The following is a 57,671-nucleotide window of genomic DNA, read 5'->3' on the forward strand; positions in this document are numbered from 1 at the left end:
GTTTTGAAGGAATATATTAGAAATCAAGAAAAGCCGTCCTAGAAGGACGGGGCTTGAATCCCGTTTTTTTGGTCACTGCCACCTGGCTCACAAGAAAGCGGGTTTATCCTACTTCCCCTTGGGCATGGTCTAACAATTTTCATTAATTCAGGGGGTAAGCCGTGCATCTCACTAGAGAAAATTGCCTCAATTATTCCTCTCTCAGTACGAAAACGCTCTGTATCTGATGGAATTTGAATATTCTTTGCATCATCTAGATGTACTTCCACTGGATCTTTAGACGATGGAGTTTGATTGTTACTCCGCATCGCCTGTTCACGTCGAAGTTGTCTCTGTATTTTTTCTTGCTCTTTTACTTCATTTCGCTTACGGATTTGTTCATCATAAAGTTGCTTCAACTCATCTTTGCGAACTTGTCCAACCACAGTAATTGTGAGCGAATCTAGCCATTCAGGAAGGGCATTAATAGGATTGCACCATATTTGTTCAATATGATAAAATAAACTATCTCGTTGCTGCTGAGGAATATCTTTTGGGTCTAGCCAGACTTTACCGACCTTTTCGCGATCGCTATTATCAACTTCGTACCAAAAGTTAATATTGGCGAAGGAGCCAGCGTCTAATTCATTTGCCAAATTTGGGTAATCACACTTGATTTTTTTGATGTGAAACCAAACATTTTTTTTATGTCGTTGATTAGCATTCCTAAATGTGCGGCTTACAAAGCCGAAACCTCTTTCTGTATTGTATTCCTGAACCTGACCAAATTCGACTTCCATTATTACAACTCCCAGTTAAATAGGGATTCCCATGATGATATAATATGTCAATCCCACAAAAAAATCAAGCCAAATACGTGCGATCGCCCGCAAATATTTTGAGACATTCAATAATGTAAATGTCAGATTAGATATAGGTGGGTGATGGGTTTCCTCGACTACAACAGCGCAACTACAAACTTATTAACACAGGACTCATAAATATGATTTTAGGTTTCGATCCAGGTAAAGACAAGTGCGGCATCGCTGTAATGGGTATAGATAAGAACGTCTGCTACCATCAAGTTGTGCTGTCGGAAGCAGCGATATCTACTATTCAATCTCTGTGCGAACAGTTTTCTATTGAGTTATTGGTGATGGGAGATCAAACAACTTCTAAGAGTTGGAAACACAAACTGACGCAAAGTTTGTCGCCTGCGCTCAAAATTGTTCAGGTTGATGAGAGATACAGCAGTTTAGAAGCGAGGGAACGCTACTGGCAAATGTACCCTCCGACAGGAGTTCAGCGCTTAATTCCGAAGGGGATGCGAACGCCACCGAGACCAGTGGACGATATTGTGGCGATCGTCCTAATTCAGAGGTATTTAAACAAAAGTTAGTCAATTTTATAAGCGTTACCACTGATGAGCTTTGATAATTAAGGAATCAATATGTTTGGGCTGCTCTTGAATTTTTAACTTAAATAAAATACACCCTGAATTTAGTGAATTTATCATTAAATAACAGTTAGTGTTACTTGATGACAGCTTCCGTCAAAATTACCTTACCATTCTGGCGGACTTGTAGGCGTTCCGGGTTAATCGAATAGATAATATTGCCGTTAGTCGCTTCATAAGTTCCGTCGTCACCTGTCGTTACTTGCATGACATTGATTTGGGTGCCATTTATTTTGCTGAGGCCGCGGTAAAAAATATCGCCTTCCTGGGTTTTGCAAATGTATATAGAAAAGTTGGGCGTTGCGAAAAATTGCACCATTTCGGCCCTCGGACATCCCTCAACTTGAGCAATTTGCAGCGGTTGATTATTGCCCAAAGTGTTGGGTGCGATCGCCGGGACTTTGGCAATCGGTTGATTTAGTGCTGTTGCTTTTGCTGAGGCTGTCAAAAAGCCGTGAAGCGAAGCTATCCCGAAGGGAATCGCACTAATCCCCACCATAACTAGAACTATTCCTTTAATGCCCTTAACTCTATCTTTATAAAACATCTTGTCACTCCTGGTTTTAACTATATAATTACATCTTAAGCGATCTTTGCTGGATATTAATAATATTTAATATCAGAGGTGAGGTGGGTGCACCAACAACCTAAACCCTCGGTTTAAGTAAGGTGCGAACTGCGCGCCCTACACCAGTGAAAATACATAAGTATGTCAATGCGCTCGAAGGAAAGCAATCTCTTGCATTGATGACAATTGTACGATCGTATGACTTGTGCAGGCTGATCTAAGAAACCCTGTTCCTTCAGGCATTTCTCATTACTCAAGCTGTTATTTTCGTAGAAACCGGCTTTCTAGCCCCCCATCTCGAACTGACTCAGTTACACGGTAATGTTTATTTGCGCTTACCCATTTATTAAATAATAAAAAGGGAAAGAAAAGATACATTTTCCTTCCCATTCCCCCTTTTTTAAGGCACAATTCCTGACTGCGAACCTTGTAATTAATTAACTGCTGCCAATTGTTTGCCTTTGATTTCCACAGGCGCCGTTAATGCCTCTTCCAAATCCGCACAGCCGAGTTTTTCCTCCAAAATAGCCATCACTTCGCGGCCGAAATCATTGGAATTCCGCTGCCAAGCTTCTAAACAAATTTGTCCGAAAAACGAACCCAAAGGTTCGGGATTCCACAGCAATTTGCGCGCTGTCCAAGGCATCAAACTCATCGGATCGTAACCCGGTTGCAGAATCTCCTGTTTAAAGGCGTATTCTTCCAAAATTGTGTGCGGCTGCAACCCGATAAAGAAAATCGCGGGTTCCACTTTATCGGCTCCGAAAATTCGCTCTAATTCTCGGTGATAAGCAATAGTTTGCCGGATGGTTTCAAAGGTTTCGTCAATGACGTTAAACGAGTAATTAACGGAAACCAGATCATTGTAACCTGCTGCTTTTAAATCGCGACAATTTTCCAAAACTACTCGCAAGTTGTAGCCCATCCGCATTTTCCTAACCAGTTCCTGGGAACCGCTGGTGATGCCGATCTCAAAGTAATTCATCCCCGTTTTTACCATCAAATCACACAACTCTGGTGTGAGATTATCCGCACGGATGTAAGCAGCCCAGTGGATGTCAGTCATGCCGGCGGCGATGATTTTTTGCAATAATTCAACTGCATCGTCGATGAATTTGCGTGCGGGGATAAATTGAGCGTCGGTAAACCAGAAATTGCGGATACCTCGATCGTACAATTGCCGAATCTCCGCTACCACCTCATCCGCTGGATTGATCCGCACTTGTTTCCCTTCAATCACCGTATAAATGCAGTAACAGCAATTATGAGGACAGCCGCGCTTGGTTTGGACTCCGACGTAGAAGTCCATATCCTGTAGATAATAGGAAAATTCCGGCCAAATGGTTTCGATGTAGTTATAATCGCAAGCAGTTTTCTCGATGTTGGCTGGCTTTTCGTGAATTAGCCTCGCGCGCGGCACGGTTTCTCCCACCACATAACACCTTTCCTCGGCCACATCTTCGCCCTTAATCAACTTCTCCAGCAAAGCTTCGCCTTCCCCCACCGAAACCACAGTTCCCGCCGGCAAACTGCGTCCCAACTGCTCGTAAAACACGCTCACAGCACCGCCACCGACCACTGCACGAGCTTCGGGGCGGTATTTCCGGGCCCGCTTCAATCCGCGCTTAATCAGTCCCAAATTGCGCCAGAGTTCGGTGTAGTAAGACGTGGCTAAACGCAGTCCTCCGAGTGCTCCCCGGAACTTGATTAGCAGGTTTTTGGCGTAGTAAAACTCGAAGGCATTTTGCAGCGGATTGCCGCCTCTACCGCCCACGGGCGCGTAAATTTGAATGTCCCGCCAAGAGAAAACCAGCAGAGTCGGCTTAAACTCGTCTATGCTGGCATCCAAAGCTTTAGCGAAATCCAGGGGTGGCACCGCACCTAAATCGAAAATGCGCTGTTCGACATCGGGAAACAGCTTGTGTACGTGATCCGAAAGATAGACAACTCCGATCGGGAAAATCGGATTGCAAGGGAGGCGAACGTACAGGACTCGGTTTTCTCGGTTTTCCATGATTGCCATATCCTAAAGTGGAACTTTTTCAGCTATGTTAATATTCTTTTAATATAACTTTACAATCTGTCTAATTTTCGCAATTTGACATTAAATATTCTTAAATTTTTCTATTTGGCTCAAGGCCGAGCTTGTTGGTGTCGATCGGCGAGAGCAGCAGAAAAAAGCTAATTTTTAAGTAAATACAGCGTATTTTGACAGAAAATCCCAGCGGGGAGTTAAAAACCAGATATTTATCCGGTTAAATTTAAATTTAGGTACGATCGGTCTCTCATGTATTGGGGAGTTGGTAGTCGGCTTTACAGTAGCCGGGATCGCCTAGTGTTAGCCTGAGAAGATAACTAAAACTTTTAGGCAAGGCTCCCTCAGCAGTTATGGCTCAAATTCTTGACCCCGTACCCTCAGACATTGACAGCAAGATTCTGTGCTGCTACGTCAACGCCACCAGTCAAATTCAGATTGCTCGCATCGCCAACATTCCTAACTGGTACTTTGAACGAGTAGTGTTTCCCGGACAGCGCTTAGTGTTTGAAGCAATACGGGCCGCAGCATTGGAAATTCACACCGGGATGATGGCTAGTGCAATTTTGTCGGATAAAATTCCTTGCGATCGCTTGCAGATTAACGAAGGCCCCTATTCAAACGTCAATCCTAGCAGATCCCCAGAGGCAGTTCAGAGCGATCGAGCAGTAATGGCCGGCCGCCCCAAATCCCGAGAACTCTCAGAACCTTTGACTGTACCGGCACTAACCGCCGTCGATTAATCGAAGTTGTGAGTTTTGAGTTATACATTGTCAGTTAATTGATAACTCTGCGCTCAAAATTCCAACTTCTGCAAAGTGGTAAAAACTCAGCACTTAAGAATCAAAGTTTCTGAAATGAATTTTATATCAAAACTCACAACTGCAAATATTGTCCGGTTTTTCGTATTTCCCTGAGTTTTGTTGGCGGGATCGACAACTGTGCAAAAATATCCTTAAACAGCTTGTCGAATTTCAGCCATGTCAGCACAACCGATCGCATTTCCCCCATCTTCGGCCCCAGTATTTAAGCCGGCGGTATTCCGGCTTTCTCCCCTGATTAGAATCACGCTGTTGAGCTTGTACACAGCCCTGACAATTCCATTGCCGTTTTTGTCGGAAGTAACGAAAGCACCGGTACCCCCGGCCGCACTCTGGGCGGCAATAGTTGTCGGGGCTGTGGGCCTGTACGGCGTGCTCAGTGAAAGGGTAATTTTGAGCGAGGAAGGGATTGAAGTCACATATCCCAACTGGTTTCCGCGTTTTTTTCGCAAGGGTTGGTCGCTACCTTGGAGTGAGGTGAAAGCTCTCAAACCTCGATCGACAGGTCAAGGAGGTTTAGTTTACTATTTTTTGAGTCATTCGGGTGAAGGTTATTTGCTGCCAATGCGAGTGGCTGGGTTTGGTAAATTAGTCGGTTTGGTGGAAGCAAAAACAGGTATTGATACTAGAGATGTCCGCCCTTTGTCGCAGCCTTGGATGTATCTTATTTTGCTCTTCTGTACGCTGCTGCTGCTGTTGGTGGATGCGTGGACGATGGTCACGGCGATCGGGCTTAAAGGTAATCTGTAATATTATGTCCGGTACAATAACTGTTATAAAGTTGGTACTGAGGAATTTAGTCCTCATAAAACTTGCTCGGACTGAAGTCCTGAATAAGCGGTACTGCATTTAGTTTTTATATTTGGGGCGGGCTAAGCTGTCGCGCATTTAAATTGCACGTTAGAGGCGGGCGGGACGCCCAACCCCTACTCCCCACAAAAGTTTGATTGTTTTTTGACGTACAATTTAAAGGCAGAACAGCTTAGAAGCAACTGCCCACAAGATTGTCCATCAAAATAAGTATATAGATTAAACGCGCGATTACTTACAAACCTCTTTGATTGTGATAGTTTATGTGGCTAAGATTAGCTAAAAAACATTGAGCTAGTTTGCATTTTTAAAACTCTTAAAATTTTTGTGGGGAGTAGGGGTTGGGCATCTTGCCCGCCCCAAATATGCAGGTTAAATGTGGAACATCTTATTATCCAACACGCGCAAAAAAGAAAAACCCGGTTTCTTTAAGAAGCCGGGTTTTTGCGTATTCTATTGTTTATTTAAGCTACTTAACTCCAGCCGATCGCCGACTGTTAGGTGATTCGTAGTAAACTCCAGAACCTGTATCCGAAACAAAATGACAATCCCAGTAAGAGCGAATAAAGCTCTTCCAAATTGGCTCGGTTGACTTGCGATAATAATCGCCCAAGACTGGTTTAATTGCTTCTGTTGCTTCCTTCAAGTGATAGTGTGGCATTGTCGAGAAAATGTGGTGGGCTACGTGGGTGCCGATATCGTGATGGATGGAATTGATGATTCCGTAGTCGCGATCGATCGTAGACAATGCACCTTTCAAGAAAGACCAATCTTTACCGCGATACCAAGGAATATCAGCTTCTGTGTGGTGCAGGAATGTGACCAAATCCAGCCACATCACGAACACTACATAGGGAACCAAGTAGAACTTGAGTAAAAACAGCCAACCAAACTGATAGGTTAGGGCGCCTAAAAAGCCTACCATCAGTACCAAGGATGCGGAACTCGTCAACACATCCCATTTTTCGGACGGACGGAAAATCGGGCTACCGGGCATGAAGTGAGAACCTGCCCGATCGGGCGATCGCCGAAATAGATAAATTGGGTAGGCAAATAACATCAAATAAAAGCGTCCCAGCTTTTCGTACCAAGGCATTTGATTGTATTTGCTCTCCGATACCGGATACCAGCTTTCATCGTTATCTAAGCTGCCTGTATTTGCGTGGTGGGTTCTGTGACTAATCCGCCAACCGTGGAAGGGCACGAGAATTGGAGCGTGGGAGAGGTGTCCGATAAGGTTGTTGAGCCATTTGCTCTTAGAAAATGAACCGTGTCCGCAGTCGTGGCCCACTACAAACAATGCCCAAAACATGGTTCCCTGCATCAACCAAAAGATTGGATAAAACAGCCAGGAATCGACGGTGTAGGCGATCGCATACAAACCTGCGATGATGCCAATATCTAAAAAGAAATAAGCCAGAGATTTCCATGCCGAGGGCTCAAAACAGTGGGCTGGAATGGCTGCCTTGATATCTTGAAGAGTAAAAGGTAACTCTGTTGTACGAGAGGACGAGTCTTGATTGCTCGGGGGATTGAGAACAGTATTTGATTGCACGAAGTTTCCGATTTAAGCTGACTTGAGAAACCGCATTCCGCCTTGTAACAGTCAATCGATTTTAGATTTTAGATTTTAGATTTTAGATTCACTCCACAGATGAATCTGGGGGCTTAAACTAAGATCTAAATTCTTTGGCTCTCCCGGACAGGAGTCGGGGGGCTGTATCCCTATGCAGGTGAGGTAACATTCAACCTGCAAGGAGCCATATTTTTACTCTGCAAGGGTTTCTAAAGTTCTTTAGTTCGCAGGATTAGCCCGTCCGCGATTCTCAAGCAAGTTGGCTTGTGGAATACTTGTGTGGGAAAAATTAGTGCGATCGACCCTGTTATCTGAAAAAATCTCATGTGCCCGTTGTTGGTGCGAAATGCGACTTCAATCTGAGAGTGGACATCTGGAGGAACTACCTCCAGTCTGCAGGTAGCATACAGCGTTTCGAGCAGGAATTGTGAACGAGAGTGTAGGGAAAAACCATCGATTTTAGATTGGCGATTTTAGATTCAAGCACAAATCTCCAATCTCCAATCTCCAATCTCCAATCTCCAATCCGAGTGTTGGGTTTCACACAAGTTCTACCCAAGCGACTGTTCACTACAGTTCACCAATTCTGCAAGAATTGCTAAAGCTAAGTTAATGTAACATTTCTACACACATTCTGACAATGACTTACCAGAAAAACTTGAAAATCCCTAAATTGCGGAAAGTGGCGGGCGATCGCTTTCTCGCTTTTTGATTTTTTAGGTTCCAGCTTTTTCTAATATGAGCTTAGACCGTTTTACCATTTCTGGAACGTCGATCGGATAATCGCCAGTGAAACACGCCGAACAAAAACTCATCGGGTCTTCGTTAGTCGCCTTCAGCATTCCATCCCAACTCAAGAAAGCCAAAGAATCAACCCCAATTTGGGCGCCTATTTCTGCGACTGACTTAGTAGCCGCAATCAACTGATCTTGATTGTCGGTGTCGATCCCGTAGAAACACGGATGAGTCACCGGCGGCGAGGAAATTCTCATGTGAACTGCGGTTGCACCCGCATCCCGCAAGGCTTTGACGATTTTGCGGCTGGTAGTACCGCGCACGATCGAATCATCGATAATAATTACTCGCTTCCCTTCCAAGACATCTTTGAGAGGGTTGAGTTTCATGCGGATTCCTGACTCCCGCATTGTCTGAGTCGGTTGAATAAAAGTGCGCCCCACGTAGCGGTTTTTAATCAATCCTTCGGCGTAAGGAATGCCGGAAGCTTGAGAAAAGCCGATCGCCGCCGGGATTCCAGAATCGGGAACGCCGATGACTATATCAGCATCAGCGGGAGATTCTGCTGCCAACAAACGCCCGATCCGCAGGCGGTAGCTGTACAAACTTTCACCTTCCATTTGGCTATCGGGGCGAGCAAAATAGATCATTTCAAAGATGCAAAGTTTGCGTTTCTGCTGCTGGCTCCAGTGGAAGGAAGCCATACCTTCCTCTGTAATCCAAACTAATTCCCCGGGTTCTACGTCGCGCAAAAATTCAGCACCGATAATATCCAAGCCACAAGTTTCCGATGCTAAAACGTATCGTACCGGAGTTGTGGGCAGGATGCCAATTACCAGCGGGCGGACGCCGTGCGGGTCCCGGACTCCCATCACGCCTTTGGGGGTGGCGATCGTCAAACTAAAGGCTCCTTGGCACATAGCAAAGGCACTGATCGCTGCTTCCAGCCAGTCTTTGCCCTTGTCTACCTCGGAGCCGATCGCCACTGCGATCGCCTCTGAATCCGTCGTACTGACAAATTCGCACTTCCGAGACAGCAATTCTTCCCGCAATTCTTTGGTATTGACAAGATTTCCGTTATGTGCTAAGGCGAGACTTCCCAAACGGGTTTGGACGACAACAGGTTGAGCGTTGACAACCCGCGACGAGCCGGTAGTAGAGTAGCGAGTGTGGCCTACGGCTAAGTTACCGGGCAAGTGACCTAAACTCGATTCGTTAAAGACTTGGGAAACCAGTCCCATATCTTTGTGCAGGTGGACTTTTTCACCTTCAAAAGTGGCAATTCCTGCTGATTCCTGACCGCGGTGCTGCAAAGCATACAAACCGAAGTAGGTCAACTTGGCGACATCTTCACCCGGTGCGTAGATACCGAAAACGCCACAAGCTTCCTCGGGCTTGTCGGGTTTGCTAGAATGCTCGTCAGCCGCGAAGGAATGGTTGGGAATCATAGATGGATGGGTTCCTAATGGGGAAGGTGGGTTAGGGGGACAATTTCAGCGGGAAATCTGGTTTGCGAAAGCGTCGCATAACTTAACATTCCCTTAATCTTGCCACGGATCTGTCATTATTTCCAAGTCGTGTAGCATTTCAGACAGAAGCGATGCGGCGTTTAATGGCATTGTAGTATCGATCGCCCCCCAATCCTATACTAACCTTGATTAAGGGCGGGCGAGGGATTTGTCGAGGGATTCGGCGATTGTCAAACGAAGTCGGCGCAACGCGAGACTGAAGAGATCGGCTATCGTGCAATGGAAAACAAATTAGAAACTTGCTTGAGGGGCTTTTTCAAATATTAGGATTTAAGGGCGATCGCTCTTGACTTTTTCAGGGAATTGACCTAGTATATCATCATGGGAATCTGTGCGGCCACATAAAGTCATTTTGGGCGCGATCGAGTATTAAGTAATGTCCACAGGAGTGAACCGTGGGATGGAGATTTCGCAGCCTGAAAAATTTTCCTACTCTACAAAGTCAATCAGCTTCATCTCCTGACCAAACTTCCTCTAAATCTCTCGCTGCGTGCAGAATTCTCACTACCTCCATATAGTTATCAAAAGACAGATAGAAAATCAGATAATTCTCAAAACCCCTAACTGACAATCTTCGCAAACCCTCCAACCGTGGATTTTGAACCGGATACAGGCGACCCATTCCCGACATTTGAGCCAATTTCGCAAATGTCTGACGTGCTGCATCAAAAAAACGCAATGCAGCATCAAGATTATTTTGAGCAATATAAGCAAAATTTTCGTCTAAATCTTGACTTGCTCTTGGTGTAATGACAATCCGTTTAGTCATTGCTGCTGTCGGTCAAGTTCCTGTACCAAATGAGCGCGTTTTTGCTCCCACCAATCCTCGGTAATCTCTATAGAATTGCCACTATCCAAACCAGCCAACAATAACGACTCAACCCGCGCGGCTCTTGCTTGTTCTTGGCGAATTAGGTGCAAGATGTATTCCGCTGCATTACTGTAGCCTCCGATTGCCACTTGTTCGTTAATAAAATTTTGAATTGAATCGGGAAGAGGAAGATTGAGGGCCATATTTTTTATCCTTCCTGATGTGTGACCTTGGATATTTAAATTATTATAAATCAGGTTCGATCAATTTCCGTTTTTGTAGGGTGCGTCGCTGTGAGATTTTTGATGAAATTTGCAGATTTGAGATGGCGACGCACCTGACTGACTCTCGCGGTGCGTCGCTGCGAGATTGTCGATTTGATTTGTAGATTGTTCAAGGCGACGCACCGTACCACTACTACGCGGAAACTAGGACGAGGAAGAAACCGAAGCTACCGCAACGCGAAAACCGAGGTGCCTGCTGCGATGGACCGCCCAATTCCTGCCACGATAGGCACTACGGCAATAGACCGTATTGCAGTTCCAGGCACCAGCACGCAGCACTCGGTTATTATCTGTTCCAGTTTCCCAAGAACTTCCATCAGTCGGTGCGCCGTTATAATTACCATGCCATTTATCGCTGCACCATTCCCAAACATTCCCGTGCATATCATACAAACCAAACGGATTCGGCGGAAAACTCCCCACATCCGTTGTTTGTTTGCGGTAAAATCCCTTCGGCGCAGCACCGTAGGGATAATTGCCATCATAATTAACTAAATCCGGGGTAATCGTGTCACCAAAATAGAAAGGCGTTGTAGTTCCGGCGCGAGAAGCATATTCCCATTCGGCTTCCGAAGGTAAGCGATAAATCTTGCCGGTTTTTTGAGAAATTTTCTGGCAGAATTCCAGAGCATTATTCCAGCTTACTTGTTCTACAGGACGTTTCAAACCTTTGATATCAGAAGGGTTATTCCCCATCACTACTTCCCACTGTTCTTGAGTAATGGGATATTTACCCATAAAAAAAGGAGAGATATTAACAGTACGCTGCGGCCCTTCATTGTTACTTCGCCCTGCTTCTGTACTGGGGGAACCCATCACGAAACGGCCGCCAGGAATTGCTACCATGTCTAAGATTGCACCGCTACCTAAATTTTCACTAATAAATTGTGCTTGACGGCGTTGACGGCTAGTTATATTACCCCGCACATCAACTGTCACCACTTCAAAGTCAAACCTTTGTAAAGTCGGCGCCGGAGTTGGTGTCGGTGCGGGAGTTTGTCTTGACTGACGTTGAAAATCTCTTAAAACTTCCTCGGCTGATTGATAGCGCTGCTGAATATCTTTTGCCAACAACTTAGATAAAATCACTTCCAATCCCTTTTCTATGGGGCTTTTCAAATGTTGCTGCCAATTGGCTGTCCAACTATAACCTTGATCCACCCACAAATCAAAAGGATATAGCCCTGTCAGTAGATGAAAAGCAGTCGCCCCCAAGCTAAACAAATCGCTGGCTGGATAAGCTTCACCCCCTTTCATTTGTTCAATGGGTACATAACCATCCGAACCAATTCGCGTTCCCAGTCTCGACATCACTGTTCCCGACAACTGTTTGGAAACTCCGAAATCAATCAACATTAACAAACCGTCGCAGCGACGGCGCATAATATTCTCAGGCTTGATATCTCGGTGAATAATTTTTTGTTCGTGAATAAACTTGAGAACAGGTAGAAGTTCGAGTAATAGTTGCTTAACTTGGCTTTCTTGCCAAATTCCCTGCTTTTGCAAAAGGTTTAACAAATTATCACCATCGACAAACTGCTGTACGAGATACAAATATTTGTTGTCTTCAAAGTAGGCATCAAGGGAGGGAATTTGGGGATGTTGTCCTAGCTGTTGCAGTTGTCTGGCTTCTTGCTGAAATAATTCTCCCGCTTTGCTAATCGCCCAAGTCCCCTGGACATTTGGTGCTAATTGTTTAACGACACAGCGTTGATTTAGTTTATCAATATCTTCTGCTAAATAAGTTCTGCCGAAGCCACCTTTACCGAGGAATTTGATCATGCGGAAACGATTTCGCAGGATAAGTACGAGTTTAACGCCACAACTGATGCAATATGTTTGTCCGTCGGGGTTGTCAGGCTTTTCGCAGTTGGGATTGATACAGCAAATCATTTATTTTAGGAATGATACTGTTTATATTGTATAGATTGACTGGGCGATTGACTCGACGATTAATTGGGCGTTTGAAATCGCTTCTGCACAAACAAACTCCGCCTGCGCGGACTGAAAATTTTAAACCCGCGTCGGCGGGTTTCGTCTGTGTAGAGGCGGTTTCAACCGCCCTTTGTAGGGAATGCGATTAGACAGATGCAATCCGACGCTCGATCGCATTATAGAATCGATCGCCCATATCACCCATCGCAACCTCAATTAAAACTTGATTGTCAGCACTCACAACCCGCAAAGGTGATTCAGCACAGCAAACTAAACCAATCTTATGCCACATTTTGGTCAAATGTTCTTGCAGGTAAGACTCCCAAATCTCTTGATTTTTCGGTGCGACTGAAACTACAATGCAGTTGCCCATTTCACCAAACAAAATTTCATCCCAGCGGCTGACATTTGCCGAGTTGAAACTGAGATGAATTTCCGCACCCATTTTAGCAGAGATACAAGATTCCGCGAGGGCGATCGCAATTCCACCTTCCGCACAATCATGGGCAGAACCTACCCAACCTTGCCGAATTCCATCGCGACAAACCGATTGCACTTTTCTTTCTAACTCAAAATCTATCCTTGGCGGTTTCCCAGCGACAATCCCGTGAATTGCTGCTAAATATTCCGAACCTCCGAGAGTTGGAGAAGTTTCGATTTTTGAGCTTTCAGATGAAAGTTCTGAGTTTTGGGATGATTCCCCCATTCCCAGCACATAAATTAAATCACCTTTCTTTAGCCAAGCTTGGCCGCAAATCTTCTTCAAATCGGGAATTAACCCCACCATTCCGATTACCGGAGTCGGATAAATTGGTTGAGGGTTTCCCTCAGCATCAACCGTTTCATTGTAAAGAGAAACATTCCCCCCAGTCACAGGCGTTCCCAACTCCCGACAAGCATCAGCAATTCCGCGACAAGCTGACGCTAACTGCCAATATCCGATCGGCTTTTCGGGACTGCCAAAATTCAAATTATCAGTAACTGCGAGAGGTTCAGCACCCACACAGCTTAAGTTTCTCGCTGCTTCCGCTACGACTGCTTTTGCACCTTCATAAGGATCGAGATAAACATAACGAGAATTGCAATCAACCGTTGCAGCAACTCCAGGAATCATCCCCAGGGGCGCTTCCTTCTTGCTAAGGGGGGGAGAAAGTTTGGGAGTTTCCCTACCTTGTGCCTTTGTAAATAGAGGAATTACTTCTTCTTCCTGTTTGCTTTCGGAAGCTAGAGAAACAGCATTTTCTCTCAGTAGATCCCCCTTAGCAAGGGGGTGTACTTCTAACCCGTTAGCAAGGGAAGAGTGGCAAGGTTCTAGGGGACGCAATCTGACAACCGCAGCATCAGCACCTCCCGGCAAAACAACAGTATTGTTTTGCACTTGATGGTCGTATTGGCGATAAACCCAGCGTTTAGAAGCGATGGTGGGAGTATCTAAAAGCGTCAGCAAAATCTGAGTCCAAGTTTGGAAATTGCCGTTAATTTCGATACCTTTAACTGTGGATTGGGGCAGCGAATCCGCCGTCCATTCCCATGCTTTTTTAGCATATTCGGGCGGCTCTGTCAACAGTTCTCTGTGATAAATTGGCGTGTTATCTGCCAAAGCAGTTGCGGTAATTTCGGCAGCGATTTCGCCTTTAAATAGAATTCGGACGATCGGCTCTTCAATCACTGTACCCGCTACTACGGCGTGCAATCCCCAGCGGTGGAAAATATCGATTAATTCTTGTTCGCGTCCTTTTTGGGCAACAAACAACATCCGTTCTTGGGATTCGGAAAGCAAGTATTCGTAGGGAATCATGCCGCTTTCTCGAACGGGAACTTTGTCTAAATCGAATTCAATGCCGACCCCGCCTTTGGCGGCCATTTCTGATGTGGAACAGGTGATTCCGGCCGCACCCATGTCTTGGGCGGCGACGACTGCACCGGTTTTGAATGCTTCTAAACAAGCTTCAATTAAGGATTTTTCTAAAAATGGATCTCCTACTTGGACTGCGGGGCGATCGTCCATTGATTTGTCGGTCAATTCTGCACTGGCAAAACTTGCTCCTCCCATGCCATCTCTGCCAGTAGTTGAACCGACGTAAAGCACGGGATTTCCGATGCCGGATGCCCCTGATTTGACGATTTCTTGAGTTTCCATTAAACCCAAGGCCATGACGTTAACTAGCGGGTTGCCAGAATAAGCAGGATCGAAGTAAACTTCGCCGCCAACAGTGGGTACTCCGATGCAATTTCCATAATGGGAAATTCCCGATACTACGCCTTTGAACAATCTTTGAGTTTTAGCATCGTCTAAGTTGCCAAAACGCAAGGAATTTAAAAGTGCGATCGGGCGTGCACCCATTGTGAAGATATCGCGGAGAATCCCGCCGACACCGGTTGCTGCACCTTGGAAAGGTTCGACTGCTGACGGGTGGTTGTGGGATTCAATTTTGAAGGCGAGTTGCAAGCCTTCTCCCAAGTCTACGACGCCGGCATTTTCTCCGGGCCCGACGAGAATTCGATCGCCCTCTGTGGGAAACTGTTTTAATAGTGGCCGCGAATTTTTGTAACAGCAGTGTTCGCTCCACATGACGCCGAACATTCCCAATTCAGCTTTATTGGGATGGCGACCTAGACGCTGAACAATTTCTTCATATTCTTCTGGTTTGAGTCTTTCAGCGGCAATTTGTTCGGGGGAAAATGGGGATTCGGAGATGGGAGACATGGAAACTCGTTATAAACCACAGGCTTCATTCTAAATGCCCTGTGGTTGGTTAATCTAAAATCTAAAATCTAAAATCTAAAATCCCAAGCTTTTGGTTTGCTAATCTAAAATCTAAAATCTAAAATCGAATGACTCAACCTCAAAATCTCAATTTTGCTAACCAAAACTTGCGGAACCGTTCTTTTAAAGGGCTTGACTTGTCAGGGGCGAATTTCAGCGGTTGCGACATTCGAGGCTGCAATTTCACCGGGGCGATTTTGAGGGGGGCAAATTTTCAGGGTGTCAGAACCGGACAAAGCCGCAGGCGGGTGAGAAATTTGATTGCTAGGGCTGGCGTAACGGCGGTGACAGTGACGACGGCTGGGGCTTTGACTGGACTGATAGCCGGGGCGGATGCGGGGGCTGTGGCGGTGGCCGGAACGGCTGCTACGGCGATTGCTGCGACTCGGTGCGAGGCTGGAATTGTGGCGGGGGCTGTGGCTGGGGCTGCTGCTGCGATCGGCGCTAGCGGTATTGTGACATTTTTGGGCGGAGATACTATCAGGGGAATTGTCTTATTTTTGGTTTCTGGGGTAATTCTTGGGTTAACTGCGATCGGCTTTTTTATCGCTGTTGAACAAATAGAAAAATTGTCGATAACGTCGTTTAGAAAGGCTGATTTAACTGATGCTGTATTCGATCCGGGGGCGGTTCTAGATGCCGATTTTTCCGATGCGCGAGGAGTGCCGTGGTAGACAACCTGCTTCTAAATCTAAAATATAAAATATACCATCTAAAATCGGATGACTAAGTTTCCCCACGATCAGTTTGCAAAAGAATACCTCCAAGAGTTATTGTCGCCTCTTGGAGAAGTAGAAACGAGCAAAAATGTCACTGCTGAAGTTAGAGAAATTGATGTTTGGTTTCAACCAACTTCTTTTGAGGGCGAATATGTCCAAAGTTTGGGTTTGTTAGTTGACACTCCCCTGCCTGAAGGCGAGGGGATTCTTGGTTCTGCGACCTACCTTAAAACTATCTATCCTTGCGGCAGTGTTTAAACCAGGTATCCGTTCAAAAGAACCAAATATCGAGCTTAATTTAGATAGCCTCAGAGGGTTTATCTCCCCAAGCTTTCGAGAATTGCTTCTCTTGTTTCTGTGTGCCCCACAGTACATTTTAAAAATAAAAAGTTTAGTCTCTGATTTTGGCTTACATTAGTTAGCCCAGCTATGTTTTTCGTGGTTTTCGCTACCCACTAACCATTATTGTTTTCCGACCAGTCGTTTGAGCGTGGTGTCTCTCATGTATCGGCGGTTATTCTACCTGTAGTATAGTTATTGTACTCTACAATGAACACAATGCAAGAAAGTTCAAGAAAACACTTAACAAAAGTTGATAATTAATTAAAGCCGTCAAGCGAAGGCGATGCACTGAGCCTTGCACTGAGCGTAGCCGAAGGGTAGCCGAAGTGACGGGGCTTTAGACCAATTTCTTGGTAAAATGGCTGCCACGGCGGCGATAATTGAACCGTTTCGCAATCCTGTGACTGCTGAGGGAATTTTTAGCTGTGTTGTTAAGTTATTAAATAGTAGGGCAGAACTTGGGCGGCGGTCTAATCGAGAAAATCAACGTTTCGAGGAAAGATAATTGCCGATGTTGATGTTGTGGATTCTCACTCCTACTGCTTCGGAAGCTTTATTAAGCAGTTTTGGTTTTCGGACTCCTGAAGAGTCGGAGGGCTGGGGGAAAGGAGTTTATTTTTTATCGGAGGTTTGGAGAGTTGGCTTAATCGCCATTCACCAACTACCTCCAGAAACGATGTGGTTGCGGATGCTGGGTAGAGGTCGAGTGCAGCAAGGGGCGATCGCGGAATTAACTGCATTTCCCATTGATGCTTCAATTCGAGCTAATGCGCTACAATTACTTTACATCTTGCAGGAAAATTTGCAAGCGAATACACCAACTAATCCCGCAGGGGATGATGAAGATCAGGAGTTAGTTATGGCGATCGTACCCCTTTTTCAACAAAAGTTACAAGAAGCACGAGAACAAGGTCTTGTACAAGGTATTGTACAAGGTCTTGAGCAAGGAAGAGAACAAGGAATTGAACAAGGAATTGAGCAAGGAAGAGAACAAGGAAGAGAACAAGGAAGAGAACAAGGAATTGAACAAGGAAGAGAACAAGGACAGCGGTTGATTTTAGAGAGTTTCTTGCAGGTCAGATTTGGGGAGTTAGACCCCCTAACTCTCACTTTTGTGCGCCCGGTATCGGCTCTACCTACTGCCGAGTTTACGATGTTGTTGGTGCAATTGTCTATGCTGCCGATCGCACAAATCGATCGCCAACCAGTCCAAAATTTGCTAGCGGAAAGTGTTTTGAACAACCGCTTCAGCGAATCAGGACAAGAAGAACGCCCCGTTAATCTCATCCCCAATTTGCTCGGCTTATCCCCAGAAAATTTATCATTACTGCTGTCAGAATTGCCTCAATTATCGCTGGAAAATCTGATAGCTAGATTACCCGATACACTTGAAAACTAACAATGTGGCGAGAACCCCGACTTCTTAAACAAGTCCGGGTTCTGGGTGTATAATCAGAGACTGTGGTAATTTGTCATTTGCCGATGAAATTGCGATCGTTCTTTTCTTTCCTCATTGCTGGCGTGTTGGCACTCTTAGGCTTGAGTGCCGGTGGTTTTTACTGGCTGACAACTCAAACTCCCCTGAATTTGCTCGCTGGCGGGCCGACAACTACTCCGGCTGCGGCTGTGTTTGTCTCGAAACAAGCACCTTTGTTAGCTTCAATGCTGGTAAATCCCGATCGCCTCGAAGCATTGCGACAAGTTTTTGCCACTCCCGAAGAAAGAAGTCGATCGCACGCCGAATTTGAGCAAATCAAAAAAAGTTTCCTCGGCAATACAGGCCTCGATTACAGTCGAGATATCCAACCTTGGATAGGTGACGAAATTACCCTCGCAGTCACAACGCCTGATTTCGATGGCGACAGCAGCAACGGCCAACAAACCGGGTTTTTGCTGGCCGTTTCCTCCCAAAAGGTCGATCGCAGCCAACAATTTCTCGACTCCTACTGGCGAAAACAATCTCGTTCCGATAAAACAGTTCATTCGGAACTATATAAAGGCGTAAAAATTAATTATAAACAAGCACCCACCGCCCAGAAAAAATCTGCTTCGCTTTCGCCTTTTAACCAGTTTTTTCTGCCGAATTCAAAGTTGCCATCCAGTTTCGCAACAGCAGCCATCGGCGATAATCTAAATTCTGGGAATAACCCAAATTTTGTTTTATTTGCCAACAGTCCGAATGTGATTCGAGAGGCAATTAATAACGTTGAATCAGCCAACTTAAATCTCAACAATACCCCCGAATATCAAAAAGCTTTGCAGCAGCTAACTCAAGGCAGAATCGCTTTAGCATTTGTCAATCTGCCACAGTCACAAACCGAGCAAAATCCCCAAGTTTCTCTTAATTCTCTCGCAGTTGCTGTCGGAGTCAACCGACGAGGATTGCTGGCTCAAACTGCTTTAGTGACATCGCGAGAAAACACAGCTTCTCCAACACTCTCCGAACCAGTGCAAGCCTTGCAGTACATTCCCTCAGCGAGTCCTTTCGCGGTCGCCAGCAGCGATTTAAGGAATTTTTGGGCTGATTTGTCATCGGCGGTGTCCACTAATGCAGAAGTCTCAAAATTAGTCGATCGCACCTTCGGAGATATTCAGCAAGTTTGGGGAGTCAACCTGCCGCAGGATATATTTAACTGGGTACAAGGAGAATACGCTTTAGCAGTGCTTCCGAATTCGTCAAATAGTGCTGACTGGATTTTTGCCGCCGAAAACTCTGCTGATTCCCAAAAGGCGATCGACAAACTCGATGAAATTGCCCGCAGCAAAGAATACAGCATCGGCAGCTTCAGTCTCAGAAACCAGAAAATTACCGCTTGGACGCAGTTGACAACGAGTCCAAATTATGGTAAAGAAAATAATAGAAAAAGTGCGATCGAAACCGAGGCAAAAGGAGTCCGAGCCACCGTCGGCAAATACGAAATTTTCACCACCTCAGTAGAAGCAATGGACGCAGCACTAGAAGCAGCCTCAACAGGTTCTTTAGTTGCCAATCAAGATTTTCAAACCAGCATTGAACCGCTACCGCCATCTAACGACGGCTATTTTTATTTAGACTGGCCCTCCAGCAGGGCAATTTGGGAAAAACAAATCCCGCTGTTGAGGTTAATTGAACTTTCGGCAAGACCATTGTTCGACCACTTGCGATCGCTCACCGTCACCAGTACGGGAGAAATAACAGGAATTCGCAAAGCTACTATATTTATGCGGCTGAATTAGTTAGTAGTCATTAGTCAGTAGTCATTAGTCATCAGGAAGAAGGAAGAAGAAAAACAAGACACTATGCCCAATTCCCCATTCCCAATAACTCAGGACTAAGGACTAAGGACTACTGACTACTGACTAATGACTAAGGACTAATAACTACTGGCTGCTTCACGTTTTTAGGTTGCCCAAAATAAGCTTGAAACACATCTTTGGCAATCGGGGCCGCGGCAACAGAACCATAACCGCCATTTTCCACAACCACGGCGATCGCAATTTCCGGCTTTTCAGCGGGCCCGAACGCCACATACAAAGAGTGATCCTCCTCTCCGATAACCTCCGAAGTCCCTGTTTTGCCCGCCGTCATCGGAATCGTACCGTCATTCATCCCCTGTCCCGTACCCTGGGCAACTACCGCGATCAGTCCTTCCTTAACCACCTGAATTGTTGAAGGTTTCATCCCCGTATGTACCCGTTGAGTCTCCGCTGTGCCGGTCATAGAAGTCAAAAGATGAGGCTTCACGCGATAGCCCCCATTAGCGATCGAACCCACCATCACCGCCCCCTCCAAAGGGGTCATCAACACCAACCCCTGCCCGATCGACATCGTTACCGTATCACCCGCATACCAAGGTTCTTTATATATTTTCTCCTTCTCGGCCGGCGTCGGGGCTTGACCGTGATTGCCGCCGCCTAGCCCCAAAAGATTCAAATCCGTCTCCTTGCCAATTCCCAGGCGGTGTCCCCACTTAGAAATTTGCTCCGGCCCGGTACTAATCCCCACTTGATAAAAAAACGTATTGCTGCTGAAAGCCAAAGCATCCCGAAAGCCGATGTCGCCGAAACCGCCCCTGTGTTCGTTAAAATCAATTCCCCCCACAGTAATGTAAGACGAAGTACCGAGAATTGAGTCCGGCGAAAATTTGCCCGACTCCAGACCCGCGACGGAAGTCACAATTTTAAACGTGCTGCCGGGGGGATAGCCTTGCATAGCACGATTTAAAAATGAATTTTCCGGGTCTTGAAGAGTTGCCCAGTCATCCTTAGTCATTTTTCGCGTAAACAGATTGGGGTCAAAAGTTGGGTAGCTTGCCATAACTAATACCGCGCCAGTTTTGACATCTAGGGCCACTACTGCTCCCCGGCGGTTCCCCAGGGCTTTTTCGGCTGCTTTTTGCATTTCCAAGTCTATGGTTAGCTGCACCGCCTCGCCCGGTTTGGGCGGTGTCTCTCCCACCAGCCGCAATTCTTGATTGTTGGCATTTATCTCGATCAGCCGATCGCCCCAAACTCCGGCAATCTTCTGGTTAGAGCTCGCTTCTATGCCCATTTGACCGACAATCATCCCCATCGGATATTCGGGATGAGCTTCCAAGTCTGCTGTGGTAGCCTCGCCAATATATCCGATAACGTGAGCCGCCAAACTCGCTTCGGGATAGTAGCGGTTCGCTTCTGGCCTCACTTCCACTCCCCGCAGTTGTCCCACCTGTTCTGCTAGCGGCACAAACACCTCTGGCGGCATTGCTTGCTTGAGCCGCACCGGTCTGTAGGATAGAGGATCGACCTCTTTTATTTTTTTTAAAATTTCTTCGACCGGGATTTTAACCAGCGGACTCAATTTTTCTGCTGTCGCTTTCCACTGTTCCGGCGTTTGTTCTTTCGGCCACAAATATACCGATCGAGCTAAATTGTTTGCCGCTAGCAACTTGCCTTTGCGATCGATAATGTGTCCGCGATTCGCCGCCATTGGCACTAGGCGAACGCGATTGTTTTCCGCTCGTTCCCGGTTTTGCTTCCCTTGTACCAGTTGTAATTCCACCAGCCGACTAGCGTGCAGGCCCAGCAAACCGGTTGCCACCAGCATTAACACGATCGCCCGGTGTATCGGACGATCCTGTTTTTTAGGAGTTTCCCCCAGGCTTTTGTCAGAAGAGTGAAATCCTGATATCGAATAAACTTGTCGTTGCATCATTCTATAGGTAGATGTCAAATCCTAGATTTTAGATTCTTGAATTGTCCCTTGTGAAGTATACATCATCAAACCGGGGCCAATCGGGCCTTGACCCTTGGGGGAAGCGGAATGATCGATCGTTAACTTTTGACTAATCATTAATAACTCATCACTCATGACTGCTGACTGGTGACTGCTGACTGTTGACTGCTGACTGTTGACTAATCCCCCAAGCACCAAGAAATAGCCAGAAAAATCAAGGTCAGGCTCAGCCAATTAGGGAGGTGGAGCCAGCCAGATAGACCTATAGGTAACAATACCAAGGCCTGTGTCAATAGGGAACCGATCGCCAACAGCAAGGCTAGGAGTATCAAATTTATCATCTTAACACCGTACAATTTCGGATATTAGTCGATCGCCTGTGGCAGAAATCCGAGTGGCACAAGCGAGCGCGATCGTACAGGGATTGTCCTGATAGACATAAGGAAGAGAAGCCACGAGGTTTTGAACGAATTTAAAAAAAATTATTCTTCCTCCCGAGTTGGGATTCTAGGGGCTGCGATGGGTAAATTCTGAATTGTGATGTTAAGTTGTGACCGAGGAGTATTGCCATGTTGTTTAATCAGGGAGCCAATTTCAAAAACGGTGCGCTCTTGGGTGCGATCGCGGCGATCGCAGCCCTACCAGTTTTAGCAGAAACAGCCAATTTCGGCACTTTAACTTTATCGCGAGGTTTTGCAGCCCCAACAGCAGTTTTGAGAGGTTCCACAGGCGGATCGTACTCTCTATCTGCCATAGCCAACGCCGATCGCCACAAAAACAAATGTTTGGGTTTTGCCACCCCAACTCCCGACCACATCATAGTCTTGCAGCAAAAATTTTCAAAACTCACACTCCAAATCAACAGCGGAGGCAAGGACACAACCTTACTCGTACAAGGCCCCGGTAATGCGGTGCGCTGCGGAGACGATATAGGTCAGAATAAAGATGCTGCCATACTTGATTCTGACTGGCAAGCAGGCTCTTACAGGATTTGGGTAGGTACTCTCGAACCCGGAGTCAAGTCTAACTATACAATCTCAGTACAGGAATAGAACGCAGCGGCGCTGTTGGATGGTGACAATAAAATATCATCAAATTCTCCCCCCATCTCGCACTCTCTCACGGTTCCACTCCGTAATATCCCCCAATCTCCCGATCGACCGCTCACTTCCGCCATCAAGTAAAATGTAAAATCGAAAGTGGCGTGTTTAACCAAAATAGGTAACTCCGAAAGTGCTAAAGACTCTTAGAGCTGACTTCAGTATAATTTTCGATCGCGACCCTGCCGCTCGCAACTGGCTGGAAGTTTTGTTTTGCTACCCCGGTCTTCAGGCCCTAGTGCTGCACCGCCTCGCACACTGGCTTTATGTGTTGGGGCTTCCCTTCATCCCCCGCTTGATTTCCCACATTGCTCGCTTTTTGACCGGAATTGAAATCCACCCAGGGGCAACCATCGGCAAAAGCGTATTCATCGACCACGGTATGGGGGTTGTGATCGGCGAAACAGCGATTATCGGCGATTTTGCCCTAATTTACCAAGGTGTCACCCTTGGCGGAACTGGCAAACAAAGCGGCAAGCGTCACCCTACCGTCGGCGAAAATGTAGTTGTAGGTGCCGGCGCCAAGGTACTCGGCAATCTGCAAATTGGCAACAACGTTCGTATCGGCGCAGGTTCGGTCGTGCTCCGGGACGTACCATCTGACTGTACAGTGGTAGGGATTCCCGGCCGCATCGTCTATCGATCGGGAGTGCGCGTCAATCCCCTAGAACACGGCAGTTTGCCGGATTCGGAAGCGGTGGTAATTCGCTCTTTGCTCGATCGTATCGAATCCCTCGAACAGCAAGTAAAAAGTTTGCTTCCTCAACAATCTGTCTCCTTAAATTCTGTTCCAAATTCCCACAATTTCCACTCAGTATCAGAAGCTTTAAACCAAGCCAGCAATGTAGCCGTAGCCGAAAAAACACAGCTAGTTACAACCCCTAGCTGCAAGTTAAAAGATAAAGCCATTCAAGAATTTTTCGACGGCACCGGCATCTAAAAATAGTTTTGAGTGTTGAGTTTGTCATTGGGAATTTTTCAACTTAAAACTTTCCTACTGACAACAGTCAACAGTCAACAGTTAACAGTCAACTGACTTCAAGGATTAACCGATCGCACAGACCAATTTCCCTCCCCGTCGCGCCGATAAAGCGATCGATTTTGCGGTTCCCCCCGCAACTCCAACAAATCCACCGTTTCCGGTTCCAACAACAGCAAGCAAAAATTAGGCAGCGGCTCGATCGCATCTGGGGAAGCAGAATCAAAAGCACTAGCCTCGGCTTTTTCATCCCCCGGATGAGGCCAAGCAAACTGTGATCTAGCCGCCTCAGAAAGCTCCTGCCAAGTTGTGCACCGCGATGAGCACAACTGGGCATCTGGATAATCTGCCCCTACCAAAACTAGCTTTCCAGCAATCCGAAATTGTTCGCGAGTTTTCGGGAAATACCAGCAAATTTCCCCCCAAGGATAGAGGTTAATTTCCTCGGCCTTTGGGCTGCGAATATCTGTAATAAATTTCAACTGATTAGTATCTGCTAAAAAGCCTCGAAACACCACAGTGCGGTTTGCCGGACGCCCGGTGGGGCGAACAGTTGCTAGTTGCAAGTAACGGGCAAAAGCCAGACTGCGGTTGCGGTGGAGCGCGTGAGCTAAGGGCGATCGCCAAAGTGCTAAAGACATAATTAATAACCTATCATATTAGTCATTAGTCATTAGTCATTAGGCATTAGGCATTGGGCATTGGCCAAACAGGGCATTGTTAACCGTTGACTGTTGACTGTTGACTGTTAACCGTTAACTAATGACTAATGACTACTGACTAATGACTACTGACTCTTCTTTCTGCTATTGGTAATTTTATGTCAAATTCACTCTCAAAACTCAAAACTATTGAAACTCCCCACAGCGGCTACCACTGGGACGGCAGTTCCCGGCGCTTTTTTGAAGGCTGGTACTACCGAATAACATTACCGATTCACGGACAATCCTTTGCATTCATGTATTCCATCGAAGATCCCAGAGGCGGTCAACCTTACAGTGGCGGTGCGGCTCAGATTCTAGGCCCGAAAGATAGCTATTTGTGTCGCACCTTTCCAGATGTAAATAAGTTTTGGGCGCACCGAGAAAGCTTGGGTTTGGGACATTGGGGCAGAACAGATTTACAAATTAAACCCCAATATTTAGAGCCGCAAGTATTCGACAGCCGCGTCGAAGAAGGCTATCAAGCTACTGCTACTTTGAATCAAGGTTATTTGCACGATCCAGGAAGCGGCAGCCACTGTTTTTGGCAGTACGAAATTAAACCTATTTATGGCTGGGGAAACTCTGAGGAAATCCAGAAATCTACGGCGGGAATGGTATCTTTTCTACCCATATTTGAACCGGGATGGCAAATTTTAATGGCTCACGGTTTAGCCACGGGCTGGATCGATTGGAATGACGAACGCTACGAATTTAAAGATGCTCCCGCTTACAGCGAAAAAAACTGGGGCGGTGCTTTTCCGCAAAAGTGGTTTTGGGTTAATTGCAATTGTTTTCAAGGCGAAAAGGATTTAGCTTTAACTGCTGGCGGCGGCAAGCGGGGCGTGCTGTGGTGGATGGAATCGGTAGCAATGATTTGTCTGCATTACCGAGGCAAATTTTACGAATTTGTGCCTTGGAATTCGCAAGTTAGTTGGACTATTGAACCTTGGGGAAGCTGGAAAATGCAGGCTAGAAACAGCCAATTTGAAATTGAGTTGATTGGCACTACAAACAGTCCTGGTACTTATGTGCGAACTCCTACAGAAAAAGGCATGGCTTTTTGCTGCCGGGATACGACGCACGGCGAATTGCGCTTGCAACTGCGAGAGTTGTTGGGGGGAAATGTTGAAAAAAATGGCAAGCAGCGTTCTAGAATTATCTTAGAGGCTCAAAGTTCTTTATCGGGTTTAGAAGTTGGGGGCGGGCCTTGGGATGAAGTTTGGCGATCGAATTAAGTCATTAGTCATTAGTCAGTTAACAGTTAACAGTTAACTGTTAAGTTGAGTCAGAACACTTGGAGATTAAGTACGAACAAACAATGGAACTTTCGGGCCTTCTACACACTTTTCAAGTAGACTCTAGCGGAGCCATTGTCAGTCCCGCACGGCTCAATTGCATATGATAAAGTTCTGCTTGCTCTTGCGGGCCAACCCAGACGGTGGCCTGGCCTTCGTGGTGGATTTGGTTGGCGAGTTTCCAAGCTCGATCGCTCGTCATCCCTGGAATGTATTTGGTCAAACATTCCACAACGTGCTGAAATGTGTTGAAATCGTCGTTGAGGACTATTACCCGATAGTTGGGATAAGGTTTGCGGGTAACTTGACTCGATCGAACGGGTGCTATGGTTGGTGAAGAGGTCATCGCGCGAACAGCCACTGAAACTACAAAATTCGTAAAAGAGTTACCGATTACAGTATAACCCAATTTATGAAATTTTTAACCGCTATTTGGCAGTTCGAGCGGCTTCGAGGTTTATTTTCACCGCTGCACCCTGGGTTGCACCCCGCCCGTCAAACTCAAGTTAATTAATACTCATCTCAACAAAGACTAAAGTCCTCACTACCAACCTATCAAGTTGTGTAGTAAGGACTTTAGTCCTCAAACTCAGATGCTACTAAGCCGCAGCCAAATTTGCTGCTGCGAAATCCCAGTTAGCCAAATTATCCAAGAAATTAGTAATGTAGTCGGGACGGCGGTTTTGGAAATCCAAATAATAAGCGTGTTCCCACACATCCAAAGTCAGCAACGGAGTTTGCCCGTGTGCTACCGGGGTGTCAGCGTTAGCAGTTTTGGTAACTTTCAAAGTACCGTTGTCCACAACCAGCCAAGCCCAGCCGCTACCGAACTGAGTTGTCGCAGCAGTCTTGAATTCTTCTTTGAATTTGTCGAAGCTGCCGAAGTCGGCGTTGATTTTGTCAGCTAAAGCTCCTGTGGGAGTACCGCCGCCGCCCGGTTTGAGCGAATTCCAGAAAAAATTGTGGTTCCAAACTTGACCTGCATTGTTGAAAATGCCTGCTTTGGATGGGTCTTTAGCAGATTCCTTGACAATTTCTTCAAGGGATTTGCTCGCCATTTCAGTCCCTTCAATCAGTTTATTCAGATTGGTGACGTAAGCAGCGTGGTGCTTGTCGTGGTGGAACGAAAACGTGTTGGCCGACATATGAGCTGGTTCTAGCGCGTCAGCGGCGAAAGGTAATGGTGCGAGTTCAAATGCCATTGTGTTCAATCCTCTCTGGATTACTTTTGGTTTTTCGGTTGACTTGGTGGCTTTTGTATGATTAAAGCCGAGAGTCACTAGCTTGAGTTTATCAAGCTGTGGTAAATAATTCTTTACAATTTTCCTATTTTATAGCAGTTGCAGCATTTTAGGATTTTGACCTTCATCAGCCAGGGTACAAGCCCCCGGATTCATCCGTGCAGAAATAAAAAATATAGTATCCGATAACTAGCCCCCGGATTCATCCGTGAGGTCGCTTTTTTCAAAAATCCCATTCTTCAATCTAAAATCTAAAATCTAAAATCGATTGGCTTCTGCTTTCCACCAGTCAAATCTACTAATAGCAGGTCGTGAATAGCACAAAATTTTGCAAAATGTCAACCCGCCTGCGCGGTAAATAAAAGTTTGTGGGAAATTGTCAACAGAGGGAATTTTTATAATGGTTATAAATAAATTAAAAGGATTTTTTGTCAAAGATAAGCTCACTTTAACTTAAGCTGTAAACAAGTCAAACAGATTGGAGGAGCCGTCTATGCAAAACCGTTCAAATAACCAGATTAATCACCCCCCGCAATGGTTGAATCTAAAATTAATAGTCAGCGCTCTCGAAACAGTTCAAGATTTAATTGTAATTTCTTTGTGTATTGGTTTGTTCTGTTTCATGGTAATCGAACTGCGAGAAATGTTTTTCTCGCTGCTGCCTCCTTTGAATTTTCAGCAAGTGACGGCAGACATTCTATTTTTATTAGTTTTGGTGGAATTATTTCGGCTGCTAATTATTTACTTGCAAGAGAAGCGCGTTTCGATAGGGGTGGCTGTGGAAGTTTGTATAGTATCTGTTTTACGAGAAGTTATCGTGCGGGGAGTGCTGGAAACTCCCTGGGGTTAAATATTATCAACAGGCGCTTTTTTGCTAGTTTTGGGAGTGTTGTTGGTAGTCCGAGTTTGGTTGCCACCAACCTTCGAGGGAATTGACCCGGAACGCCGCCTTGCTAACAGAAATAGAAAAATTTCCGAGCCGGAATCTTCTTCCGATTCTGTTGCCATCAATCGCCAGTTTAATTCTCATTGAGTAGGGCGGCACAGGCGATTTTAGATTTTAGATTTACTCTGATATTGCTTGTCACGTTACCAGCCATCATTTCCCGTAAAATCAACCTGATAACGTTTTTACTTAAGACTAAAATCCTCTGAAAATACAGAGGACGTTAGTCCTCACTACAAATACAAGCTTCATCGGCCATTCCTAATTATTAAAATCTAAAATCTAAAATCTAAAATGGTATTACCCGTTTGCCTGTAATTCCCCCAAACGAGCCAAGACTTCTTTAGAATGAATCGCCGGATTAATCTTCACAAAAGTTTCCCGCAAAATGCCTTCAGGGTCAATAATAAAACTGTGTCGCGCGGAGATAAAACTCATCCAAGAACCGTAAGCTTTACTCACTTTACCGTCGGTATCCGCTAACAGCGGAAATTTCAAACCTTCGGAATCGCAAAATTCCGCGTGAGAGTTGACATCATCAGCGCTAATGCCGATAATTTGAGTATTCTTTGCCAAGTATTTCGGCAAGTCTTCCTGAAATCTCCGTGCTTCGATCGTACAACCCGAAGTAAAGTCTTTCGGATAGAAATAGACTACCAGCCACTTACCGCGATAATCGGAGAGGGAGACTTGTCCGTCGCCACTGTTGGTTGGCAAAGAAAACTCCGGCGCTGGTTGATTTACCGGAGGAAGCTTGCCGCCGAGGGCAAATGCAGGTGTGGCAAAATTGAAACTTAGAAAAACTAGACAAATTGCCAATAAAGTGCTAAAAAAGTTGCGGCGAGACATCATAAATTTAGAAGTAGAACTGTACTTAACACAAGTTTACAGTTTTCTGATTAAATGGGTAGGGGCAATTCGCGGATTGCTTCTAAAACCCCAATATCACTCACTCAAATAGCAATTTACCCATGAGCGCTGCACTCCCGTTAACAGGCAAAGTTATAGTAGTCCAGGTAATTAACGGTCAACCCGTTACGATCGAAGTAGACGGCACTAATGCCCCGATTACTGGGGGGAATTTTGTTGACTTAGTTGAACGCGACATTTACGACGGGGTGATGTTTCACCGCGTTGTGCGCCAGCCAGATCCTTTTGTGGTGCAAGGAGGCGATCCGCGCAGCAAAGATCCTACAATTCCAGCCAGTCAATTGGGAACGGGTAGTTTTATTGACCCGGATACCAATCAGGCGCGTTTTATTCCTTTGGAAATTAAGCCGCAAGGGGCCGCGCAACCTGTTTACAACCAAGTTGTAACCCAGACGCCGCAGTTGCAGCACACTCGCGGGGCCGTGGCAATGGCTCGTTCTAATGCTTTGGATTCGGCTTCTTCGCAGTTTTATTTTGCTTTGGATGATTTGCCATTTTTGGATGGTAATTATGCTGTTTTTGGCAACGTTATTCAAGGTTTTGAAACGGTGAATGCGGTGCAGCAGGGCGATCGCATTTCAACTGCAAAAGTCGTTCAAGGAATCGTTCCCAGTCGGGTTTCTAGCATAATTAGCGATGTTAATGTGCTCAACGATTTAATTAATAGTACCAATTTCGTAAATCTATCTTTGGGAGCGCTCAGACTGCCAAATACCCCCAACAACTATCAAGTCACTTCCCAAGACTCTCAGCAAAATCCCAGCGGTGTACTGGGAGGTAGCGCAAACGATCGCATCCTCGGTTCACCCACTGATGATGCAATTAATGGCAGCCAAGGCAACGATACCCTCACGGGCGAAGCGGGTGACGACTTTTTGCGAGGTGGCAAAGGCAACGACTCGATTAGCGGCGGTGTTGGCAACGATATTCTGATTGGCAATTTCGCTGACGATACTCTCAATGGTGATGCTGGTAACGACTTTTTGCGAGGCGGTCAAGGGAATGATATCTTAATTGGTGGTGATGGCAATGATATTTTGATTGGAGATACCGGCAACAATACTCTCACAGGAGGTAGTGGTGCAGATACTTTTGTTTTGCTCGGAGTAGATCCTGCTTCTCTTCCTTTTATTACCCTACCCCCGACAAGTCATACAATAGTTGATTTTAGACCACAGGAAGGCGATCGTATTGCTTTGACAGGAAAATTATCCGATACTACATTCACTCAATCTGGAAGCAATACTGTCATTAACTTGGCAGGGGCTTCTACGGTGGTACAAAATTCTACTGTCGCCTCTGTTCAAAATGCAGCCTTTGCAATTCCTTTATCTACGATTGCTCGTCCTAACGATCTACCAACTGGCGATGCAGCCTTGAGAATTGGCTAACTTTAACTATAGGTGTAGGGTGCTTATGCGGCACCTTACAAAGTCCCCAATTCTCCATTCCCAATTCCCCAATTCCCCAATTCCCCCGTCCCAATTCTCCATTCCCAATTCCCCAATTCCCTATTCCCTATTCCCAATTGCCAAATTCAACTAACACCATAGCTTTGTAATTTGAGAAACTGCCTCTTGATAATAATCCATTCTCCCCTGCAGCTTAAAAAGCCCTGCTGCTTTCTGGAAATCCTCAAATGCTCCCTGAACCTCTCTCAATTTATATCTAGTCACTCCTCGGTTGAAGTAAGCTTTAGCAAAATCGCGATCAAGGTGAATTGCTGACTCAAAATCAGCTAGTGCTGCCAGGGAATTCTCCATTTGCAGGCGGATTGCACCTCGGTTAAAGTAAGCTTGGGTGAAATTGGGGTTGAGCAGCAGTGCCGAGTTGTAATCTGCGATCGCAGCAGTATAATCTTTTAAACGAGTCAGAATAAACCCCCGATTGCTGTAATACTTAGCTCGGTAAGGATTGAGTTCGATGGCTGTAGTTAAATCTTCGATCGCCGATTGCTTGTAGCCTAATTTGTAGCGGGCCACACCGCGATCGTTGTAAGCTGACGCGAATTGCGGATTAATGTTAATTGTGGCAGTAAAATTTTTAATCGCACCGTGAAAGTCTTGTTTTTTGAGATTTTTTAAACCCTGAGTGTAAAACTTTTTGGTACTAACTTTTATATTGGCCTCTTGTCGGGATTCAGCTTGCTCCCCCGAAAATACGCCTGCAATATTAGTAAATCCCAAAGATTCGATCGAATTGACAATAGTTGTAACAACTAATTGGGTTGGGAGAAGGGGAATAGTAGGCATGGGAGAAGTGTTTTTCAACTGTATGCTCTTATTTTCCTCCATACTTGAGCTATTGGCAGTGATATCCATACTCTCATGAACGTGATAAGTTTGATGCGATTGGGTGATACTGGGGCTTGAGTTGTGTGATGAAAGTTGGGCTTAGTTAGTGATGCCGATCGCAATTAACAAAAATTGCGTCTAGAACCCTTTAAATATAAGGCTTGTAGGCTAGAGAAGCGGTTTCTTGATTCCCATATTGAGCAGTTTATACCAGGATTGTTTGCAGGTATGCCCCTGGGGAAGCGATCGCAACTGCCTGCTGCAAGTATTACTTTGTAGCGATATTGCACTGGCAAATCTTGATCGAACTTGCGGTTATCTTATACCAGGTTTTTAGGAAAAATATTAGTTTGGCAGCGAGGCATCTGTGAAGCAACCGGGTTTCTAGCTCAAAGCGCGTCTAAGACTGGCTGAGTTAAGTTTGTGCCTGCGCCAACCCTGATTAACCTTTCATTACACTAATATTTTTGAGTAATCTTGCTGAGGAAAGTTGCAGATTATTTGCTATGCTTTGATTAGACATCAATAATTTATGACCCAAATTAGTGTCAATGAAAAGAGTTATGAGGTTGAAAACTTTCTTCGCTGCGGTGTTGGCGATTGTCCTGTTCACTCTCTACTTAACTCCTCCTGTGATGGCCGCGAATTCGGAGGATTTGAGTCAGCTATTAAAAGATAATTGGTGCGTCAGCTTTCTGTGGAAACAGTGCGATTTGAGCGCTGTCGATTTGCGGGGAGCTAATCTCCAAGAAGCTAATTTGTCCGGGGCTAATTTGTCCGGTGCTAATTTGTCCGGTGCTAACTTAAAAAATGCGGATCTTTCTGACGCAGACCTCAGCAGCGCTAATTTAGCAAATGCTGATATTTTAGGCACGGACCTCAGTCGAGCCAATTTAACCGAAGCTAATTTCAACTGCACGAAGTTGTGGGATGCGAATCTGACTTTGGCAAATCTGAGCCACGCCAATTTACAGGATGCTAATGTCTTAGATTCTCGACTTTGGGGAAGCAATCTTACCCAAGCTAATTTAACGGATGCGACGCTGCACGGTGCTGACTTGCAATATGCTAATTTGGCAGACACTAATTTAACAGGTGCTGACTTGCACAGCTTCTTTTTCCGAGGTTCCAAACAAGTCACAAATTTGAGCAATGCTAATTTAGAAGGCGCTATTTTAACGGGAGCAAATCTCAGAGGTGCGGTGCTGGCAGGGGCAATAATGCCAGACGGCTCTATTAATGAAGAAAGTGGCTTTAATTTAAAGTAGAGTTAAATTAAAGTCTGCTTGGAGAATTTCAACAACAGGCTTTCGGGCCGATTTCGCAGTCAATGAATTATCTGCTGTACCTGCGCCCGTTGCCAACAGCTTGTTGAGGATGCTGTCACGATATCAATTTAAACCAGGGTGCGATCGACCTTTTAACTCCCAAGCTGCGCCCGTTGCCAACAGCTTGTTGAGGATGCTGTCAAGATATTAATTTAAACCAGGGTGCGATCGACCTTTTAACTCCCAACCAGTAAATATCGCTAAAATCTTAAATCTCAAACCGAACCAGCGCGCATCTGTTACAATTTTCAACAAAGCCAGAACAGCCCCGAACCGGAAGTCACCTGCCTAGGGATACAAGCCCCCGACAGGAGTCGTGAAGAGCAAAAATATTAGATATTTAGTTTAAACTCCCAGATTCATCTGTAGAGCATCTCTAAAATCTAAAATCGATCGGCTGTGGAGTCAATCTAATATCTAAAATCTAAAATCGATCGGCTGTGGAGTCAATCTAATATCTAAAATCTAAAATCTAAAATCGACTGATGGAAACCCTGCAAACTCAACTTTACGAACTCGCACAATTTGCTAATAATTTAGTAAATACTCAACTGACAAACCTCAGTTTAGTCAGCATCGGAGTCATCTTTCTGGCAGGGTTGCTAACGAGCTTAACGCCCTGTATGCTTTCTATGTTGCCAATCACGATCGGCTACATCGGCGGATACGAAGCAAAAAGTCGCCTGCAAGCTGCAGCCCAGTCTGCATGGTTTTCCCTGGGATTGGCCACCACCCTTGCGGGTTTAGGTATTGTAGCATCACTCGCGGGACAAGTTTACGGCAAAATTGGCCTGGGTTTGCCGATTCTTGTCAGCATTATTGCTATTCTAATGGGGCTGAATTTACTCGAAGCTTTACCCTTACAAATGCCGTCTTTCGACGCTGTGGGGTGGGTTCCAAAAGATTTGCCGGCGGGGGTGCGATCGTACTTATTGGGCTTAACTTTTGGTTTAGTAGCGTCTCCCTGCAGCACGCCGGTTTTAGCTACACTCTTAGCTTGGGTTTCCAAAACGGGAGATACAGTTTTAGGTGGTGTGTTGCTGCTGTTTTACGCTGCTGGCTACGTCGCTCCGCTGATTATAGCAGGTACTTTCACGGCCAGCATTAAAAAGTTGTTAGAATTACGTCGGTGGTCGAGTTGGATTACGCCTGTTAGTGGCGTTTTGCTAGTAGGATTTGGCGTTTTCTCTCTGCTTTCCCGCATCCTTCCCGCTTAAGTTTAGTAGTAAGGACTTCAGTCCTTATTTAAAGATATAGCAGTCACTACGGAATGCGTGAATTAAGTTTTTTTAACGAACCGCGAAGACGCGAAGAACACGAAGGAAGAAAGAAAGAAAAGAGAAAGAATTCAAAATTGATTGAGACTTCCTCGATAAAAATAATAATATTTTATTCATTTTTTGTTTTTAGCTCCTTTTTCTTCCTTCTCCCTTCTTCCATCCGTTACATCCGTTACATCCGTTACAAAATCCGTTGCCGAACTTCCTGACATCCGTTACATCCGTTACAAAATCCGTTGCCGAACTTCCTTCATAATTACCAATGACATCAAAAGAAGTATTTCTCTCTAAACTATCAAACTGGGCGACTGCCCCTCAAAGGTTTTTCAAGCGAGAAATCTTGCCGGTGCTAGCAGATTTGCGGCTGGCAATTATCTTACTGCTGGCGATCGCATTTTTCAGCATTTCCGGCACTGTCATCGAACAAGGTCAATCAGTACCGTTTTACCAATCTAACTATCCAGAACACCCGGCTTTGTTCGGCTTCCTAACTTGGAAAGTTGTGCTAATTGCAGGACTAGACCACGTATACCGCACTTGGTGGTTTTTGTCCATCCTAATTTTGTTCGGCAGCAGCTTAACAGCTTGTACATTTACCCGACAATTTCCCGCATTAAAAGCCGCGCGCCGCTGGAAATTTTATGAAGAACCAAAGCAGTTTGAAAAATTAGCTCTCAGTGCGGAATTAGAAACAGTTGCTTTAACTTCGCTAGAATACCTTTTGCAGCAAAAAAACTACCGCATCTTTCGAGAAGGCGAAAAAGTTTATGCTCGCAAGGGAATAATTGGTAAAATCGGCCCGATTATTGTTCACGCCAGTATGCTAATTATTTTAGCTGGGTCGATGTGGGGCGCGATGACGGGATTTCTCGGTCAAGAAATGGTTCCCAGCGGCGAAACATTTCAGGTGAAGAATATCCTGGATGCGGGGCCTTGGGCGGGGCCGCAAATACCGAAGGATTGGTCGATGCGAGTTAATCGGTTCTGGATCGATTATAGTCCGAGCGGTGCGATCGACCAATTTTACTCTGACTTGTCAGTTTTGGACAAAACAGGCCAAGAAGTCGATCGCAAAACCATTCACGTTAACGAGCCCCTCAGATACCGGGGAGTCACATTTTATCAAGCAGATTGGGCAATAGCCGCCGTGCGAGTTCGCCTCAACAAAAGCCCGGTTTTACAATTGCCAATGGCTCAGCTAGACACCCAAGGTAAAGGTCGAATTTGGGGTGCTTGGATTCCCACAAAACCCGATTTGAGTGCGGGAGTTTCTCTGCTAGCAAAAGACTTGCAAGGAACGATGTTAGTGTACGGTACGGATGGCAAATTGTTAACTACAGTTCGCGCCGGCACAGCGGTGGAAGTTAACGGAGTGATGCTGGCAATTGACGAAGTTGTAGGCAGTACGGGATTGCAAATTAAAGCTGATCCGGGCATTCCGATCGTTTATACTGGCTTCGGGTTGCTAATGCTCAGCGTGCTGATGAGCTATCTGTCTCACTCGCAGATTTGGGCTTTGGAAAAGGACGGCAAACTATACGTCGGCGGGCGCACAAATCGCGCTCAGGTGACTTTTGAAAGAGAAGTTGTGGAGATTTTGGACAAGTTGGCCGAATCGAAAACAGCCGAGGAAAAAAGTGCGATCGCCGAGACTTCTCTAGCCAGTCAAAATTAATTGTAGGGTGGGCATTGCCCCACCTTACACCGATGGATAAAAAGGATAATTAAAGAGGAAATAAATGTGACAAAAAGGATTGAATTCAGTCAACACGCATTACTAAAAATAGAGGTTTTAGAAAGTCGCGGGCTTACAATATCAACAGATTTGATTTGTGAAACTATTAGAAGCCCTACTAAGTTAGAAGCAAGTGGTGAATGAAAGTTTATTTGTCAACAGAGATTGAATGGGCTTGTCCTAAGAGTAGTTTACCAAGAATATCATGAGAAAATTTTAGTAATTACTGCTTATCCTGGTAAGAGGTCAAGATATGAAAAAGATTAGATATAGCCCTGATGTAGATGCGATGCTGATCGAAATTTCCGTAGCTTGCGGGGCGGAACGCCATCGCCCGATCGCCTATGCCGAAGATGAAGGAAACATGATTCTGCACTATTCTAGCAGCGGATAACTGGTGTTGATTGAAATATTAGATGTCAAACAATTTATGTCATTGGAATCTCTCTCCGATGAGATACCTGCCCGCTAAAACACTTGAAGCGGGCGGACAACTCACAGGGACTTCACCTACTTCTCGTGCCGCACCTCAATCACGGTGTGGACGTTCCCGCGCGGCGAAAAATCGCCCTTAATCGTCGCTTCCAGCGGCGCGCAAGCCGCCACAAAATCGTCTAAAATTTGATTGATCGATTCTTCGTGAGAAATGTAGCGATCGCGATAACTGTTAACGTAGAGTTTCAGCGCCTTTAACTCTACCACCCGCTCGTCTGGCACGTAAGTAACGTGAATTGTCGCAAAATCGGGATAGCCAGAAAATGGGCACTTGCAAGTAAACTCCGGCAACGTAATGTTAATTGAGTAGCGCCGCCCGACTCGCGGATTGGGGAAAGTAATTAACTCCCCTTCCAAAATCTGGCGTTCGCCGTATTTCATTTCCTCGGTGCTTGACTTTTGCGACATACTTTGTTCGGCTGCGTAGTTGTTCATAGCGATTGACTAATAACTTGTAACATTAAATTTAATTTACGTTCAATATCTGTAACAAATATCTTGACGAATTGTGTTGCGATCGATCTAATTGCAAATACTCTCAGGCTAAACTAAAACAAGTTCACCCTCGCCATCTACAATTATGCAAAATACTACCTTATCTGACAATACTTCCCCTGAAAACTCCAATAGTTACTCTCCATCGGTACCGATTTCCCTCTATCGAGAAGTCACGGCAGAGCTGCAAGCAGCCCAAGCGATGCTCGATTCCCTCAAAACCCACAATCAGCAATTAGTCCAACAAAATCAACAACTGCGGCGAGAAGTAGAAACAGTAGTTCAAGTATCCCAACAGTTACAGCAAGTAGTCAACTCGGCTCAGAGTGTCACCCAGACAGGGATGCCTCAAATGCCGTCAGTCAAATTTAATTTCAGCGTTCAACCTCCGCCCCCACCACCTGTAACCTCCCAGACTAACTCTGCCATACCTCAACCACCTCAGACAGTGGCTTTCCCCTTCCCACTACCGGAAACGCAGCCAACAGCCACCTCAATGCCGCAGCCACTTCCCGAAAAATTATTTACAGAGGTGCCGGAAACTCCTTACCGTGTGCGATCTCAACTCAAAAAAACCTCAGACTTAAGCGGATTGTGGTTGGCGATCGCAATTTTTCTGATTGTGATTGCAGCTTTCGGTGCAGGTTATTTAGTTGTCCGCCCTTTATTAATGAAAAAGTAAATTCCAACAAGAATCCCACGGTTCGATCCGTGGGATTTTAAACAAAACCTAGCATAAATTGTTCAAAGTTACGCTAATTGGCCATCATCCTCTGGCGGCACTCGTTTCTACTGAACGAGGGGCATACTGCTCTTCACAAGCAGAGCCTACAATTCCCACCCCTGGCTCGAAACCGCGCGTGAACTCAGTGAGTTTTACCTGTTTAGCTTCCAAAGCTGTCTGTAGCACCTTCATGGCTCGGTGAGGGTCGCCGGCTCCGCAGAAAAATAAGTCTGCAGCAAAATAACCGTGTTCAGGCCAAGTATGGATTGCTATATGAGACTCTGCCAAAGTAGCAGTAGCTGTCACTCCGTGAGGACTAAACTGGTGTACGCACAAATCGATGAGAGTAGCTCCTCCGGCTTCGATCGCATCGAGAATAGCGCGGCGGATACGTTCAGGATCGTTGAGCAGGTCTCCAGGAGACTGCCAAGCATCAGCGACCAGATGGGTTCCCAATTGTTTCATTCTGCGGGGTTTTACCTCTATTGATTTCTAAGTCTCAAACCTTTTAACCATAGCACGGTGTCAAAAATTTTGCAAGTATCTTTCACAAAGAAAGATGAAGATTAGGAGGATGGAGCCCTAAGTCGTAGATTTGGGAGTTTGGGATTGGGGCTGGCGCGCGCGCGTCAACTTGTGGAACTGCACGGCGACAGAATTGCGGTTGAGAGTAGGGTTGATACCGCGAATCCGGTTGAAGAAGTTGCCGATGGGGCTGAAGCTCGAAAAGTTTTGAGTTTTAAGTTAAATAATCTTTAACTTAAAACTCAAAACTATTTTCCCTTAATCAACTGATCAATGGGAGCATCTCACTTTTGCATTTACAGTGCGAGCGTCCCCGCTCGCGTATTGTACAATACGCGAGCGGGGACGCTCGCACTACAATAAAAAAAATGCTTTTTACAAAACTGAGATGCTCCCTTGATCAATCCCGGCTGTGAGTAGCTCCATTCGGCAAAATCGCCCCGCCCAAAGCTGCTTCATTCAAATTATCAACATTCAAGCTTGCCCCAATCAAATTAGCCTCGGACAAATTAGTTCCTGTCAAATTCGCCCCTGTCAGAGAACTTAGGAGCAAACCCGCTCCCGACAAATTGGCGTGACTCAAATTCGCCCCCCGCAAATCCGCTTCCAGCAAGCTAGCACCTGCCAAATTCGCACCGCTCAAGTTAGCTCCCCGCAAAGAAGCTTTGTTCAAATTCGCAGCCCTCAAATCCGCATTGTGCAGAATCAAACCATTTAAATTAGCTTTACTCAAATTAGCTCCCTGCAAGTCGGCACCGCTCAAATTAGAGCCATTTAGATTGGCCGATTGCAAGTCAGCACCGCTCAAGTCAGCACCGCTTAAATTAGCAGCGCTAATAGAAGCTTCCCGCAGACTTGCTTCGCTCAAACAAGCCCCAACTAAATTGACGCCGCTGAGATTTCCGCGATTGAGATAAGCCCGAGTTAAAGTTGCTCCGCTCAGGTTCGCCCCGGTCAAATCTACCTCGCTGAGAATCGCTCTCGTCAGATTTGCTCTACTTAAGTCAACCCCGCTCATAATTGCTCGGCTCAGCGTCGCCCCGCTCAAATTAGCCTCCGTTAGTTTTGAGCCGCTTAGCAAACAAGCTCCTACTAAACTCGCTCCCGTCATCACAGCTTTGCTCAAGTCAGCCTGAGACAATATTGCTCCGCTGAGATTTGCCCCGCTAAAATCTGCGGAGATCGCCACAGTTCCAGTTAAACTAGAACTTCCGAGGTTAGCTTCAATTAATTTCGCCTTAGACAAATTAGCCCCGCTCAAGTCGGCGGCGTTTAAATTAGCTCCAATCAGTTTGCTTCTAATTAAGTTGGCACCTTTCAAATTAGCGTTGCTCAAATTTGTTCGACTGAGATTAGCTTCACTCAAATGAGCTGCAATGAGGTTAGCCCCTCGAAAATCTCGTTCCCCGTTTCTATGTCTAGTTAAAAGTTCATCGGCACTTAAAAGCTCAGTGAAATTCATAAAAAAATTGAGTGAGTTTCCTTAATTTCTCGATGTTCTATGTTGTCTGAAAATTTGTACTATCGTGTTTGGCAGTAAGTTGTTTCAACCTATACTGCCACATTAACAATTGTCAAAACTGGTTGATTCCTAGCATCACCCTGCTCACCTAGTTATAACTCACGAAAAACCCGGTTTCTCGTAAAGAATCTGGGTGTTTTCAGCGCGGCATTCATGAAGAAACCGAGTTTCTCGCCACGTGTAAGCCCTGTAACTATTATTTGGCTAGTAATTAGTTGGCGGTTGATGTTAGTTGTTAATTGTTAGTTGTATTTATACTAACTGCTAATCACTAACTATTAACTGCTAACCAGTTACCAAAATACCGAGAAGTTGTCGATCGCTACGAGTCAACGTCGATCGAATATTTGGGGTATTGCTGGCGGCATCCGCGCCGCATTCTGACCCGAAAATTTGCCAGTACAGGCGATCGAATTTATTAGTGCAATCAAGAAACAACATATCGGAGCTTCAACCCCAAATGCCTTCTACATAAGTGCCTTCTATCTTCGAGCGCCCATGAAAGCAGAGCTCGGTCAGCTCAGCTAGTTTCACCTCCCCCCACTGTGCTGCGCGCCAGTGAAAACCAACAGGAAGGCTGTTTCCCTCTGAATTCTAAGCGGCTCACGGGCGCAGGAAGCAACACACTATCCCTTGCCTGAGATTTCGCCAAAAAATGCGTCGCGAGCCATTGTGCTCCCGCGCTGCTGTGCTTGCTGTTAATGTTTACTCGATCCATGAGCGCTTGCGGTTCTAATTAACAGACCACCCTACACCAGACGCGCTCCCGAACATAAAAGCTGTTCCTGGGCTTCTCAAATGTTTCGCTGAGGCATTCCCAGAAAAACTGTATTCCTATAGCAGGTTTTGCCAAAGGCAAGTCTGCTGCTACAGCCAACTAATGACCAGCCTAAGTCTTGCCCGAAGGATCTGACAATATTATTCTTCTAATATTTACCGACCACGGCAGGCATTTCTGGGCGCGCGGGGCTGGCTACTTCACCTGTATAAGTTGGTGAAATTAGACACCCCATAATTAAAGATAGTCGCTCTTTGACTAACTGGGCAATATTTGCTGTAATTTATGTCATCTAATTTCATAATACAGCAGGGTTTGCAATCGAGCTGTAGTGAGTGTTACAGACTAAAAAATCGGTGCAGATTTCGGCTGAAAAAATTCAGGGAACCGATCGATCCTCCGGCACAAAGCCCAGCTCACGGACTGGGCCCCCAATCAACATTAAACTTTTGAGAGGTGGCTTTTTTAAGTTTCCAGAACAAAACAAAAGCCGGCTTTCAGAAAAAAAGCCGACTTTTGAGATCATTTTACCGACGAAGTGTAAAACTCCTAGCTCGCCGGTGTTGGTTGGATCACTTTCCCCAATCCGATCGCGCGAGTGGGACTACTCTGCAGGAAGTAGAAACAATACCCAAACAAACTCTGAACTATTAAATCAGAGGGCGGCCGGTAGCGCCACGAGTGGGATCGTAAATACCAGCGGTAGTATCAACCCCAGGAGTGCCGTAATCAGTGCGAGCGCTATCGCCGCTGGGATGATAGTCGTAGGTGTTCCAATGCTGAATACCTCCGCGGCTCAGAATGGTTTCAGCTTTAGCGACTTCTGCTTCGCTGCCGTCAACGAGTACCAAGTAATCTCCTCTTGCCACGCGATCGCTGTATGCTTTAGCTTCCTCTTCGGGAATTCCCATACCGACTAAAGCTCCGATCAAGCTGCCCGCAGCCGCACCCAACGCCGTACCGGCGAGTGTAGTGGCGATCGCCGTAGCTGAGGCTCCTGCCAGCATAATCGGCCCGATGCCCGGAATTGCGACTAGACCCAGACCTACCAACAAGCCTGTCAAACCGCCCAAAGTGCCACCTGTGAGGGCGCCCTTTGTGGCCCCTTCATCGGCCTTGTTGTCCGTGCTGTCGTGCACGTCAATGCCTGCGATGTCTCCTTTAGAGTCAGCATCCTTAGCGATGACCGACACCCGATTCATGTCGAAACCGGCAGTTCTCAGTTCTCCCAGTGCGTGTTCCGTCTCGCGGCGGGTTGAAAATACTCCCACGGCGCGCTTCTGGCGACTCGAAGCTCTGCGGCCGGTGTCTGCCGGCACATCGTAAATGCCCCAATCCTGAATGCCCCGGACGCTCATAATTCCTTCGGCGGTGGCAAGTTCGGCATCGGTTCCTTCTACGAATACCAAATATTCACCGCGCGAGACGCGATCGCTATAAACTTTAGCTTTATCTTCGGGAACTCCCAAACCGACCAAACCGCCTACCAAACCGCCGGCTGCCGCCCCAATCGCGCCTCCAATCACAGTATCTGCTAGCAGAGTGGCGATCGCGCCCCCCGCCATCACCGGGCCCACTCCCGGAATCGCTAGTGCCCCAATACTTCCGAGCAACCCAATCAAACCGCCCGTCACGACTCCCGCTGTCGCGCCTGCTTTTGCGCCACCGCCCACTTGGTCGTCGGTACTCTTACCAGCGCTAGCGCCCGCAATTTCGGTGTGATCGAGCTTTTCCCCAACTACCGAAACTTTATTCATCGGAAACCCGGTACTTTGCAGCTCCATCAGGGCTAGTTCCGTATCTCGGTAATTAGAAAATGCTCCTACAGCTCGCTTATGTTGACCTACAGCCATTTTTTTTCTCCTGACAAATATACTACTTTTACACAACCACAGAATTTATGCTCTGCCATCAATCACATTTAGTCATTTTTTCCCAACAATTTTCATCGGTCGGCGGGAATAACTTCCACCTCTATCTTCAGGTTGGTTTCCCACTAATTATCCGGGCTGAAAAATCGAAAATTGGGAAGGGGAAGTTGCAGGTATTGCGCGAGTTTTGAGTGCGTGAATTTTATATTCAATTTACACTCTATTAACTTAAAACCCCGCTCTCCCTAGAGAGTCACCTAAGCGTTGCGATCCGCTCCCAAAGCAATCTTACCATGCCGCACTTTCCCTCTTCCCTCAGACTTCTCTCCTAGATCACTACATCCTTCTTCCTTCTTTTCCTCGGATTTCTTGCTTCTAATTTATTGATTGCTGCTAGGCGATGCGGGTGCAGCGGGGGCGACAACAGCGGTAACATTCACCTGTTTGACACCCTTAATCTCTTTAGCTAGTGGCTCAATTTTAGCTAAATCAGTTTGATTGGGAACTGTGCCACCTACGGTGACAAGCCCATCTTTTGCCTCCACAGTTAGCTGACCTTTAGTGATGTTTACTTCTAACTTGGACCGCACTTCACTTTGCAGGTCGCCATCAGCTCTGATTGCATCGCCTCCCGTCACATTGTTGCGCTGTTCTCTGGCCCTGATATCCGAATTTGCTTGGTTTTGGCGAATCTGGCTAGTGGCGTCACCCTGAGTTTCTTGAACTGTACCGGCTGGGGGTGGGCTGTTGACATTTCCTGTGGCAGAACTAGGAGCATCAGCGCTAGTTTTAGCCCCGTCGCTGCAAGCAGCACCTCCAAATAATAGGATGCCGCTGAGGAGAATTGGTGTTAGTTTGTTCATAATAGGTTTATACCCTCCGGGTAAACTTTCGATGAGGCTGACTTGGTTGAGCCAGATGGAGCAAGACAGCATCTTTGTTTGTGCTTTCTGATTTGTGCTTTCTGCGCTTTAAAAATCCTTATATCAAATATATCCAGTTGAGCAAGTATCTACATCGCTCCACGGGTGTAAAATTTATCTATGTCGTTAGATAGAGTACAAAAAATACAATAAGGTCTTAAGTCAAATTTAGCGTAATTTAGTTCTGACCACATTATTACTCAGAAACCAGTTTGATCCCGCCTTTTTTGTTGCCCAGGCCAATATTTTCCTAGACACCAAGTTGAAAAGCGTAAGTTTTATTAATAAATTCGATCGCCACTCCCAAGTAATTTTTTTCTCTTCCCTGCAATCTCTGACTTATTCCCTCAACATCTATCCGTTAAATCTGTTAAATCTCCTACACTACTCATTGTAAAACTTCCTGCTTCAAAACAAACGAAAAGAGTCGAGAAATTTTTGAGCATTTTCTGGTTCTCGGGTAGTGGCAACCAGCCCGTAAACGCGCGTTTCCACCAAAAAAACTTGACCTACACCTACAGGTTCATTGGGGGAAAGTGGCTGAAACTCAAATTCTTTTCCCGGATAGCCTCCGAGAGAAATATCTCGCACTTGCAAGAGTTTAGCATTCGCCGCCACGACGAAAACATCAACGGCACTATTTAAAGTTATTCTGATATTATTGATATTATTGTCGCTCAGCCGAAAATCTAGGTCAAAGTATTGAAGCAAATAAGTTTCTTTGTTTTTTAAGTTCGATCGGTATGTATGAGCAATAAGTTGATTTGAAAAAATTTCTGAATTAATTTTAGGAGTTCCCGGCATATCGATCGCAAACTGACCCATAGCCGAGCAAAATGGCTGCCACTCTGGCGTCTGAATTTCTGCCCGCAGCGGGGCTGGTTGAGATGCAGCGGGACGGGCAAACTTGACAGGGTATAAAAGTAATGTAGGAGTAACTAGAAGTAAATACAGAAATTTCATTTGGGTAAAAATTATATATGCCCGATCGATCTGCGCTAGCCTAGAAATATATCTGCAAAGGGGCGATTTATGCTGAATATTATATTTACTCAACGGCGAGGCAACTCTCCCGGACGATCTAAAACCAGTAAAACCAATAAAACCAATATACTCGCTGCTGTAAATACTTGGCTGGCTGTGTGTCTGCTGGTGGCTGTCACAGCTTGTGCAAACAGCCCCAACAGCAAGGCCCTCGAAGAATCTTTAGCCGCCGATCCCAAATTAAAACAAAATCCACTGGTTTTCTCTTCCCCGCCACCAGCGACAGCAATTGAGACAAACTCTACCGCCAAACTTCCTCCCGATTTCCCAACAGAGATTCCACTATATCCTAATGCTGAGTTAATCGAAGTTAGTGGGGAAACAGATCCCTCGCAAAAAAATGTGCGGCTGCGCTGGGAAAGCACTGATCCGGTTAATTCGGTTCAGAACTTTTACTCTACAGAGTTTGGGCGTCGCAACTGGGAAATAGTCAGCCGCCCCACCGCCGAGGGACAAGGTTCTTTGGTAGCAACGCGAGATAATTTGCGGGTAACAGTGTCGCTTTCTCCTACTCAGAAAGTAGGAGGTTCTACAGAATTTGCGATCGACTACAGCAAAGAAAGCCCCGAAATTGCCGGCAGTCCCCAACCTAATAATTCCGATTCTAGCCCATCTCCAACCGCTTCACCAACTCCATCTAATTCAGAGGGAACTACTCCAACGCCATCCGCCTCGCCCAAATCAGCAAAAGTTAGCCAACTAGACACCCAAATTCCTCAACAGTTGCGGCAGTATGTGGCTGATTTAAGTCAGTTGGAAGTGCTGAAAGTGCGATCATCGACCGAAAGTGCTAATTTAGAAACTGCCAGCAGTTTGCCCAAACCCAACCAAATTATCACTCGCCGCGAATACGCCCGCTGGTTAGTAGCAGCTAACAATCAGATTTATGCTAGCCGTCAAGCCAAACAAATTAGATTAGCAGTAGACTCTAGCGAACCGGCTTTTTCTGACGTATCCAAAACAGACCCAGATTTTTCAGCAATTCAAGGTTTAGCAGAAGCCGGTGTAATTCCGAGTTCGCTTTCGGGAGAAACTAAAGATGTGAAATTTCGCCCAGACGCACCTTTAACTCGCGAAACAATGATTCTCTGGAAAGTGCCTTTAGATAGTCGTCAAGTTTTACCGACAGCTAACATTGACGGAGTGAAAGAGAAGTGGGGTTTTCAAGATGCTTCTAAGATTGATTCCCAGGCGTCGCGGGCAGTTTTAGCTGATTTTAACAATGGAGATTTGGCGAATATTCGCCGCGTGTTTGGTTTTACTACTCTGTTTCAGCCGAAGAAATCCGTGACTCGCGCCGAAGCTGCGGCTAGTTTGTGGTATTTTGGCGTTCAAGATCAGGGATTGTCCGCTAAAGATGCCCTGGAAGCAAAGTCTCAACCTGTTGAGTAGAGTTTTTTGGGGTGGTTAAAAGTTTTGAACACACCATCTACTTAGCCAAAACAAAGAAATCGGGTTTTTTCTCTGTAACACAACCCGGTTTCTGCGTCCACGACTGACGAAATTGTACCAATTTTTGATTAATCGGCGTGCGATCGCCCGCCACAAAAATTGCAGCTTGAGTTTCTAGGATTTCTGTAAAGATGGCTTACCCAGAAACCGACTTTTATCTACGAAAATGCCCACTAAAACGCGAGGCATATCCGGTAAAAAACCCCGTTTCTTTAATTCTTCTGCGGGAGTTATAGTAAAAAATCCTTTCAATAATTACACATTGGCTTTTCTGTCCTTTTGATCTACCCTAGGGAATAGATTTTTTTGCTTTAATCTTAATTTCTGTATCCTGCCATACAACTGCTGCATTTGGCGGGCAAATTTTATACATATTTTAACTAACGCTTGGTGCAAAACTCTCAGTAGGATTCCGGATGGCTTAGCGGCCTTAACGATAAATGAAAAAGAGTGTTTGAGCTCTGGGAGAGCGTTTTTTAATGTACGATATTACCTTATTTACCCCGCAAGACATGGCTAAATGCAGCTTAGTCCTGCGCCACTTAGGTAGAAATACTGCTAGTATGGAAGCCAGCAGCCAGAAGATTGTTAACTATATTTACCAACATTTTTGCGATTCGCAAACTGGAGAAAATACCTGTGCCTTAGTGCGTTTGTTTAAAACTCATCCCTACGGGGAATTAGAAGACTCATTGCAACAATCCGCCCGCCGCTTGATGAAGGGCAATTCCCCCGCGGCCGACATGAAATGTTGGACTCTGCTAGCAGCCGCCGGCCCAGAACCGCAGTGGAATTCTCGGCACACAGCAGCAGAAAACACAGCTATTCCATTAGTTAGCACAAAATTAGTGGCTCAAATGCCGGCGATTTCGGAAATAATCCGGCAGTTTGGTTTAGACATTCCTACATTCCTCGGAATTGAGCCAGAAAGGTTCCTGCAATTAGAGTCCGCAGTATTAAATATTTTTCACGTATCAGAAGCAAAGGGCAGCCCCTTTATTCCTGAGCAAAATTCCTTAATTATCCCCTACCAAGTCAAGTCTGTCTTGGGATTGGGGGGACTTCTGCCGTCAGGAAGTTTGTTTGCGATAGTGATGTTCCTGAAAGTTAAAATTCCCCAAAGCACGGCTGAAATGTTTAAAGATTTGGCACTTAGTGTCAAAACGGCATTGTCCATGCCCGACGAACAAAGTGTTTTTGAGTATTCAGGAAATTCTAAAAGTTTTGTTAAAAATAACAATTTTGCCGAAACCCAGTTACTCGAACATCAAGTTGCCAATTTGATTGAATTACTGGATTTTTCAGAACAAGAAATGCTCAGACAAGCCACTCGCTTTCAACAGACTATTGACAATTTACAGCGCGAACTAGCCGAATAAAAAAATAAAGAACAAGCTTTGAAAGCAAGTCAAGATAAATTTACAGGCATCCTCAATATTCCCAATGATGCTATTGTTGTGGTCGAAGAAACTCAAGTAATTCAGCGCTTTAATCAAGGGGAAGAACAGATTTAAACTAAGCTCTGTGTTTAGTAACCCGGTGTCCTTGATAAACCGGGTTGTTGCTGTGTTTTTTGAGTTATACCAGTTACCAAAAAATATGCTGCAATGATCTGACAATACTCCGGACTGTTTTTGGAACAATACTACAAGCTTACGCGGGGCAAGGAGCATAAAAAAGTCTAATTAAATGCCGCGTCAGGGGTAGAGCTGACATTGATTTAATGATCCACAGTGGCTCAAAGTCAGGCGAGAATAAGCCATTGGGCCATATAAAAACTGTCCGGACTATTGATCTGAGAGTTTAAGGATGATTATATCAAAGTAAACTACCAAGAAAGAATTGATTTAACAGTTAATGTCCTATGCACTTTTGAGGAGTCCCTGAGAAGCCTAAACTATAATTTACTTAGTTGGTGTATGAGTATGTTACTAAAATTGAAAAAAGTCAAAAGGTAAGAAAGCCAAAAGTAAAAAATCTTTTTTTACTTTTGGCTTTTGACTTTTGACTTTTACCACATCCAGTATTCAACTCAAAACTCAAAACTCAAGACTCTTAAGGCGCTGCTGCCGCCCTGCGGTTGGCAACAATCAGATTAGCCTGATACTCTGCCGCTTTTTGCTGAGCCTTTTGATAGTTCGGGCTGGTTGACGGCACTGCTCTCATGAGCCCAACCGCTTTCTGCCATTCGCTTGCTACTGTGATCCACTCATTTTGAGACTGAGCCGTCTGGGCCGAAATTGCTGCCTTCTGAGCTGTGTTAACGGCTTCCCTCCAAGAGTCAGGCTTAGGCGCGGTGGCTTTTGGTGCAGGAGAGGCTGCCTTGGGCGCCGGAGATGCAGCAGCTTTGGGTGGTGGGGATGTCGGAGTTGGGCTTGCGGGCGCAACAGCAGTAGGAGCGACTTTTGGTGTAGGAGAGGCTGCCTGTGGCGTACCCGGAGATGCACCCGGAGAGGATGCGGCGGCTTTAGGCGCGGGAGATGCGGGTTTCGGGGAAGGGGAAGCAGCTTGGGGGGCGATGGGTTCTGGGTTCGAGTCGCCGAAGGGGAAAGTTTTAGTAAAGAAAAGGCCTGCGATCACCGCCAGAGGTACTAAGATACCCACAGGTATTACCCATTTGGGAAATTGTTTTTTCGGAGGCGGGGCTTGATCTTCGTCTTCGTCTTCGTCTTCCTCGTCGTCATCTCGATCGAATTCTCCTTCTTGATAATAGTCTTCGCCTTCGGGCTCGACATCATCTAAACCTACGGAGTCGTCAGGCATTCCACTATCCAAGGGGTAAGGCATTGAACCCGCAGGCATCAGATCAATTTCATCTTCCCACGCAGGCGATCCGTCACCTGTTCGACGCCCGTAAACCTTTACAGTGTGAATTGATTCGAGTCCCAGCTTCGTCATGCCGGTGCGGATGAAATCGACCAATACCATTTGATCCGGTACTTTGTCTGCCTCCAGATTTATGTGGAGGCAGCCGTTGTCCCGCGTCACATCGGCGTTGATGCCTTTGGGTTTGAGTGTACGGTTGATGCTAGATGCGATCGCTTTTGGATCGCCTTGCTTGAGCAGTTCCCGCGGGTTCTGTTGTGTCATGGGTAGCGCTCTTTTTTTGGGGGGGGTGGAGAGCCGGCAAATAATATTAACCGATCGGCATTCGGCGGACAATATTTATTTACCACATTAACTTCTACTTTGGCATTCTGAGAGTATTTCTAGTATCTATTGACCTTTTGGCCTGCGAGCCGGCATCAAGCGCATAGCCGAAGAAAGAAATTTGTTGTAAAAATTTACAGTAAGGGCCGATCCTGTGCCCTGTCGCGCATCAGCGAAACAAGCTAGAAAGTTCTATAACTTTGGTTTGCAGGGTTGAGATTTCTTCCCGACCCCGCTTTAAAGAAGCTTCTAACTCTAGCAGCAAAGGCAAACTTTTTTGCAGTTTTTCTAAGCTGGCGTTCTTGACTTCTTGGCGAAAATAGTATACTCGTTTGGGATTGCCGAGGTCTAGAGCTTGAGCAATTTTATCATCGCGATCGCCCGCTTGGATCATCGCTTTTACCCAAAGCCAAATCCGAAACTTACCAGTCAAGCCAGCCACAATCCTCAAACCCGGCTCGTTGCGGCCAGTTAAGCCGGCCAATAAATCCAAAGCGGCGGAGGTATTGCCCTCGCGAATCGCATCGGCTAACTGGAAGGTATTTTGGGCGTGACAGTGCACCAGTGCGGCAACTTCTTCCGGGTTCAGAGGTTGGCTGCGGTTGCCCGCAAACAGTCGCAATTTTTCCAGTTCGCTGTATAGCCCGCGGGTATCGCTACCAATGGATTCGGCCAAAAGTTCGATCGCTGTGGCGGTCAATTTTACGTTCATTTCGCCCGCGACTTGGCGCACCCGCTGGGCTAATTCTTTGTCATTCCAAGGCGGAATCGGCGAAAATTCCCGCACTTGGGCGGCGGACTGGACAAGTAACTTGGTAGATTTGAGCCGGCTGTCGGGTTTTTTGACGGATGTCAGCAGCAACACGGTGGTAGGGGGAATCACCGGCAGCGTCCGTTCAAATTGCGCTAACAGTTCTGGAGAGCACTGCTGCGTTACAGTCGTATTTGCCAGCCAGACAAAACGGCTGCCGGTACCGAAGGGGGGCGTTAAAGCTCGATCGAGTCCTTCGACCACAGCGTCGGCTCGATCGGCAATAATCTTGTCATAGTTAAAACTAGCCCAGTTGGGGTCGAGGACTGTTTGGCGCAAACTTGTCACAGCCTGCGCGATCGCAAAGTCGTCTTCCCCCCAAAACAGGTAAATTTGCATGAAAAACGCTCAGTAGCCCAAAAAATCACAGTTGCACGCGAGGCTTGTCCAACATATCCTGAATTGGACTGTTGGAAGCCCGCGCCATAATATAAAATTTGGTGTGGGAGTTTGTCACCGCGAGGAAATCAAGATTGGATGATACTTATCAAGCTTACGTAAATCGGGTGGCGCGAATGACGCTGCTGGACTCCTACAAGTCCCAGGTGGAACACATTCAGGAATCTCCAAAATTTAAGCCCGACGAAGCAGGCCGGAGAGATCCTGTACCTTTTCCAGGTTATTCCGTGATTACGCCCCCTGCGGGGGAAGATGCAGAAAATGCTGCATTTTATAGTAATTTGCACTCGAGCCAACAACGGCTATTGCAGGAAATAGGGGAGGGTGCGCTCGTGGCACTGCCTCCTGATAGCTTCCATTTAACCGTAGCCGATTTGATTTGGAGCAGCGCTTTTCGAGACGCCTCTGATAAAAATCCCGAATTTGAGGAGCAACTGCGCTCGCGCATGGCCGATCGTTTTGCCGCCTGCAAACCGTTGGCGGGCGGCGCTCCCATTCGCTGGATAGTGTTGGGGTTGATGGTGATGACTAGAGCTGTGGGTGTTTGTTTGGCACCGACGGACGAAAACTCTTACAAGCAAATTCTGGAGTTTCGCCGATCGATCTATCAAAATCCCGATTTAATGGCTTTGGGAATTGAACAGCAATATCATTTTACGGCACACATTACTCTGGCTTATTTTGGGGACACCGGGCCGAACCTTGACCGTGATCGCTTGTGCGCTTTGCTGTCAGAGTTAAACGAGCAATGGCTGGACACGCCGCAAGAACTGTCCGTACACCGAGCCGAACTGCGGAAGTTTGAGGACATGACTAGCTACATCCGGCAACCGGATTGGCCTGTTTTTGATTTTTAAGGAAGGAAGAAGGAAGAAGGAAGAAGGAAGAGGGAAGAAGGAAGAGGGAAGAAGGAAGAGGATCGATGTGAAGATTTTTTCTCATCTCCCACTCTCCCCATCTCCCACTCTCCCACTCTCTCGCCCTCTCTCCCCCTCTCCCCTGTGACAATAGTCAGGATATTGCCTATTAAATGCTTTAATTATTTTTGTTTGACAGTAAAGTCAAGGAAAAAATTTATGAAAAACCAGGAAAAATCAGTAATTCTGGTTTTTTACTTTTTGCTTAAAAAGTGACAGTACACGTTGTTGGTATAGGTTTAGATGGAGCTGCTGGGCTGAGCGAATCGGCGCGGCAGGTTGTAGAAATGGCCGCTCTGCTAATAGGGAGCGAGCGCCATTTAAGCTATTTTCCCCAGCAGGACGGAGAGCGCTGGGCGTTGGAAGATTTGACCGAAGCAATTCTGGAAATTCGGCGCTGGTGGGCGACTGAACCCGAATTAGAACCCTCTGCGGGGACGGTGGAACTCCGCGATCGACCGATCGTAATTTTAGTGGCCGGCGACCCGCTGTTCTACGGCTGGGGAAAGTTGTTAATTGCCCAATTGCCGGCAGAAGAATTGACTTTTCACCCCCACGTCAGTTCTGTGCAGTTGGCTTTTAACCGCTTACATATCCCTTGGCAAGACGCTCATTTTGTTGGCTCTCAAGGACGTTATTTCGAGGAACTGACTGCCAAACTCAAGCTGGGTGTCGAGAAAATTGCGGTGCTCGCCGACGAAACTCATACTCCGGCGGCCCTGGCAAATTTGGTGAAAGCTCTAGATTTGCCTACACGCTACGAGTTTTGGGTTTGCGAAAATTTGGGTTCTGCTGACGAGCGCGTGGGCCTCCGTTCTCTGTCAGCTTTGCTGGGAGAGTCTTTTGCACCGCTGAGCGTGGTTGTGATGCTGCGGGAGTCCCCGCCGACGGCAGAACCTTTGGATTTGGAAAAGTTGCCTTTGTTGGGAATACCGGATGCAGCTTTTATCGGTTGTGGCGATAAGCCGGGTTTGACGGTTGAACGAGAAGTGCGGGTGTTGGTGCTGGCACAATTGGCTTTGCAACCGGGACAAGTTGTCTGGGATGTGGGTGCTGGTAACGGTTCTGTATCGATCGAAATTGCTCGTTTATTCCCGCAGTCTGAGGTGTACGCGATCGAAAAAACGGTTTTTGGCACTTCTGCGATCGAGTTCAACTACGGCCGTTTTGGGCTGCAAAATGTGTTCTCGATTTACGGAACCGCCCCGGAAATCTTGCACCGCTTGCGTCCTCCGCACCGGATTTTTATTGGCGGTAGTGGCGGAGGGTTGACTAAAATTTTGGGCGTTTGCGCGCTGCGGCTGCTTCCTGGAGGCTCGATCGTGTTGGCTTTGGATGCTGTTGAGGATATTGCTACTGTTTTGAGCTGGATGGGCGATCGGGTGCGCCGGGAACCGCACTGGAGTTACCGAATCGTGCAAGTGCAGTTGTCGCGTTCTGTGGCTGGAGGAAATTCAACTCGTTTTGACGCGCTGAATCCGGTTTCGATTGTGACGATTGATCGACACTTGAATTAATGTCTGATTTTTAACCGCTGATTTAAGCTGATTAGCGCTGATTAACAACGCTGATTTGAGTTAGGAAGAGTAAGGTTGCGGTTGCTAGTAGCAATAAAATGCCGGCTGCACCTGCTAGCGGTTTTGCTGCTATTCCTGTAATCCACTCCGGTGCGCGGCCTGTCGGATTAATTGCGCCTTCTGTATCTACGGTAGTTATACCCCAAATCCAAGCTGCGTGAATGCCGATCGCCAATCCTAAACTGCCATTGTCGGCGATGCGGGCTAATGTTAAAACCATCCCCATCAGCCACAATCCTGGCAGTTGCGGTAGAGTTTCTTTGGCGGCCCAAATTAAGTGGGCGATCGCGAAAATGAAACTGGCGATCGTTGCTGCGATTAGCATTGAGTAATCTTGCTGGAGGATTGTTTGCAAGCAGCCGCGAAAGATTAACTCTTCTGTGGCGCTAATCCACAGTCCTAATAACAGAGTCAGCAGACTAGCCGGGTTAAAAATTAAAGTCCACAAATTAATTTTTTTTTCGCCTGTTTCCGTGGAAGCCTCGCTTTTTTTTAGCTCGATCCAGCCTGTGGCGAATTGCAGACCGAATAAAATTACTAAGCTGATTATTCCTAATCCTAATCCCCGCAGTAATGACATCAAAACTGCGGGTTGCCAATCCCAACCCCAGTTGGCAAAAGATGTGTTTTCGATCCAACTTGTCGCCCATAAAATGAAGGGGACAATCAGGTAGAGGGAAGCTAGTAAAGGTAGTTTTTTGTTTCCCAAGGGTTGGGGCGGATGCCATTTGAGGGCGATCGCCAGCACAATCGCTGCGGGAAGCCACACAACAATCCAAGTCGAGAAAAACAAGATTATTTTGACAATTGCTGGTATTGACGGCGACAGCAGTCGCAGGTTAGTTATACTATTCCACATTTAATGGGTTGCAACTATAATACTGTTGACTGTTGGCTGTTAACTAATAACTACTGACTACTGCCAACTGCCAATTGACTACCGATCGAGCTTGCGCTGAATTTGCCTCAGAGACTGGTACATTTCGGGCAAGCGGTTGTAGACTGCTGTGGCTTTGAGAAATAGTTTGTGGGGAATTGCTGGAATGCCCGTCACGATCGCACCTGCGGGCACGTCGCTGTGAATTCCGGCTTTAGCAGTGGCGATCGCCCCATCTCCGATTTTGGCTTGATTAGCAATTCCTACTTGACCTGCCAAAATTACATTGTTGCCAATTTTGACCCCGCCGGCCATGCCAACGTGAGCGGCAAACGCACAATTTTTTCCTACTTGACAGCCATGACCTACGTGTACTAAATTGTCGATTTTTGTATTCTGCCCGATGCGGGTTTCTCCGACAGCCGGCCTGTCGATCGTGCTGTTGCAGCCAACCTCAACGCCCTCTTCTAATACAGTGCAGCCAGACTGCTCCATTTTCACCCACCCTGTGGCTGTCGGCACGAACCCAAAACCTTCGCTGCCGATCGCCGCACCGCTGTGAATCACGCAATTTGCCCCGATGCGAGTACGTTCGTGAATGACACAATTAGCGTGTAAAACAGTGCCGGGGCCTATTTCCGCATCTGGGTAAATTACAACATTTGGATGAATGCAAACGTTGCTGCCAATTTTGACTTTTGCTTGAATAACGACGTGGGGGCCGATATAGACATTTTCACCAATTTCTGCTGAGGGGTGAACGGTGGCTGAGGGATGAATTTCGGATGCTGGGCGAAACGGTTGATAGAAAATGGCGATCGTTTCAGCAAACAGCAATCGCGGATCTGCTGCGGCAATCCAAGCAATGTTGCGATCGGTACATTGAGCTTGGAGGCTTTCATCTAAGGGTAAAATTAAAGCCGAAGCATTTGTAGTGGCTGTATGAACGGCAAATTTAGCACCTTCTATATAACTGATTGTGCCCGATGGAGCTTCATCAACAGGGGCAGCGCCAGTAATTTCCGGATCGGTAGCAACCGACGCTGTGAGGGTGCGACTGGTGGCTAAGTTAAGTTTTTCTACTATTTCACTAAACTTCATCTATAAAAATTTGTTGTTAGCACAGATGGATCATAGTTAAAATTACCAGCTTTGGAGCACGATCTGAGCAGTTGCCATTTAAAAAACAAAAACCCCGGTTTCTTGAAGAAGTCGGGGTTGTAGCGCTCGATTATTTTTGGCAATTATTTTACAGAAACTGCATCTACGTCAACGGTGCTGCCGTTGGCTTCAGAATAATTGGCACCGGTGGCTTCGGATGCTGAAGCTGTCTCTGTTTGGCGAGATTTAAAGTAGTCGATCGCCATTTGGGATACTTCCGAAATCAGCAAGACTGCGATCGCCACATCGTCAATTTGTCCGACGACGGGGAGAAAGTCTGGGGCAATGTCGATCGGGCTTACCAGATATGCCAGCGTTCCTAGAATAATCCACCAGCGATATTTGGGGTTGCGGAGGGTTTCGCGGTACCAGTTGTAAACAGATTGTATAGAAAAGTTCATGGGGTTGTCCTCTACTTATATTTTCAATCTTGACAAATTGTCGCTCGAAATGCTTGTGGAGATATCCCCCCTAGGGTTGGCAAGAGACTTCTACCTGGGAGTATAGGGAATTGGGGAGGGAGAAGTTGTCAAGCTGTGTTGAAAGGGCGGGGACTCTTGACAACGCCCCTACAGAAACCTGACAGATGAAAGCCGATAGAATTAATCTGTGTTTATCTGCGTTTATCTGCGGTTTAAAAAAACATTCATATTGTTGAGGGTAGATTCGGAATCTATTACTTGTATATCGTGATTAAAGCAAGTTACTTAGATTGGGATTTTCAACCGCAGGTGTCAGCAGATAAACACAGATGAACGCCGATGGGATTTATCTGTGTTTATCTGCTGTTTAAACAAATCTTCATCTCTCTCACTCACGAATTTTGAAAGATCCATTTTTGGTCGCCGATCGCAATTTCGCAGCCATTGGGCAGCCAAAAAGGCTCGTTAGCAGCCAGCCTCTGCCCACCCACAAAAGTGCCGTTGGAACTGCCGCTATCGACAAGCTGATACCGCTGTTTGCCAAGTTCGTCAGTGGCCCGGCGGATTTGAGCGTGGTAGCGCGAACTTTGCGGATCTTGTAATACTAAAGTGTTGGTTGGTTCGCGTCCAATTGTAAAGGGATTGGCTGTTAGGGCGATCGCTTCTCCAGAAAGTTTGTAGATTAAATATGCGGTTGTTTTGCGATCGCTGCTTGCGAGTACCGTTGGTGCAAGTTGGGGAGGATTTCTCCCAGGAGGGAGACTGTTTTGAGCAAGTTGTTCTGTCAGTTGTTGTAAATCGCGATCGAACGCTGCTGCTGTGTCAGAAGCTGGAAGACTCGCAGGAGAATTACCTGAAATTAAGTTTAACTGCTGTACGGGAGATTGAGGAACAATCGGACGGCCTGCTTCGGCAATTCTCATTTGCAGGGCGGCCGCATTTTCTGCTTCCTGTCGGGCACTCATTCCCTCAACTTGGCGAATAACTCCGTTGGTTTCGGGAAAGCTGACATCGCCAATTCGCACGTCTTCTAAGTTAAAGCCTAGAGTATAAAAATCTTGGACGCGATCGAGCAAATTTTGGCGCAGCAACAGCCGTCCTTGACTGATAAGCTGTTGTAGGGGTATTTGCCCGATCGCTAATCCCATACAATCCTTAACTGCACTTGCTAAAACAGCTAGAGGATCGGACAATTCCAAAGCTACTCGTTTCGGATCTATAACTTGATAAATAACAGTCAGAGTAGCATCAATTAAAAACCGATCCTTAGACAAAAAATCTCCGTGCGACTGTACATCCAAATTGCGGAGTTTGGTGTCTACGAGGACAATTTGAGACTGTTCCAGCAGGGGAAGGGCAAAGCTGAAATGCCGGCCGGATTTTAGGGTACGCACGACGCGGCCGTTTTTGACCAACAGACCCGTGTAACCCGCCCCTATAAAGTCCATGCTAAAGCCTGCCCAGCGTTCGGGTGTGACGGTTTGAATCAGGGGAGAAGCGTTGTTCATGGGAGGGAGTTGAGGGAGGGGAGATTCTATTTTTAGGGTAACAAATTGCTGGGGGCGAGCGATCGGGCGGTGTGCCGGTTTCGCAACCTCTATTCTATACTTCTAGATACCCCGCGATTCAGCGCGGACTGGATCGAGTTTGCACCCCAGCAATCCACCTTCTGTTTGTACTGCATTCCCACTTTTGCCATCACCCGTGGGGAAGCAATATTTTCCTATTTAGAAAGCGCTACCATGCGATCGAGTCCGAGATTTTGAAACCCGTATTCTAAGATAGCAAACGCTGCTTCACTTGCTCAACCCACGCCCCCAGTTTATATCTATTTGTACTCACTTACTCACTAGGCTTAAAGTGCATACATTCGCCAACAATCTTTAAATTATCGGCGTTGCATCTGCGGTTTTCCTATCACTCCAAGATTTATGCAATAAGTTTAGTGGGTCGATCGCCCTTTCATTCACCTGACCAAAAAAGCCGCACACTCAACATGAGAAGTCTGAGGAAAGAAATCCGCCGGCTGCACTCGCGCTAACTTATAATCCCCATTTTCGCACAAAATCTTGAGGTCGCGAGCCAAAGTAGCAGGCTTGCAGCTAACATAAACAATGCGATTTGGTTTGATTTCCTTGATAGCTTCCAAAACCGCGCGATCGCACCCTTTCCTCGGCGGATCTAGCAGCACAATATCCGGTGTCAATCCCAAGGAAGGCAGCAAACTCTCTACAGTTCCGGCCTGAAACTCGACATTTCTCACGTCATTTAACTCAGCATTTAATTGGGCTTGTTCGATCGCCGCAGGTTGCACTTCTAAACCTATGGCTATTTTTACTTGTTTTGCCAGGGGTAAAGTAAAAGTACCAATTCCGCAGAAAGCGTCAACCAAAACCTCATTTCCCTGCAAATTCAATTCCCCTACCATCACCTCTAACAACGCTTCAGCCGCCTCTGTATTTACCTGAAAAAAAGTATCTGCTCTTAGCTGAAATTTCAAACCAGCAAAGCTTTCTCGCAGATAAGAACGACCCGCTATGCAGCGAGTTTCGGTACCAAAAATCACATTAGTTTGAGCGGGATTTATATTCAAACAAACCCCTGCCAGTTGAGGATATTGTTTCAGCCACTCTGATGCTTGCTCTTCTAGTCCCGGCAAGTCTCCAGTGCGAACTATTAAAGTTAGCAGCATCTCGCCAGTGCGCCGTCCGATTCGCAAGGACAAGTGACGCAATTCTCCTGTATGTTTCTTTTCGTCGTAGACTTGCCAATCCCGCCAGTGGATGTCTTCTTTGACTTCTTTTAACAAAGGATTGAGGCGCGGATCTTGCACCGGACACTGATTGAGATTGACTAATTTGTGGGTGCTTTTTTGATAGTAACCTGCTTGGACTTGACCTGTTGCAGATATTGCCACGGGATAAGTCGCTTTGTTGCGGTATCCCAAAAATTGGGGAAATCCCTCAATTTTTCCCGTTAAAATTTCATCGACTTGGGGATTGCTAAATCCGCCAATCCGTTCTAAGGCTTGAATGATTTGATTTTGCTTGGCTGCAAGCTGATATTGATAATCTACGTGCTGCCACTGACAACCGCCGCACTTGTCGGCGACAATGCAGTTAGCTCGAATGCGGT

52 protein-coding genes (1 of these 52 running past the window's edge) are annotated in these 57,671 nt (G+C 46.3%); 21 read left to right on the forward strand and 31 right to left on the reverse strand.

Annotated elements, in window-relative coordinates:
* Nucleotides 1-38: 38 nt before the first annotated feature.
* Complete coding sequence (locus QUA74_RS17745) at nucleotides 39-779, reverse strand: hypothetical protein (RefSeq protein ID WP_333331613.1); 741 nt, start codon at nucleotides 777-779, stop codon at nucleotides 39-41.
* 203 nt (nucleotides 780-982) lie between these two features.
* On the opposite strand from QUA74_RS17745, the gene QUA74_RS17750 reads away from it, so the two are divergent.
* Complete coding sequence (locus QUA74_RS17750; RefSeq protein ID WP_333331615.1) at nucleotides 983-1,378, forward strand: pre-16S rRNA-processing nuclease YqgF; 396 nt, start codon at nucleotides 983-985, stop codon at nucleotides 1,376-1,378.
* Nucleotides 1,379-1,511: 133 nt separating this feature from the next.
* Here QUA74_RS17750 and QUA74_RS17755 read toward each other — a convergent pair whose 3' ends face one another.
* Entirely contained in the window at nucleotides 1,512-1,982 is a 471-nt protein-coding gene (locus tag QUA74_RS17755; RefSeq protein ID WP_333331618.1) for a hypothetical protein, read from the reverse strand.
* A 454-nt stretch (nucleotides 1,983-2,436) separates the two neighbouring features.
* Nucleotides 2,437-4,017: a photosystem II high light acclimation radical SAM protein gene (locus tag QUA74_RS17760; RefSeq protein ID WP_333331621.1), complete on the reverse strand. Its 1,581-nt coding sequence runs from the start codon at nucleotides 4,015-4,017 to the stop codon at nucleotides 2,437-2,439.
* A gap of 374 nt (nucleotides 4,018-4,391) precedes the next feature.
* Here QUA74_RS17760 and QUA74_RS17765 point away from each other — a divergent pair, with 374 nt between their 5' ends.
* Together QUA74_RS17765 and QUA74_RS17770 are read left to right on the forward strand one after the other, a co-directional pair.
* Nucleotides 4,392-4,781, forward strand: a complete 390-nt coding sequence (locus QUA74_RS17765) for a DUF1830 domain-containing protein (protein WP_333331624.1) — start codon at nucleotides 4,392-4,394, stop codon at nucleotides 4,779-4,781.
* Between the two features lie 237 nt (nucleotides 4,782-5,018).
* Nucleotides 5,019-5,609 carry a hypothetical protein gene (locus QUA74_RS17770; protein WP_333331626.1) on the forward strand — a complete coding sequence of 197 codons (591 nt, stop codon included), beginning with the start codon at nucleotides 5,019-5,021 and terminating at the stop codon, nucleotides 5,607-5,609.
* Nucleotides 5,610-6,138: 529 nt separating this feature from the next.
* Here QUA74_RS17770 and QUA74_RS17775 read toward each other — a convergent pair.
* From QUA74_RS17775 to purL, 6 genes are all read right to left on the reverse strand, one after another.
* Complete coding sequence (locus QUA74_RS17775; protein ID WP_333331629.1) at nucleotides 6,139-7,224, reverse strand: DUF3474 domain-containing protein; 1,086 nt, start codon at nucleotides 7,222-7,224, stop codon at nucleotides 6,139-6,141.
* Between the two features lie 737 nt (nucleotides 7,225-7,961).
* The gene (purF, locus tag QUA74_RS17780) at nucleotides 7,962-9,428 is read right to left on the reverse strand and encodes an amidophosphoribosyltransferase (protein WP_333331632.1); all 1,467 of its coding nucleotides are present in this window, start codon (nucleotides 9,426-9,428) and stop codon (nucleotides 7,962-7,964) included.
* 523 nt (nucleotides 9,429-9,951) lie between these two features.
* Nucleotides 9,952-10,278, reverse strand: coding sequence for a type II toxin-antitoxin system RelE/ParE family toxin (locus QUA74_RS17785; RefSeq protein ID WP_333331635.1), 327 nt, complete (start codon nucleotides 10,276-10,278; stop codon nucleotides 9,952-9,954).
* Nucleotides 10,275-10,523: a type II toxin-antitoxin system ParD family antitoxin gene (locus tag QUA74_RS17790; RefSeq protein WP_333331638.1), complete on the reverse strand. Its 249-nt coding sequence runs from the start codon at nucleotides 10,521-10,523 to the stop codon at nucleotides 10,275-10,277. The genes QUA74_RS17785 and QUA74_RS17790 overlap by 4 nt, the downstream gene beginning before the upstream one ends.
* A gap of 225 nt (nucleotides 10,524-10,748) precedes the next feature.
* Nucleotides 10,749-12,497, reverse strand: coding sequence for a bifunctional serine/threonine-protein kinase/formylglycine-generating enzyme family protein (locus tag QUA74_RS17795; RefSeq protein WP_333331640.1), 1,749 nt, complete (start codon nucleotides 12,495-12,497; stop codon nucleotides 10,749-10,751).
* Between the two features lie 187 nt (nucleotides 12,498-12,684).
* Nucleotides 12,685-15,246, reverse strand: coding sequence for a phosphoribosylformylglycinamidine synthase subunit PurL (purL, locus tag QUA74_RS17800; RefSeq protein WP_333331643.1), 2,562 nt, complete (start codon nucleotides 15,244-15,246; stop codon nucleotides 12,685-12,687).
* A 128-nt stretch (nucleotides 15,247-15,374) separates the two neighbouring features.
* Between purL and QUA74_RS17805 the strand changes: the two genes are divergently transcribed.
* The 4 genes from QUA74_RS17805 to QUA74_RS17820 all read left to right on the forward strand — a co-directional run bounded on the left by QUA74_RS17805 (nucleotide 15,375) and on the right by QUA74_RS17820 (nucleotide 19,583).
* On the forward strand, nucleotides 15,375-15,980 hold the full coding sequence (locus QUA74_RS17805; RefSeq protein WP_333331646.1) for a pentapeptide repeat-containing protein: 606 nt from the start codon (nucleotides 15,375-15,377) through the stop codon (nucleotides 15,978-15,980).
* Nucleotides 15,981-16,028: 48 nt separating this feature from the next.
* Complete coding sequence (locus QUA74_RS17810) at nucleotides 16,029-16,283, forward strand: hypothetical protein (protein ID WP_333331649.1); 255 nt, start codon at nucleotides 16,029-16,031, stop codon at nucleotides 16,281-16,283.
* Between the two features lie 595 nt (nucleotides 16,284-16,878).
* Nucleotides 16,879-17,766, forward strand: coding sequence for a flagellar assembly protein H (locus tag QUA74_RS17815; protein WP_333331652.1), 888 nt, complete (start codon nucleotides 16,879-16,881; stop codon nucleotides 17,764-17,766).
* Between the two features lie 62 nt (nucleotides 17,767-17,828).
* Nucleotides 17,829-19,583, forward strand: a complete 1,755-nt coding sequence (locus QUA74_RS17820) for a DUF3352 domain-containing protein (protein ID WP_333331655.1) — start codon at nucleotides 17,829-17,831, stop codon at nucleotides 19,581-19,583.
* A 130-nt stretch (nucleotides 19,584-19,713) separates the two neighbouring features.
* On the opposite strand, the gene mrdA is transcribed toward QUA74_RS17820, so the two are convergent.
* Together mrdA and QUA74_RS17830 are read right to left on the reverse strand one after the other, a co-directional pair.
* Nucleotides 19,714-21,540: a penicillin-binding protein 2 gene (gene mrdA / locus QUA74_RS17825; RefSeq protein ID WP_333331658.1), complete on the reverse strand. Its 1,827-nt coding sequence runs from the start codon at nucleotides 21,538-21,540 to the stop codon at nucleotides 19,714-19,716.
* A gap of 21 nt (nucleotides 21,541-21,561) precedes the next feature.
* A complete protein-coding gene (locus QUA74_RS17830; RefSeq protein WP_333331661.1) occupies nucleotides 21,562-21,795 on the reverse strand; it encodes a hypothetical protein in 234 nt (77 codons plus the stop codon).
* Nucleotides 21,796-22,130: 335 nt separating this feature from the next.
* Here QUA74_RS17830 and QUA74_RS17835 point away from each other — a divergent pair, with 335 nt between their 5' ends.
* Nucleotides 22,131-22,613 (forward strand): hypothetical protein, encoded by a 483-nt coding sequence (locus QUA74_RS17835; RefSeq protein ID WP_333331664.1) that lies wholly within the window; start codon nucleotides 22,131-22,133, stop codon nucleotides 22,611-22,613.
* A gap of 181 nt (nucleotides 22,614-22,794) precedes the next feature.
* Nucleotides 22,795-23,601 (forward strand): serine O-acetyltransferase, encoded by an 807-nt coding sequence (cysE, locus tag QUA74_RS17840; RefSeq protein WP_333331667.1) that lies wholly within the window; start codon nucleotides 22,795-22,797, stop codon nucleotides 23,599-23,601.
* A 98-nt stretch (nucleotides 23,602-23,699) separates the two neighbouring features.
* On the opposite strand, the gene QUA74_RS17845 is transcribed toward cysE, so the two are convergent.
* On the reverse strand, nucleotides 23,700-24,281 hold the full coding sequence (locus QUA74_RS17845) for an Npun_F5749 family FMN-dependent PPOX-type flavoprotein (protein ID WP_333331669.1): 582 nt from the start codon (nucleotides 24,279-24,281) through the stop codon (nucleotides 23,700-23,702).
* Between the two features lie 179 nt (nucleotides 24,282-24,460).
* Here QUA74_RS17845 and QUA74_RS17850 point away from each other — a divergent pair, with 179 nt between their 5' ends.
* On the forward strand, nucleotides 24,461-25,579 hold the full coding sequence (locus tag QUA74_RS17850) for a tocopherol cyclase family protein (protein ID WP_333331672.1): 1,119 nt from the start codon (nucleotides 24,461-24,463) through the stop codon (nucleotides 25,577-25,579).
* Between the two features lie 112 nt (nucleotides 25,580-25,691).
* Here QUA74_RS17850 and clpS read toward each other — a convergent pair whose 3' ends face one another.
* Together clpS and QUA74_RS17860 are read right to left on the reverse strand one after the other, a co-directional pair.
* Entirely contained in the window at nucleotides 25,692-25,985 is a 294-nt protein-coding gene (gene clpS, locus QUA74_RS17855; protein ID WP_172185659.1) for an ATP-dependent Clp protease adapter ClpS, read from the reverse strand.
* A 253-nt stretch (nucleotides 25,986-26,238) separates the two neighbouring features.
* Nucleotides 26,239-26,841: a superoxide dismutase gene (locus tag QUA74_RS17860; RefSeq protein WP_333063623.1), complete on the reverse strand. Its 603-nt coding sequence runs from the start codon at nucleotides 26,839-26,841 to the stop codon at nucleotides 26,239-26,241.
* Between the two features lie 532 nt (nucleotides 26,842-27,373).
* Here QUA74_RS17860 and QUA74_RS17865 point away from each other — a divergent pair.
* Entirely contained in the window at nucleotides 27,374-27,730 is a 357-nt protein-coding gene (locus tag QUA74_RS17865; protein WP_333331675.1) for a phosphate-starvation-inducible PsiE family protein, read from the forward strand.
* Here QUA74_RS17865 and QUA74_RS17870 read toward each other — a convergent pair.
* Complete coding sequence (locus QUA74_RS17870) at nucleotides 27,727-27,888, reverse strand: hypothetical protein (protein WP_333331678.1); 162 nt, start codon at nucleotides 27,886-27,888, stop codon at nucleotides 27,727-27,729. The genes QUA74_RS17865 and QUA74_RS17870 overlap by 4 nt on opposite strands.
* 238 nt (nucleotides 27,889-28,126) lie before the next feature.
* Nucleotides 28,127-28,678, reverse strand: a complete 552-nt coding sequence (locus QUA74_RS17875) for a peroxiredoxin (RefSeq protein ID WP_333331681.1) — start codon at nucleotides 28,676-28,678, stop codon at nucleotides 28,127-28,129.
* Nucleotides 28,679-28,797: 119 nt separating this feature from the next.
* Between QUA74_RS17875 and QUA74_RS17880 the strand changes: the two genes are divergently transcribed.
* Complete coding sequence (locus tag QUA74_RS17880; protein ID WP_333331684.1) at nucleotides 28,798-30,147, forward strand: peptidylprolyl isomerase; 1,350 nt, start codon at nucleotides 28,798-28,800, stop codon at nucleotides 30,145-30,147.
* Between the two features lie 150 nt (nucleotides 30,148-30,297).
* On the opposite strand, the gene QUA74_RS17885 is transcribed toward QUA74_RS17880, so the two are convergent.
* Nucleotides 30,298-31,008, reverse strand: coding sequence for a tetratricopeptide repeat protein (locus tag QUA74_RS17885; protein WP_333331687.1), 711 nt, complete (start codon nucleotides 31,006-31,008; stop codon nucleotides 30,298-30,300).
* A 593-nt stretch (nucleotides 31,009-31,601) separates the two neighbouring features.
* Between QUA74_RS17885 and QUA74_RS17890 the strand changes: the two genes are divergently transcribed.
* The 4 genes from QUA74_RS17890 (at nucleotide 31,602) to QUA74_RS17905 (ending at nucleotide 35,787) form a co-directional block, all read left to right on the forward strand.
* Entirely contained in the window at nucleotides 31,602-32,318 is a 717-nt protein-coding gene (locus QUA74_RS17890) for a pentapeptide repeat-containing protein (protein ID WP_333331690.1), read from the forward strand.
* Nucleotides 32,319-32,863: 545 nt separating this feature from the next.
* A complete protein-coding gene (locus tag QUA74_RS17895) occupies nucleotides 32,864-33,595 on the forward strand; it encodes a cytochrome c biogenesis protein CcdA (protein ID WP_445251649.1) in 732 nt (243 codons plus the stop codon).
* A gap of 325 nt (nucleotides 33,596-33,920) precedes the next feature.
* On the forward strand, nucleotides 33,921-35,333 hold the full coding sequence (locus QUA74_RS17900; RefSeq protein WP_333331693.1) for a cytochrome c biogenesis protein: 1,413 nt from the start codon (nucleotides 33,921-33,923) through the stop codon (nucleotides 35,331-35,333).
* A 313-nt stretch (nucleotides 35,334-35,646) separates the two neighbouring features.
* A complete protein-coding gene (locus QUA74_RS17905; RefSeq protein WP_333331695.1) occupies nucleotides 35,647-35,787 on the forward strand; it encodes a hypothetical protein in 141 nt (46 codons plus the stop codon).
* Nucleotides 35,788-35,903: 116 nt separating this feature from the next.
* On the opposite strand, the gene queF is transcribed toward QUA74_RS17905, so the two are convergent.
* Nucleotides 35,904-36,323, reverse strand: a complete 420-nt coding sequence (gene queF / locus QUA74_RS17910; RefSeq protein ID WP_333331698.1) for a preQ(1) synthase — start codon at nucleotides 36,321-36,323, stop codon at nucleotides 35,904-35,906.
* Between the two features lie 145 nt (nucleotides 36,324-36,468).
* On the opposite strand from queF, the gene QUA74_RS17915 reads away from it, so the two are divergent.
* Complete coding sequence (locus tag QUA74_RS17915) at nucleotides 36,469-37,065, forward strand: hypothetical protein (protein WP_333331701.1); 597 nt, start codon at nucleotides 36,469-36,471, stop codon at nucleotides 37,063-37,065.
* A gap of 84 nt (nucleotides 37,066-37,149) precedes the next feature.
* On the opposite strand, the gene speD is transcribed toward QUA74_RS17915, so the two are convergent.
* The 6 genes from speD to QUA74_RS17945 form a co-directional block, all read right to left on the reverse strand.
* Nucleotides 37,150-37,572, reverse strand: coding sequence for an adenosylmethionine decarboxylase (speD, locus tag QUA74_RS17920; protein ID WP_006633984.1), 423 nt, complete (start codon nucleotides 37,570-37,572; stop codon nucleotides 37,150-37,152).
* A 460-nt stretch (nucleotides 37,573-38,032) separates the two neighbouring features.
* Nucleotides 38,033-39,094 carry a pentapeptide repeat-containing protein gene (locus tag QUA74_RS17925; protein WP_333331703.1) on the reverse strand — a complete coding sequence of 354 codons (1,062 nt, stop codon included), beginning with the start codon at nucleotides 39,092-39,094 and terminating at the stop codon, nucleotides 38,033-38,035.
* 345 nt (nucleotides 39,095-39,439) lie between these two features.
* A complete protein-coding gene (locus QUA74_RS17930; RefSeq protein WP_333331706.1) occupies nucleotides 39,440-39,595 on the reverse strand; it encodes a hypothetical protein in 156 nt (51 codons plus the stop codon).
* A gap of 987 nt (nucleotides 39,596-40,582) precedes the next feature.
* Complete coding sequence (locus tag QUA74_RS17935) at nucleotides 40,583-41,785, reverse strand: histidine kinase (RefSeq protein WP_333331709.1); 1,203 nt, start codon at nucleotides 41,783-41,785, stop codon at nucleotides 40,583-40,585.
* 398 nt (nucleotides 41,786-42,183) lie between these two features.
* On the reverse strand, nucleotides 42,184-42,666 hold the full coding sequence (locus QUA74_RS17940) for a BON domain-containing protein (protein ID WP_333331712.1): 483 nt from the start codon (nucleotides 42,664-42,666) through the stop codon (nucleotides 42,184-42,186).
* A gap of 468 nt (nucleotides 42,667-43,134) precedes the next feature.
* Nucleotides 43,135-43,689, reverse strand: a complete 555-nt coding sequence (locus QUA74_RS17945) for a hypothetical protein (RefSeq protein WP_333331715.1) — start codon at nucleotides 43,687-43,689, stop codon at nucleotides 43,135-43,137.
* 69 nt (nucleotides 43,690-43,758) lie between these two features.
* On the opposite strand from QUA74_RS17945, the gene QUA74_RS17950 reads away from it, so the two are divergent.
* A complete protein-coding gene (locus QUA74_RS17950; RefSeq protein ID WP_333331717.1) occupies nucleotides 43,759-45,162 on the forward strand; it encodes an S-layer homology domain-containing protein in 1,404 nt (467 codons plus the stop codon).
* A gap of 539 nt (nucleotides 45,163-45,701) precedes the next feature.
* Nucleotides 45,702-46,601, forward strand: coding sequence for a histidine kinase (locus tag QUA74_RS17955; protein WP_333331720.1), 900 nt, complete (start codon nucleotides 45,702-45,704; stop codon nucleotides 46,599-46,601).
* A gap of 676 nt (nucleotides 46,602-47,277) precedes the next feature.
* Here QUA74_RS17955 and QUA74_RS17960 read toward each other — a convergent pair.
* Together QUA74_RS17960 and holA are read right to left on the reverse strand one after the other, a co-directional pair.
* Complete coding sequence (locus QUA74_RS17960; protein WP_333331723.1) at nucleotides 47,278-48,312, reverse strand: hypothetical protein; 1,035 nt, start codon at nucleotides 48,310-48,312, stop codon at nucleotides 47,278-47,280.
* Between the two features lie 229 nt (nucleotides 48,313-48,541).
* Nucleotides 48,542-49,522: a DNA polymerase III subunit delta gene (gene holA / locus QUA74_RS17965; protein WP_333331726.1), complete on the reverse strand. Its 981-nt coding sequence runs from the start codon at nucleotides 49,520-49,522 to the stop codon at nucleotides 48,542-48,544.
* A gap of 176 nt (nucleotides 49,523-49,698) precedes the next feature.
* On the opposite strand from holA, the gene QUA74_RS17970 reads away from it, so the two are divergent.
* Nucleotides 49,699-50,439, forward strand: a complete 741-nt coding sequence (locus QUA74_RS17970; protein WP_333331786.1) for a DUF1868 domain-containing protein — start codon at nucleotides 49,699-49,701, stop codon at nucleotides 50,437-50,439.
* 272 nt (nucleotides 50,440-50,711) lie between these two features.
* A complete protein-coding gene (cbiE, locus tag QUA74_RS17975; RefSeq protein WP_333331729.1) occupies nucleotides 50,712-52,016 on the forward strand; it encodes a precorrin-6y C5,15-methyltransferase (decarboxylating) subunit CbiE in 1,305 nt (434 codons plus the stop codon).
* Between the two features lie 31 nt (nucleotides 52,017-52,047).
* Here cbiE and QUA74_RS17980 read toward each other — a convergent pair whose 3' ends face one another.
* From QUA74_RS17980 to rlmD, 5 genes are all read right to left on the reverse strand, one after another.
* Nucleotides 52,048-52,935 carry a type II CAAX endopeptidase family protein gene (locus QUA74_RS17980; RefSeq protein ID WP_333331732.1) on the reverse strand — a complete coding sequence of 296 codons (888 nt, stop codon included), beginning with the start codon at nucleotides 52,933-52,935 and terminating at the stop codon, nucleotides 52,048-52,050.
* A gap of 78 nt (nucleotides 52,936-53,013) precedes the next feature.
* Entirely contained in the window at nucleotides 53,014-54,054 is a 1,041-nt protein-coding gene (gene lpxD / locus QUA74_RS17985; protein WP_333331734.1) for a UDP-3-O-(3-hydroxymyristoyl)glucosamine N-acyltransferase, read from the reverse strand.
* Nucleotides 54,055-54,197: 143 nt separating this feature from the next.
* Nucleotides 54,198-54,515 (reverse strand): YkvA family protein, encoded by a 318-nt coding sequence (locus QUA74_RS17990; protein ID WP_333331737.1) that lies wholly within the window; start codon nucleotides 54,513-54,515, stop codon nucleotides 54,198-54,200.
* A 413-nt stretch (nucleotides 54,516-54,928) separates the two neighbouring features.
* A complete protein-coding gene (locus tag QUA74_RS17995) occupies nucleotides 54,929-56,044 on the reverse strand; it encodes an SPFH domain-containing protein (RefSeq protein WP_333331740.1) in 1,116 nt (371 codons plus the stop codon).
* A gap of 458 nt (nucleotides 56,045-56,502) precedes the next feature.
* On the reverse strand, nucleotides 56,503-57,671 hold the 3' portion of the coding sequence (gene rlmD / locus QUA74_RS18000; protein WP_333331743.1) for a 23S rRNA (uracil(1939)-C(5))-methyltransferase RlmD. It continues 244 nt past the right edge of the window; the window shows 1,169 of its 1,413 coding nt (coding positions 245-1,413); its start codon lies beyond the right edge, outside the window — the gene reads right to left on this strand; its stop codon occupies nucleotides 56,503-56,505.

The sequence above is a fragment of the Microcoleus sp. LAD1_D3 genome (assembly GCF_036702135.1).
Lineage (GTDB): Bacteria > Cyanobacteriota > Cyanobacteriia > Cyanobacteriales > Microcoleaceae > Microcoleus.

Bases quoted from the DNA above. Each gene is read 5' to 3' on its own strand.
- QUA74_RS17745 (WP_333331613.1), bottom strand. From the start codon at position 779: ATGGAAGTCGAATTTGGTCAGGTTCAGGAATACAATACAGAAAGAGGT.
- QUA74_RS17750 (WP_333331615.1), top strand. From the start codon at position 983: ATGATTTTAGGTTTCGATCCAGGTAAAGACAAGTGCGGCATCGCTGTA.
- QUA74_RS17755 (WP_333331618.1), bottom strand. From the start codon at position 1,982: ATGTTTTATAAAGATAGAGTTAAGGGCATTAAAGGAATAGTTCTAGTT.
- QUA74_RS17760 (WP_333331621.1), bottom strand. From the start codon at position 4,017: ATGGAAAACCGAGAAAACCGAGTCCTGTACGTTCGCCTCCCTTGCAAT.
- QUA74_RS17765 (WP_333331624.1), top strand. From the start codon at position 4,392: ATGGCTCAAATTCTTGACCCCGTACCCTCAGACATTGACAGCAAGATT.
- QUA74_RS17770 (WP_333331626.1), top strand. From the start codon at position 5,019: ATGTCAGCACAACCGATCGCATTTCCCCCATCTTCGGCCCCAGTATTT.
- purF (WP_333331632.1), bottom strand. From the start codon at position 9,428: ATGATTCCCAACCATTCCTTCGCGGCTGACGAGCATTCTAGCAAACCC.
- QUA74_RS17785 (WP_333331635.1), bottom strand. From the start codon at position 10,278: ATGACTAAACGGATTGTCATTACACCAAGAGCAAGTCAAGATTTAGAC.
- QUA74_RS17790 (WP_333331638.1), bottom strand. From the start codon at position 10,523: ATGGCCCTCAATCTTCCTCTTCCCGATTCAATTCAAAATTTTATTAAC.
- QUA74_RS17795 (WP_333331640.1), bottom strand. From the start codon at position 12,497: ATGATTTGCTGTATCAATCCCAACTGCGAAAAGCCTGACAACCCCGAC.
- purL (WP_333331643.1), bottom strand. From the start codon at position 15,246: ATGTCTCCCATCTCCGAATCCCCATTTTCCCCCGAACAAATTGCCGCT.
- QUA74_RS17805 (WP_333331646.1), top strand. From the start codon at position 15,375: ATGACTCAACCTCAAAATCTCAATTTTGCTAACCAAAACTTGCGGAAC.
- QUA74_RS17810 (WP_333331649.1), top strand. From the start codon at position 16,029: ATGACTAAGTTTCCCCACGATCAGTTTGCAAAAGAATACCTCCAAGAG.
- QUA74_RS17815 (WP_333331652.1), top strand. From the start codon at position 16,879: ATGTTGATGTTGTGGATTCTCACTCCTACTGCTTCGGAAGCTTTATTA.
- mrdA (WP_333331658.1), bottom strand. From the start codon at position 21,540: ATGATGCAACGACAAGTTTATTCGATATCAGGATTTCACTCTTCTGAC.
- QUA74_RS17835 (WP_333331664.1), top strand. From the start codon at position 22,131: ATGTTGTTTAATCAGGGAGCCAATTTCAAAAACGGTGCGCTCTTGGGT.
- QUA74_RS17845 (WP_333331669.1), bottom strand. From the start codon at position 24,281: ATGTCTTTAGCACTTTGGCGATCGCCCTTAGCTCACGCGCTCCACCGC.
- QUA74_RS17850 (WP_333331672.1), top strand. From the start codon at position 24,461: ATGTCAAATTCACTCTCAAAACTCAAAACTATTGAAACTCCCCACAGC.
- clpS (WP_172185659.1), bottom strand. From the start codon at position 25,985: ATGACCTCTTCACCAACCATAGCACCCGTTCGATCGAGTCAAGTTACC.
- QUA74_RS17860 (WP_333063623.1), bottom strand. From the start codon at position 26,841: ATGGCATTTGAACTCGCACCATTACCTTTCGCCGCTGACGCGCTAGAA.
- QUA74_RS17865 (WP_333331675.1), top strand. From the start codon at position 27,374: ATGCAAAACCGTTCAAATAACCAGATTAATCACCCCCCGCAATGGTTG.
- QUA74_RS17870 (WP_333331678.1), bottom strand. From the start codon at position 27,888: ATGGCAACAGAATCGGAAGAAGATTCCGGCTCGGAAATTTTTCTATTT.
- QUA74_RS17875 (WP_333331681.1), bottom strand. From the start codon at position 28,678: ATGATGTCTCGCCGCAACTTTTTTAGCACTTTATTGGCAATTTGTCTA.
- QUA74_RS17880 (WP_333331684.1), top strand. From the start codon at position 28,798: ATGAGCGCTGCACTCCCGTTAACAGGCAAAGTTATAGTAGTCCAGGTA.
- QUA74_RS17885 (WP_333331687.1), bottom strand. From the start codon at position 31,008: ATGCCTACTATTCCCCTTCTCCCAACCCAATTAGTTGTTACAACTATT.
- QUA74_RS17890 (WP_333331690.1), top strand. From the start codon at position 31,602: ATGAAAAGAGTTATGAGGTTGAAAACTTTCTTCGCTGCGGTGTTGGCG.
- QUA74_RS17895 (WP_445251649.1), top strand. From the start codon at position 32,864: ATGGAAACCCTGCAAACTCAACTTTACGAACTCGCACAATTTGCTAAT.
- QUA74_RS17900 (WP_333331693.1), top strand. From the start codon at position 33,921: ATGACATCAAAAGAAGTATTTCTCTCTAAACTATCAAACTGGGCGACT.
- QUA74_RS17905 (WP_333331695.1), top strand. From the start codon at position 35,647: ATGAAAAAGATTAGATATAGCCCTGATGTAGATGCGATGCTGATCGAA.
- queF (WP_333331698.1), bottom strand. From the start codon at position 36,323: ATGAACAACTACGCAGCCGAACAAAGTATGTCGCAAAAGTCAAGCACC.
- QUA74_RS17915 (WP_333331701.1), top strand. From the start codon at position 36,469: ATGCAAAATACTACCTTATCTGACAATACTTCCCCTGAAAACTCCAAT.
- speD (WP_006633984.1), bottom strand. From the start codon at position 37,572: ATGAAACAATTGGGAACCCATCTGGTCGCTGATGCTTGGCAGTCTCCT.
- QUA74_RS17925 (WP_333331703.1), bottom strand. From the start codon at position 39,094: ATGAATTTCACTGAGCTTTTAAGTGCCGATGAACTTTTAACTAGACAT.
- QUA74_RS17930 (WP_333331706.1), bottom strand. From the start codon at position 39,595: ATGTTGTTTCTTGATTGCACTAATAAATTCGATCGCCTGTACTGGCAA.
- QUA74_RS17935 (WP_333331709.1), bottom strand. From the start codon at position 41,785: ATGGCTGTAGGTCAACATAAGCGAGCTGTAGGAGCATTTTCTAATTAC.
- QUA74_RS17940 (WP_333331712.1), bottom strand. From the start codon at position 42,666: ATGAACAAACTAACACCAATTCTCCTCAGCGGCATCCTATTATTTGGA.
- QUA74_RS17945 (WP_333331715.1), bottom strand. From the start codon at position 43,689: ATGAAATTTCTGTATTTACTTCTAGTTACTCCTACATTACTTTTATAC.
- QUA74_RS17950 (WP_333331717.1), top strand. From the start codon at position 43,759: ATGCTGAATATTATATTTACTCAACGGCGAGGCAACTCTCCCGGACGA.
- QUA74_RS17955 (WP_333331720.1), top strand. From the start codon at position 45,702: ATGTACGATATTACCTTATTTACCCCGCAAGACATGGCTAAATGCAGC.
- QUA74_RS17960 (WP_333331723.1), bottom strand. From the start codon at position 48,312: ATGACACAACAGAACCCGCGGGAACTGCTCAAGCAAGGCGATCCAAAA.
- holA (WP_333331726.1), bottom strand. From the start codon at position 49,522: ATGCAAATTTACCTGTTTTGGGGGGAAGACGACTTTGCGATCGCGCAG.
- QUA74_RS17970 (WP_333331786.1), top strand. From the start codon at position 49,699: ATGACGCTGCTGGACTCCTACAAGTCCCAGGTGGAACACATTCAGGAA.
- QUA74_RS17980 (WP_333331732.1), bottom strand. From the start codon at position 52,935: ATGTGGAATAGTATAACTAACCTGCGACTGCTGTCGCCGTCAATACCA.
- lpxD (WP_333331734.1), bottom strand. From the start codon at position 54,054: ATGAAGTTTAGTGAAATAGTAGAAAAACTTAACTTAGCCACCAGTCGC.
- QUA74_RS17990 (WP_333331737.1), bottom strand. From the start codon at position 54,515: ATGAACTTTTCTATACAATCTGTTTACAACTGGTACCGCGAAACCCTC.
- QUA74_RS17995 (WP_333331740.1), bottom strand. From the start codon at position 56,044: ATGAACAACGCTTCTCCCCTGATTCAAACCGTCACACCCGAACGCTGG.